The 57,671-nt window shown below is 72.9% G+C and carries 49 protein-coding genes and 1 riboswitch (1 of these 50 running past the window's edge); of the genes, 28 read left to right on the top strand and 21 right to left on the bottom strand.

The features are described 5' to 3' along the window. The 4 genes from FGW31_RS14145 to FGW31_RS14130 form a co-directional block, all read left to right on the top strand. Nucleotides 1-926 carry the 3' portion of an NADH-quinone oxidoreductase subunit M gene (locus FGW31_RS14145; protein WP_142193766.1) on the top strand. 646 nt of this gene lie to the left of the window's left edge, so 926 of the gene's 1,572 nt are visible here — the last part of the coding sequence; its start codon lies off the left edge, out of view; it ends in the stop codon at nt 924-926. After that, nucleotides 923-2,584, top strand: coding sequence for an NADH-quinone oxidoreductase subunit NuoN (nuoN, locus tag FGW31_RS14140; protein WP_142193765.1), 1,662 nt, complete (start codon nt 923-925; stop codon nt 2,582-2,584). The genes FGW31_RS14145 and nuoN overlap by 4 nt, the downstream gene beginning before the upstream one ends. Before the next feature lie 157 nt (nt 2,585-2,741). Continuing rightward, nucleotides 2,742-4,772 (top strand): DNA helicase RecQ, encoded by a 2,031-nt coding sequence (gene recQ / locus FGW31_RS14135; protein WP_142193924.1) that lies wholly within the window; start codon nt 2,742-2,744, stop codon nt 4,770-4,772. Between the two features lie 542 nt (nt 4,773-5,314). Further along, nucleotides 5,315-5,944, top strand: coding sequence for a hypothetical protein (locus FGW31_RS14130; RefSeq protein WP_142193764.1), 630 nt, complete (start codon nt 5,315-5,317; stop codon nt 5,942-5,944). Between the two features lie 69 nt (nt 5,945-6,013). Here FGW31_RS14130 and FGW31_RS14125 read toward each other — a convergent pair whose 3' ends face one another. From FGW31_RS14125 to fahA, 3 genes are all read right to left on the bottom strand, one after another. Continuing rightward, nucleotides 6,014-7,804, bottom strand: a complete 1,791-nt coding sequence (locus FGW31_RS14125; RefSeq protein ID WP_142193763.1) for an acyl-CoA dehydrogenase family protein — start codon at nt 7,802-7,804, stop codon at nt 6,014-6,016. A 98-nt stretch (nt 7,805-7,902) separates the two neighbouring features. Continuing rightward, a complete protein-coding gene (locus tag FGW31_RS14120) occupies nt 7,903-8,841 on the bottom strand; it encodes a M56 family metallopeptidase (protein WP_142193762.1) in 939 nt (312 codons plus the stop codon). A gap of 164 nt (nt 8,842-9,005) precedes the next feature. Continuing rightward, nucleotides 9,006-10,220 carry a fumarylacetoacetase gene (gene fahA / locus FGW31_RS14115; RefSeq protein ID WP_142193761.1) on the bottom strand — a complete coding sequence of 405 codons (1,215 nt, stop codon included), beginning with the start codon at nt 10,218-10,220 and terminating at the stop codon, nt 9,006-9,008. A gap of 305 nt (nt 10,221-10,525) precedes the next feature. Between fahA and FGW31_RS14110 the strand changes: the two genes are divergently transcribed. Continuing rightward, nucleotides 10,526-11,785, top strand: a complete 1,260-nt coding sequence (locus tag FGW31_RS14110) for a DegT/DnrJ/EryC1/StrS family aminotransferase (RefSeq protein ID WP_142193760.1) — start codon at nt 10,526-10,528, stop codon at nt 11,783-11,785. Next, complete coding sequence (locus tag FGW31_RS14105; RefSeq protein ID WP_142193759.1) at nt 11,778-14,291, top strand: lipopolysaccharide biosynthesis protein; 2,514 nt, start codon at nt 11,778-11,780, stop codon at nt 14,289-14,291. Before FGW31_RS14110 ends, FGW31_RS14105 begins: the two co-directional genes overlap by 8 nt. 415 nt (nt 14,292-14,706) lie before the next feature. Here the strand turns inward: FGW31_RS14105 and FGW31_RS14100 are convergent, their stop codons facing one another. The 6 genes from FGW31_RS14100 to FGW31_RS14065 form a co-directional block, all read right to left on the bottom strand. After that, entirely contained in the window at nt 14,707-15,843 is a 1,137-nt protein-coding gene (locus FGW31_RS14100; RefSeq protein ID WP_142193758.1) for a glycoside hydrolase family 26 protein, read from the bottom strand. Continuing rightward, complete coding sequence (locus FGW31_RS14095) at nt 15,840-16,325, bottom strand: hypothetical protein (protein WP_233288642.1); 486 nt, start codon at nt 16,323-16,325, stop codon at nt 15,840-15,842. The genes FGW31_RS14100 and FGW31_RS14095 overlap by 4 nt, the downstream gene beginning before the upstream one ends. A gap of 132 nt (nt 16,326-16,457) precedes the next feature. After that, on the bottom strand, nt 16,458-18,377 hold the full coding sequence (locus tag FGW31_RS14090; protein WP_233288643.1) for a hypothetical protein: 1,920 nt from the start codon (nt 18,375-18,377) through the stop codon (nt 16,458-16,460). Between the two features lie 138 nt (nt 18,378-18,515). Then, complete coding sequence (locus FGW31_RS14085) at nt 18,516-19,310, bottom strand: polysaccharide deacetylase family protein (protein WP_233288644.1); 795 nt, start codon at nt 19,308-19,310, stop codon at nt 18,516-18,518. Beyond that, nucleotides 19,307-21,010, bottom strand: a complete 1,704-nt coding sequence (locus FGW31_RS35620) for a glycosyltransferase family 2 protein (RefSeq protein ID WP_233452485.1) — start codon at nt 21,008-21,010, stop codon at nt 19,307-19,309. Before FGW31_RS35620 ends, FGW31_RS14085 begins: the two co-directional genes overlap by 4 nt. Before the next feature lie 17 nt (nt 21,011-21,027). Beyond that, nucleotides 21,028-22,098 carry a GNAT family N-acetyltransferase gene (locus tag FGW31_RS14065; protein ID WP_373303481.1) on the bottom strand — a complete coding sequence of 357 codons (1,071 nt, stop codon included), beginning with the start codon at nt 22,096-22,098 and terminating at the stop codon, nt 21,028-21,030. 352 nt (nt 22,099-22,450) lie between these two features. Between FGW31_RS14065 and FGW31_RS14060 the strand changes: the two genes are divergently transcribed. Beyond that, complete coding sequence (locus FGW31_RS14060; RefSeq protein ID WP_142193756.1) at nt 22,451-23,323, top strand: HAD family hydrolase; 873 nt, start codon at nt 22,451-22,453, stop codon at nt 23,321-23,323. On the opposite strand, the gene FGW31_RS14055 is transcribed toward FGW31_RS14060, so the two are convergent. After that, complete coding sequence (locus FGW31_RS14055) at nt 23,287-23,766, bottom strand: transglycosylase SLT domain-containing protein (protein WP_142193755.1); 480 nt, start codon at nt 23,764-23,766, stop codon at nt 23,287-23,289. The two genes, FGW31_RS14060 and FGW31_RS14055, sit on opposite strands and share 37 nt — an antisense overlap. A gap of 3 nt (nt 23,767-23,769) precedes the next feature. Then, nucleotides 23,770-23,940: riboswitch (cyclic di-AMP (ydaO/yuaA leader) on the bottom strand. 557 nt (nt 23,941-24,497) lie between these two features. On the opposite strand from FGW31_RS14055, the gene FGW31_RS14050 reads away from it, so the two are divergent. The 5 genes from FGW31_RS14050 (at nt 24,498) to FGW31_RS14030 (ending at nt 29,578) form a co-directional block, all read left to right on the top strand. Beyond that, entirely contained in the window at nt 24,498-25,508 is a 1,011-nt protein-coding gene (locus FGW31_RS14050; protein WP_142193754.1) for a polyprenyl synthetase family protein, read from the top strand. 247 nt (nt 25,509-25,755) lie between these two features. Continuing rightward, a complete protein-coding gene (locus tag FGW31_RS14045; RefSeq protein WP_142193753.1) occupies nt 25,756-26,979 on the top strand; it encodes a LolA family protein in 1,224 nt (407 codons plus the stop codon). A gap of 41 nt (nt 26,980-27,020) precedes the next feature. Further along, complete coding sequence (locus tag FGW31_RS14040; protein WP_233452484.1) at nt 27,021-28,076, top strand: ABC transporter ATP-binding protein; 1,056 nt, start codon at nt 27,021-27,023, stop codon at nt 28,074-28,076. Continuing rightward, nucleotides 28,063-28,932 carry an ABC transporter permease gene (locus FGW31_RS14035; RefSeq protein WP_142193752.1) on the top strand — a complete coding sequence of 290 codons (870 nt, stop codon included), beginning with the start codon at nt 28,063-28,065 and terminating at the stop codon, nt 28,930-28,932. The genes FGW31_RS14040 and FGW31_RS14035 overlap by 14 nt, the downstream gene beginning before the upstream one ends. 46 nt (nt 28,933-28,978) lie before the next feature. Continuing rightward, the gene (locus FGW31_RS14030) at nt 28,979-29,578 is read left to right on the top strand and encodes a hypothetical protein (protein ID WP_182675289.1); all 600 of its coding nucleotides are present in this window, start codon (nt 28,979-28,981) and stop codon (nt 29,576-29,578) included. A gap of 12 nt (nt 29,579-29,590) precedes the next feature. Here FGW31_RS14030 and FGW31_RS14025 read toward each other — a convergent pair whose 3' ends face one another. From FGW31_RS14025 to FGW31_RS14015, 3 genes are all read right to left on the bottom strand, one after another. After that, a complete protein-coding gene (locus tag FGW31_RS14025; RefSeq protein WP_142193919.1) occupies nt 29,591-30,175 on the bottom strand; it encodes a flavodoxin family protein in 585 nt (194 codons plus the stop codon). Between the two features lie 257 nt (nt 30,176-30,432). Continuing rightward, nucleotides 30,433-31,551, bottom strand: coding sequence for an amidase family protein (locus tag FGW31_RS14020; RefSeq protein WP_233452483.1), 1,119 nt, complete (start codon nt 31,549-31,551; stop codon nt 30,433-30,435). Between the two features lie 71 nt (nt 31,552-31,622). Beyond that, complete coding sequence (locus FGW31_RS14015; protein ID WP_325053528.1) at nt 31,623-32,117, bottom strand: DUF6668 family protein; 495 nt, start codon at nt 32,115-32,117, stop codon at nt 31,623-31,625. A 173-nt stretch (nt 32,118-32,290) separates the two neighbouring features. Between FGW31_RS14015 and FGW31_RS14010 the strand changes: the two genes are divergently transcribed. Next, a complete protein-coding gene (locus FGW31_RS14010) occupies nt 32,291-33,964 on the top strand; it encodes a tetratricopeptide repeat protein (protein ID WP_142193749.1) in 1,674 nt (557 codons plus the stop codon). A 38-nt stretch (nt 33,965-34,002) separates the two neighbouring features. Here the strand turns inward: FGW31_RS14010 and FGW31_RS14005 are convergent, their stop codons facing one another. The 3 genes from FGW31_RS14005 to FGW31_RS13995 all read right to left on the bottom strand — a co-directional run bounded on the left by FGW31_RS14005 (nt 34,003) and on the right by FGW31_RS13995 (nt 36,648). Beyond that, entirely contained in the window at nt 34,003-34,476 is a 474-nt protein-coding gene (locus tag FGW31_RS14005) for a VOC family protein (RefSeq protein WP_142193748.1), read from the bottom strand. 67 nt (nt 34,477-34,543) lie between these two features. Continuing rightward, nucleotides 34,544-35,587 (bottom strand): EamA family transporter RarD, encoded by a 1,044-nt coding sequence (gene rarD, locus FGW31_RS14000; RefSeq protein WP_142193747.1) that lies wholly within the window; start codon nt 35,585-35,587, stop codon nt 34,544-34,546. Between the two features lie 206 nt (nt 35,588-35,793). Next, a complete protein-coding gene (locus FGW31_RS13995) occupies nt 35,794-36,648 on the bottom strand; it encodes an SDR family oxidoreductase (protein ID WP_142193746.1) in 855 nt (284 codons plus the stop codon). 92 nt (nt 36,649-36,740) lie between these two features. Between FGW31_RS13995 and FGW31_RS13990 the strand changes: the two genes are divergently transcribed. Beyond that, complete coding sequence (locus FGW31_RS13990; protein WP_142193745.1) at nt 36,741-37,121, top strand: winged helix-turn-helix transcriptional regulator; 381 nt, start codon at nt 36,741-36,743, stop codon at nt 37,119-37,121. Between the two features lie 34 nt (nt 37,122-37,155). Here FGW31_RS13990 and FGW31_RS13985 read toward each other — a convergent pair whose 3' ends face one another. The 5 genes from FGW31_RS13985 to FGW31_RS13965 form a co-directional block, all read right to left on the bottom strand. Next, nucleotides 37,156-38,214, bottom strand: coding sequence for a 2-oxoacid:ferredoxin oxidoreductase subunit beta (locus tag FGW31_RS13985; protein ID WP_142193744.1), 1,059 nt, complete (start codon nt 38,212-38,214; stop codon nt 37,156-37,158). Next, nucleotides 38,207-40,135 (bottom strand): 2-oxoacid:acceptor oxidoreductase subunit alpha, encoded by a 1,929-nt coding sequence (locus tag FGW31_RS13980; protein ID WP_142193743.1) that lies wholly within the window; start codon nt 40,133-40,135, stop codon nt 38,207-38,209. Before FGW31_RS13980 ends, FGW31_RS13985 begins: the two co-directional genes overlap by 8 nt. A 173-nt stretch (nt 40,136-40,308) precedes the next feature. After that, on the bottom strand, nt 40,309-40,968 hold the full coding sequence (locus tag FGW31_RS13975; RefSeq protein WP_308432324.1) for a response regulator transcription factor: 660 nt from the start codon (nt 40,966-40,968) through the stop codon (nt 40,309-40,311). Between the two features lie 486 nt (nt 40,969-41,454). Next, nucleotides 41,455-42,822, bottom strand: coding sequence for a sensor histidine kinase (locus tag FGW31_RS13970; RefSeq protein WP_142193741.1), 1,368 nt, complete (start codon nt 42,820-42,822; stop codon nt 41,455-41,457). 104 nt (nt 42,823-42,926) lie between these two features. Beyond that, a complete protein-coding gene (locus tag FGW31_RS13965; RefSeq protein WP_142193740.1) occupies nt 42,927-44,189 on the bottom strand; it encodes a sensor histidine kinase in 1,263 nt (420 codons plus the stop codon). A 218-nt stretch (nt 44,190-44,407) separates the two neighbouring features. On the opposite strand from FGW31_RS13965, the gene FGW31_RS13960 reads away from it, so the two are divergent. The 14 genes from FGW31_RS13960 to FGW31_RS13895 all read left to right on the top strand — a co-directional run bounded on the left by FGW31_RS13960 (nt 44,408) and on the right by FGW31_RS13895 (nt 57,583). Continuing rightward, complete coding sequence (locus FGW31_RS13960) at nt 44,408-44,818, top strand: NADH-quinone oxidoreductase subunit A (protein ID WP_142193739.1); 411 nt, start codon at nt 44,408-44,410, stop codon at nt 44,816-44,818. Further along, nucleotides 44,809-45,576, top strand: a complete 768-nt coding sequence (locus tag FGW31_RS13955) for an NADH-quinone oxidoreductase subunit B (RefSeq protein ID WP_233452482.1) — start codon at nt 44,809-44,811, stop codon at nt 45,574-45,576. The genes FGW31_RS13960 and FGW31_RS13955 overlap by 10 nt, the downstream gene beginning before the upstream one ends. After that, nucleotides 45,573-47,084, top strand: coding sequence for an NADH-quinone oxidoreductase subunit C (locus FGW31_RS13950; protein WP_142193738.1), 1,512 nt, complete (start codon nt 45,573-45,575; stop codon nt 47,082-47,084). Before FGW31_RS13955 ends, FGW31_RS13950 begins: the two co-directional genes overlap by 4 nt. Beyond that, a complete protein-coding gene (locus tag FGW31_RS13945; protein ID WP_142193737.1) occupies nt 47,081-48,049 on the top strand; it encodes a complex I subunit 1/NuoH family protein in 969 nt (322 codons plus the stop codon). Before FGW31_RS13950 ends, FGW31_RS13945 begins: the two co-directional genes overlap by 4 nt. Then, nucleotides 48,049-48,723 carry a NuoI/complex I 23 kDa subunit family protein gene (locus FGW31_RS13940; protein ID WP_142193736.1) on the top strand — a complete coding sequence of 225 codons (675 nt, stop codon included), beginning with the start codon at nt 48,049-48,051 and terminating at the stop codon, nt 48,721-48,723. Before FGW31_RS13945 ends, FGW31_RS13940 begins: the two co-directional genes overlap by 1 nt. Then, nucleotides 48,720-49,487: an NADH-quinone oxidoreductase subunit J family protein gene (locus FGW31_RS13935; protein ID WP_233452481.1), complete on the top strand. Its 768-nt coding sequence runs from the start codon at nt 48,720-48,722 to the stop codon at nt 49,485-49,487. Before FGW31_RS13940 ends, FGW31_RS13935 begins: the two co-directional genes overlap by 4 nt. Continuing rightward, nucleotides 49,487-49,894: an NADH-quinone oxidoreductase subunit NuoK gene (nuoK, locus tag FGW31_RS13930; protein ID WP_142193735.1), complete on the top strand. Its 408-nt coding sequence runs from the start codon at nt 49,487-49,489 to the stop codon at nt 49,892-49,894. Before FGW31_RS13935 ends, nuoK begins: the two co-directional genes overlap by 1 nt. Beyond that, nucleotides 49,891-51,885: an NADH-quinone oxidoreductase subunit 5 family protein gene (locus FGW31_RS13925; RefSeq protein WP_142193734.1), complete on the top strand. Its 1,995-nt coding sequence runs from the start codon at nt 49,891-49,893 to the stop codon at nt 51,883-51,885. The genes nuoK and FGW31_RS13925 overlap by 4 nt, the downstream gene beginning before the upstream one ends. 6 nt (nt 51,886-51,891) lie before the next feature. After that, nucleotides 51,892-53,466 carry a complex I subunit 4 family protein gene (locus tag FGW31_RS13920; protein WP_142193733.1) on the top strand — a complete coding sequence of 525 codons (1,575 nt, stop codon included), beginning with the start codon at nt 51,892-51,894 and terminating at the stop codon, nt 53,464-53,466. Continuing rightward, nucleotides 53,463-54,962, top strand: coding sequence for an NADH-quinone oxidoreductase subunit N (locus FGW31_RS13915; protein ID WP_142193732.1), 1,500 nt, complete (start codon nt 53,463-53,465; stop codon nt 54,960-54,962). Before FGW31_RS13920 ends, FGW31_RS13915 begins: the two co-directional genes overlap by 4 nt. A gap of 263 nt (nt 54,963-55,225) precedes the next feature. After that, nucleotides 55,226-56,089, top strand: a complete 864-nt coding sequence (gene htpX, locus FGW31_RS13910) for a zinc metalloprotease HtpX (RefSeq protein ID WP_142193731.1) — start codon at nt 55,226-55,228, stop codon at nt 56,087-56,089. After that, entirely contained in the window at nt 56,086-56,478 is a 393-nt protein-coding gene (locus tag FGW31_RS13905; protein ID WP_142193730.1) for a YccF domain-containing protein, read from the top strand. Before htpX ends, FGW31_RS13905 begins: the two co-directional genes overlap by 4 nt. 182 nt (nt 56,479-56,660) lie before the next feature. Then, nucleotides 56,661-57,239: an SMI1/KNR4 family protein gene (locus FGW31_RS13900; RefSeq protein WP_142193729.1), complete on the top strand. Its 579-nt coding sequence runs from the start codon at nt 56,661-56,663 to the stop codon at nt 57,237-57,239. Between the two features lie 77 nt (nt 57,240-57,316). Beyond that, the gene (locus FGW31_RS13895) at nt 57,317-57,583 is read left to right on the top strand and encodes a GlsB/YeaQ/YmgE family stress response membrane protein (RefSeq protein WP_142193728.1); all 267 of its coding nucleotides are present in this window, start codon (nt 57,317-57,319) and stop codon (nt 57,581-57,583) included. Nucleotides 57,584-57,671 lie beyond the last annotated feature (88 nt).

Here is a 57,671-nt window from a genome sequence, read left to right as displayed (position 1 = left end):
TCGCCGAGGCGCGGGCCAACGGCTCGCTCGACATGGCGACGAGCACCGAACGCTGGCTGTTCCTCGGCTTCTTCTTCGCCTTCGCGGTGAAGGCGCCGCTGTGGCCGCTGCACACCTGGCTGCCCAACGCCATGCAGGAGTCCACCGCGCCGGTCGCCGTACTGATCACGGCGGTCGTCGACAAGGTCGGCACCTTCGCGATGCTCCGCTTCTGCCTCCAGCTCTTCCCGGAGGCCAGCAAGTGGGCGACGCCGGTGATCCTCGTCCTGGCGCTCATCAGCATCATCTACGGCGCGCTGCTCGCGGTCGGCCAGCGCGACATCAAGCGGCTGATCGCCTACGCGTCGATCTCCCACTTCGGCTTCATCATCATGGGCATCTTCGCGATGACCAGCCAGGGCCAGTCCGGCGCGACGCTCTACATGGTCAACCACGGCATCTCGACCGCCGCGCTGATGCTGGTGGCCGGCTTCCTGATCTCGCGGCGCGGCTCGCGGCTCATCGCCGACTACGGCGGTGTGCAGAAGGTCGCCCCGGTACTCGCCGGCACGTTCCTCATCGGCGGCCTGGCCACCCTCTCGCTGCCCGGGCTCGCGCCCTTCGTCAGTGAGTTCCTGGTCCTGGTCGGCACGTTCACGCGCTATCCGGTGATCGGCATCATCGCCACCTTCGGCATCGTCCTCGCCGCGCTCTACACCCTCGTCCTCTACCAGCGGACGATGACGGGCCCGGTGAAGCCCGAGGTCGCCGAGATGCCCGACCTGCGGGTGCGGGAGATCGCGGTGGTGGCGCCGCTGGTCGTGCTGCTGATCTTCCTGGGCGTCTACCCGAAGCCCGTCACGGACGTCGTGAACCCGGCGGTGGAGCAGACCATGTCCGACGTACAGAAGAAGGACCCCCAGCCCGAGGTGGAGGCGGCCAAGTGAGTGCGACAGCAGCCGTCCACAGCCTGTGGACAACGGCGGCCACCGCGGCCGACCCGATCTCGAAGATCGACGCGCCGAAGATCGAGTACGGGCAGCTCGCGCCCACCCTGATCGTCGTCGGCGCGGCGGTCCTCGGGGTGCTGGTCGAGGCGTTCGTACCGCGCAGGACCCGCTACTACGCGCAGATGTTCGTCGCCGTGGTGGCGCTCGCCGCCGCCTTCGCCGCGGTCGTGGCGCTCGCCGCCGACGGCTACGGCACCACCAAGGCGGGCATCGCGGCGATGGGCGCCATCGCCGTCGACGGTCCCGCCCTGTTCCTCCAGGGCACCATCCTGCTGACCGCCCTGGTCGGCCTGTTCACCTTCGCCGAGCGCCGGCTCGACCCGGAGGCACACGGCAACCGCGTCGACTCCTTCGCCGCGCAGGCCGCCTCCGTGCCGGGCAGCGACAGCGAGAAGAAGGCGGTCAAGGCCGGGTTCACCACCACCGAGGTGTTCCCGCTGCTGCTCTTCGCGGTGGCCGGCATGCTGATCTTCCCGGCCGCCAACGACCTGCTGACGCTGTTCGTCGCGCTGGAGGTCTTCTCGCTGCCGCTGTACCTGCTGTGCGCGCTGGCCCGCCGCAAGCGGCTGATGTCGCAGGAGGCAGCGGTCAAGTACTTCCTGCTCGGCGCGTTCGCCTCCGCGTTCACGCTGTTCGGCATCGCCCTGCTGTACGGCTACTCCGGCTCGATGTCGTACGCGACGATCGCGCAGGTCGTCGACGGCACGGTGCCGGACGTCACCCCGGCGCTCGCCGACACCATGGGCAACGACGCGCTGCTGCTGGTCGGCGCCGCGCTGCTGGTCATGGGCCTGCTGTTCAAGGTCGGCGCCGTGCCCTTCCACATGTGGACGCCCGACGTGTACCAGGGCGCGCCCACGCCGGTCACCGGCTTCATGGCGGCGGCGACCAAGGTCGCGGCGTTCGGCGCGCTGCTGCGGGTGCTGTACGTGGTGCTGCCGGGCCTGCGCTGGGACTGGCGGCCGGTGATGTGGGCCGTCGCGATCGTCACCATGCTGGCCGGCGCGGTCGTCGCGATCACGCAGACCGACATCAAGCGGCTGCTGGCCTACTCGTCGATCGCGCACGCGGGCTTCATCCTCGCGGGTGTCATCGCGGCCACGCCGAGCGGTGTGTCGTCCGTCCTGTTCTACCTGGCGGCGTACTCGTTCGTGACGATCGGCGCCTTCGCGGTGGTCACCCTGGTCAGGGACGCGGGCGGCGAGGCGACGCACCTGTCCAAGTGGGCGGGCCTCGGTCGGCGGTCCCCGCTGGTGGCGGCGGTGTTCGCGGTGTTCCTGCTGGCGTTCGCCGGCATCCCGCTGACCTCCGGCTTCGCCGGGAAGTTCGCCGTGTTCAAGGCGGCGGCGGAGGGCGGGGCGGCACCGCTGGTCGTGGTCGGTGTGGTCTCGTCGGCCATCGCGGCGTTCTTCTACATCCGCGTCATCGTCCTGATGTTCTTCAGCGAGCCGCGCCCCGAGGGCCCGACCGTCGCGGTGCCGTCACCGCTGACGATGACGGCGATCGGGGTCGGCGTGGCGGTCACGGTGGTGCTCGGTGTGGCACCGCAGTACTTCCTGCAGCTGGCGGGCGACGCGGGAGTGTTCGTGCGCTGACCCCGCCCCGTCGGACGACCGGACGGCCCGGCACCCCCGTGACAGGGGTGCCGGGCCGCCGCCTTTCGGCCGGACCCTGTGGACAACTCCGGCACTGTCGGTGCGGGCGCCTATCGTGGACGCAGTGGTCGAGGGACGACGCACGGGGGACGGGACGATGCAGGGGACGGGCGGTACCGCCGGGATGACAGTGACGGATAGGGAGGCGCTGGCCACCCTGCACCGGGTGTTCGGCTACGAGGCCTTCCGGGGCGAGCAGGAAGCGGTCGTCGAGCACGTGGTCGCCGGCGGCGACGCGGTCGTGCTCATGCCGACCGGCGGCGGAAAGTCGCTGTGCTACCAGATCCCGGCCCTGGTCAGACCGGGTACGGGAGTCGTCGTCTCGCCGCTCATCGCCCTCATGCAGGACCAGGTGGACGCGCTGCGGGCGCTGGGCGTGCGCGCCGGGTTCATCAACTCCACGCAGGACTTCGACGAGCGGCGGGTCGTCGAGGCCGAGTTCCTCGCCGGCGAGCTGGACCTGCTGTACCTCGCTCCGGAGCGGCTGCGGCTGGACAGCAGCCTGGACCTGCTGTCGCGGGGCAAGATCTCCGTCTTCGCCATCGACGAGGCGCACTGCGTGTCCCAGTGGGGACACGACTTCCGGCCGGACTACCTGACCCTGTCCGTGCTCGGCGAGCGCTGGCCCGACGTCCCCCGCATCGCGCTCACCGCGACGGCCACGCACGCCACGCACCGGGAGATCACCGAGCGGCTGAACATGCCGACGGCCCGGCACTTCGTGGCGAGCTTCGACCGGCCGAACATCCAGTACCGGATCGTCCCGAAGGCCGACCCGAAGAAGCAGCTGCTGACCTTCCTGCGCGAGGAGCACGCCGGGGACGCGGGCATCGTCTACTGCCTCTCGCGCAACTCCGTCGAGAAGACCGCCGAGTTCCTCTCGCGCAACGGCGTGGAGGCGGTGCCGTACCACGCGGGCCTCGACGCGGGGACGCGCGCGGCGCACCAGTCCCGGTTCCTGCGGGAGGACGGCCTGGTCGTGGTGGCGACCATCGCCTTCGGCATGGGCATCGACAAGCCGGACGTCCGCTTCGTCGCCCACCTCGACCTGCCCAAGTCCGTCGAGGGCTACTACCAGGAGACGGGCCGCGCGGGGCGGGACGGGCTGCCGTCCACGGCCTGGATGACGTACGGGCTCAACGACGTCGTGCAGCAGCGCAAGCTGATCCAGTCGGGGGAGGGCGACGAGGCGTTCCGGCGGCGCGCCAACCAGCACCTGGACGCGATGCTCGCGCTGTGCGAGACGGTCCGGTGCCGCCGCGGCCAGCTCCTCGCCTACTTCGGCCAGGAAGCGGGACAGGACGCCTGCGGCAACTGCGACACCTGCCTCAGCCCGCCGGAGACCTGGGACGGGACCGTCGCGGCGCAGAAGGTGCTGTCGACGGTGGTGCGGTTGCAGCGGGAGCGCGGGCAGAAGTTCGGCGCGGGGCAGATCGTGGACATCCTGCTGGGCCGGCGCACCGCCAAGGTCATCCAGTTCGACCACGACCAGCTCTCCGTGTTCGGCATCGGCGAGGAGCTGTCCGAGGCCGAATGGCGGGGCGTGGTCCGCCAGTTGCTCGCGCAGGGCCTGCTCGCCGTGGAGGGGGAGTACGGCACGCTGGTGCTCACCGACGCCAGTGGCGCGGTGCTGCGGCGGGAGCGGGAGGTGCCGCTGCGCAAGGAGCCGAAGAAGCCGGAGCCGGTCCGGGGCACGAGCAGCCGAGGGGACCGCAGGGCCAAGGCCGCCGCGGCCGAGCTGCCCGCCGCGCTCCTGCCCGCCTTCGAGGCGCTGCGCGCCTGGCGTGCCGAGCAGGCGCGGGAACAGGGCGTCCCGGCGTACGTCATCTTCCACGACGCCACGCTCAGGGAGATCGCCACGGTGTGGCCCACGTCGGTGGCCGAGCTGGGCGGGATCAGCGGAGTCGGCGAGAAGAAGCTGGCCACGTACGGCGAGGGCGTGGTGGCGGTGCTCGCCGGACTGGACGGACCGTCGGCCACCGCTGCCGGCCACCCGGACACTGCTGCCGGCCACCCGGACACTGCTGCCGGCCACCCGGAAAGCGCTGCCGGTCATTCGGATGCCGCTGCCGGCCACCCCGGTGAGGACCACTGGCCCACGGAGGAGCCGGAGCCCGACTGGAGCTAGGCAGCGATCACGAGCGACGGTGACACGAACCGGACTTGATCAAGCCGAAGCGCCGGTGCGCGCGAGGGCCTCGTCCACGGCGTTCGTGGTGACCGGGCGGCCGTCCGGTGCCAGGACGCGTTCCGTGCCGCGCCGGCCGGTGCGGCACGTCCGCCGTGCGCTCACGGGCCCGCGCCGGTACGGCAGCGGCGGCCGTCGTCGCCGCCCGCACGGACGACACCCGCGCGCCGGAACGGCCCGGCGGGCGCCGCCGAGCCGGAACCGGAGGGGTCCCGTCGCCGGCCGGAAATGGATCTGGCACTCTGTCGCCACCCGCACGGCAGTCCGGTGCGTCGCCTCCGGACGGCTGCCGTGCGCGAGGTGTGCCTGCGGCGGATCACTGAGCCCCACCACGGTACGGACGACACCACCCACTCACCGCGCCCCCGCGCGAGGACGGAAGCCGGATCCCGCCGGCCCCGTCCCCGGAGCCGTCGTCCTCACCACCCTGTTCGAACCCGGCGCCCGACCACCTGCACCGTTGATGAGCAGAAGGATGCGCGATGCAGATCCTGGTACCCGACGACCCGGTGTTCCTCAGCAGGTTCACTGCGATCGAGCAGCCCTTGCTGCACCACCTGTACTACTTCTACCTGTACGACCTCGACAGGGCCCAGGCCAAGCTCATCCGCACCGCCTACGACAGCTGGGACCGCATCCGGCAGTGCCTGCCACCGCCCCTGCGGTGGCCGGAGACGACCGCGACGGCCCGCCCCGGGCAGCACACCACCGCGGGCTACGTCCTCCACGACCCCCACGGCGGTGAGCTGCCCAGCCTGTACACCATGCACCTGCCCCTCGGTCATCTGCGCACCCTGCGGGCCTGCTGCACGATGCTGTGCGAAGCGCAGCGCAGTACCGACGGCCCGTTGGCGGAGGCTCTCGACGAGCTGGCCGCCCAGGGGCCGGACCTCGTCGACGGCTTCCGGCGCGCACTGGAGGTGATGGAACTCAGCGCCCCCAGGCGCCTGTTGAGCGTCGTCCAGCGGGCCTCGCCCGCCGGACCGGTCACCGTCCTGACCCTCGATGAGGCCCAGCGGGCCGACTACCGCGACTTCTGCGGCCGCATCGTGCACGTCCTCAGCGCCGGCCAGGGGTTCGGTCACACCTGCCACCGTGCCCTGTACCACTGACCGGCCAGGAGGCGGCGGGCGGCACCGGGACGTGCACAACACCGTTCGGGAGGCGGGGTGTTCGGGTGCTCAGGCGCTCGCGGCGTGCAGCACGGGGTGGCTGTGCAGCAGTTCCTCCGGCACGTCGAACCCTTCGACCAGCGTCAGCGCGTGGGGCTCCAGCGCCGTGACTACGTTGTCAACGGCCTCGGGCAGCTGCTGGACCTGGTCCGCGGTGATCCGCCCCTGGGCCAGCAGGTCACCGCTGTGCGCGGCGACCCGGCGCAGCGCGAACAGCCGGTGCAGATCGGTGAGGAGGTGCCGGGCCTGCGCGGCGACCGCCCGGTCGGCCGCGTCGGACAGCGCCTGGCCGGCCAGGCGGTGGGCGTGTGCGTCGACGAGTTCGAGCGCGGGGGTGACGGTCGCGTTCCACCGCGCCAGGGGTGAGGGGGCCCGCCCGGTGCGGAGCCGGGTGCGGGCCCGCTCGTGCCAGATCCGCTCGATGTCCGCGAGCAGGTCCTGGAGGTGCTGCGGGTCGGTCAGCGGGCGCTGCTCGGGCGGGATCTCGCTGGGCGGCTTGAGCGCGAGGCCGCCGAGCAGCATCTCGCCCGCTGCCTTGACCCAGATCACCTTGTTGTCGCCCTCGGCGGTGATGGTGCCTTCGTTGGCGGCGAGCTGGCCGGCGATCCCGTTGGCCAGGATCAGGCCCTGGGCGCCGCAGCGTTCGCGGCACTCGGTCATGATGGCGCGGGCCTGCCAGGTGATCCACCCCTTGGCGACGGCGACGAGCCGCTCGCGGTCCTCCATGTCGTCGTCGGTGGCGTCGGCCCACTGCTGGGTGACGCCGCGCTGCAGGAGCGTGGCGGCGTAGGCGGTGGCGGTGGCCTCCAGCAGCGGCGCGTGGTGGCTGCGGTGCGCGAACAGCGGCACCTTCTGCCCGCCGGTCATGCCGGAGGTGTGGCGGTTGTGGGCGTGCCGGACGGCGACGGTCAGCGCGTGGCGGGTGGTGCCGAGGCTGTAGGCGCTCATGCAGAGCTTGCCCATGGTGACGCGGCTGATGGAGCGCAGGAACCGCTTGCGGGGGCTGCCGAGGCTGCTGGTGAAGTGCCCGTCACGGGTGAGGCGTCCGTGGTCGCCCTGGAGCAGCGCGGTGTAGGGCAGCGGGACCTGGTGGAAGCTGGTGGCGCAGTGGTCGACGGGGCTGCTGGCGGTCCGGGCCAGCCGGCGTATCTCTCTGCCGGGCAGCGGCGTGCCGTCGGCGTCGTGCAAGGGCGTGAGGAACAGGAACACGCCCAGGTCGCGGTCGTCGACGAGGAGGCGGGCGGCGACCACGGCGTCCTTGGGCCCGCCGACGGGACTGGTGTTGGGCATCCACTTACAGGCCTCGGGGCGGGGGGTGTGGAGGACGAAACCTCCGGTGGCCCGGTCGAAGGTGCAGGTGGTCTCCATCTGGGCGGCGTCGTTGCCGTGGGCGAGTTCGGTGCACAGGAAGGTGCCGACGCGGGACATCCGCGCGTACGCGGCCAGATCCCGATCCTCGTGGTCGTGATCGAGGAGGCTGCCGAGGAATAAGTTGTAGTGGATGCTGGCGCAGGTCGCCATGCCGGCGTCGACGACGCCGGCCCACTCGTGCATCGCGCTCAGCGCGGCGGGTTCGCAGGCGAAGGCCAGCGGGTCGTCGACGGCGCGATTGATCAGACGCAGACGCTCGTAGGACAGCCGGATGCGTTCCTCGTGGGCGAGTCCCTCCTGGTAGGCGAAGGGTTCGGAGCCGAACAACCGCTTCCAGGGGTGGTGGAGTTCAGCGGCGCCGCCACCGAACAGCGCGGTGGCGAGTTCGTCCGGCACGGCGTGTGGGGGAGAGAGCTGAGTGTCGTTCACAGACGCACAAGCTACCTTTGATGATCATCACTGGACAGCATGATCAAAGCCACGTTGGGGCGGGCCCGCGCGGCCGTCCGGCCGGTGCCGCGCGGCGGTCACGGCAACGCCGTCAGTCCCGGCGCGAACGTGATCAGCAGCGGCAGCAGCGGGACGAGTGCCGCGGCCGTCGTCGTCAGGGCGCGGTGGTGGAAGCCGAGGCGCGGCGGCGGCTCCAGGAGGCGGTCGACGCGTTCGCCGAGCAGCCGATGGCTGGACGCGCAGGACAGCACGCCCCGGTGCTGGTTGAGCTCGATCAGCGCCAGGGCCGTCGTCAGGTGGCCGCAGCGACGGGAGGCGGTGTCGTCGGCGGACAGCTCGACCAGGCGGTGGGTCTGGTCGCAGAAGTGGGCGAACAGCGGGATCCGCGGAAAACCGGTGGCCAGGGCCGTGGAGAGGTGGAGCAGCCAGTCGTGGCGGGCGCGGGCGTGACCGCGCTCGTGCGTCAGGACGGCGTCCAGCTGGTGGTCGGTGAGGCGCTGCAGCGCGCCGGTGGTGACGATCAGCTGGGGCGGGCTGCCCGGCATCCACCAGGCGTCGGGGTACTCGTCCTCCAGCACCAGCAGGGGGCCGCGGCCCGAGGGGAGCCCGGCGGGCAGCTCGGGGGCGCGCTCCCGCAGGTGCGCCCGGGCCTGGGCGCGCCGGCGGCGGGCCTCGACCAGCTCCCGCCCGAGCATCGCCGTCGTCCAGGCCGCCCCGCAGGCCAGCAGCACGGTCAGGGCGGTCGCCCAGGCGGGCGCGGCGGACAGGTCGTACGCGGCGGTGACCGCGGGCGGTGCCGGGGCGAACAACTGGGCGCGGACGGTGCCGAAGACGGCGGCGGCCCCCAGGGCGAGCGCCGTCAGACAGCACAGCAGGACGGTGGCCACCAGGCACTGCCACACCCACAGCCCCACGACGGGCTCACGCTCGGGCCACTTCGCGCGGGTCAGCGCACGGGGGACGGGCACGGCGGCCGTCACGGCGACGACGCTCAGCAGGAGCAGGCAGACGGTCATGCCACGGGCTCCGGATCTTCTCGGAAGAGGTCAGGCTCGGGGTCGTGCTGGGGCGTGCGTGAGGTGCTGGGGGCGCGCGGCGCGAACGCACGCACCGCCCGACGCCAAGTATGACGGCGAAGGGCGGTGCGAGTCAGCGGTCGGCCGGGACCGGGCTGAAGCGGTCAGGGCGCGGGGACCACCCGTCCCGTGACCTCGCCGAGTCCGACGCGCACCCCGTCCGGGCCCGGAGCCCAGGCGGACAGCGTCACCACGTCGCCGTCCTCCAGGAACGTCCGCTTGCCGTCCGGGAGTTCCAGCGGGTCGCGGCCGTTCCAGGTCAGTTCGAGCAGCGAGCCGCGCTCCCGCTCCGTGGGGCCGCTCACCGTGCCGGAGCCGTACAGGTCGCCGGTGCGCAGCGAGGCACCGTTGACGGTCATGTGGGCGAGTTGCTGGGCGGCCGTCCAGTACATGGTGGAGAAGGGCGGCTCGGAGACGACGTGGCCGTTGACGGCGACGCTGATCCGCAGGTCGTAGCCGCCGGGCTCCTCACCCGTGTCGTCCAGGTACGGCAGCAGTTCGTGGGTGCGCTCCGGCGGTGCCACGCGCGCCTCGTCCAGGGCGTCCAGCGGCGTGATCCACGCCGACACCGAGGTGGCGAAGGACTTGCCGAGGAACGGGCCGAGGGGCACGTACTCCCAGGCCTGGACGTCGCGCGCGGACCAGTCGTTGAGGAGGCAGAGACCGAACACGTGGTCGCGGAAGCTGCCCAGCGGCACCGGCCGGCCCAGCTCGGACGGCACACCGACCACGAAGCCGACCTCCGCCTCGATGTCCAGCCGCACCGACGGCCCGAACACCGGCGCCGGGTCCGCGGGCGCCTTGCGCTGGCCCGAGGGGCGCACCACGTCGGTGCCGGACACCACGACCGTGCCGGAGCGGCCGTGGTAACCGATCGGCAGGTGCTTCCAGTTGGGCGTCAGGGAGTCGGGCGCGTCGGGGCGGAACATCCGGCCGACGTTGCGGGCGTGGTTCTCCGAGGCGTAGAAGTCGACGTAGTCCGCCACCGCGAAAGGCAGGTGCAGGGTCACCTCGGACAGCGGGTGGAACAGCGGCTCGACGGTCTCCCGGTGCGCCGGGACCGTCACCCACGCCGTGAGCGCGCGCCGCACGTCCGACCACGCCGTACGGCCCGCGGCCAGCAGCGCGTCGAGGCTCGGGCGGGCGAGCAGGGAGGCGTACGGGGAGCCCAGGGCGTGCGCCGCCGCACCGGCGTCGAGGACGTGGTCGCCGAGCCGGACGCCCACGGTCCGCTCCGACGAGCCGGGGGGCGAGAACACGCCGTACGGCAGGTTGTGCGGGCCGAAGGGATCGCCCTCGGGGACATCGAAGGGGGGCATCGGGTGCTGCCTCGCTTTCGGGTGCGCAGGTGCTCGCGGGTGTTCCACGTGTTCGTGGCCGTGCCACACGTTACGGGTGACATGGCCGTCTTGTGCAGAGCCGGACCGGCGGCGCGGTGGCGGCAGGTGGCCCGTGGGCGGCGCACACCCGGGCGCGCGGGCGACATGCGCCACTTCCCCTTGCGTACCGGAAGTTATCCACAGGACGCCGTGCAATCTTGACGGAGCGGTGCGAACAGGGCGACTCTGGGCGGGTGCCGGAAGGCCTCGGGGAGGTGGCGTTCCGATGGCACACAGGGGGGCGGATGGTCATGGGGGAGGCCGGTTCGGGTTCGGCACGCCGCGGGTCACAGCCGAACGGGCTGGAGGAGACCATGCGCGGCCGGCTCGGCCGGGAATGCGTGTACGTACCGTCGTGCAGGCTGGGGCTGTTCGTGGCGCTGCGCCACTGGTGCCCGCCGGGCGGCAGAGTCCTGATGTCGCCGGTCAACGACGACGTCATCTTCTTCGTGGTGCTGGCGGCCGGCCTGCGCCCGGTGCAGGCGCCGCTGAACCCGCTCGACGCGTCCATCGACGTCGCCGCCGTGCCCGAGGAGACCTGGGGCACGCTCTCCGCCGTACTGACCACCAACCTGTACGGCAACCCCGACCCGGCGCCCGAACTGCGGGCCCGCTGCGACGCGTTGGGCATCCCGCTGTTCGAGGACGCGGCGCACGCCATCGGCAGCGAGGTCGGCGGGCGGCCGGTCGGAGCCTGGGGCGACGCATCGGTTTTCAGCCTTTCCAAGCACGTCGGCGCCCAGACGGGAGGCATTCTGTCCGTCGCCGACCCGGAGCTGCGCGAGACGCTGCGCGACACCCGCGACGCCCTGCTCACCCCGAGCCGCACGGCATCCGAACTCGCCCACGCGGTACGCCCGTACGCCGAGGCGGCCGTGCGGCGGCTGGGCCTCAGACGGGCCGCCTGGGCCACGCTGGGACTGCTGGGGCTGGCGGAGCGCGACGGGATCAGGATGCCGCTGAGACCCGAGGCGCTGGCCGGAGCCGTGCGCGCGGCACCGGACCTGACCGCGCACGACCCCTGGGTCCGCGTCGACATGCACACCTACCGCCAGACCTCGGGACCGCTGCGGCTGCGCCGCGTCCGCCGCTGCCTCGGACGGCTGGACGAGGTGCTGGAGGCGTCCCGGGAAGGCACCGAACTGCTGTGGTCCACCCGGTGGGCACGGCCGCCGGAGCACGGCCGGGCACAGCCGCTGTTCCGGGTGCCGCTGCTGGTGGCCGACCGGGACGCGGCGATCGCGGCCCTGGCCCGGCGCGGCATCGTCGTCGGCTACCTCTACGACCCGCCGCTGGACGACTACGCGGGCGAGGAGTTCACCGACCCGTCGCCCGCACCCGAGGCGGCCCGCTGGTTCGCGCGGCACGCGCTGCCGGTCGACCCGCTGCGGGCGCGGGAGGCCGTGGAGGTGCTGGAGCGCTCCGGCGCACGGCCCGCCGACCTGCCGCGGGGCCTCGCCCGGCCCGGCGCGACGGCGAACGGACCGGGGCCGTCCCGTGACTGACATCCAGGTGCAGGAGCCCGCCCGGGCACGCGCCGCCGACGGGCCCCGCCCCGAGAAGAACACCCCGGGCCACGACTCGCTGTTCAAGAACGCCTACTTCCTGATGCTCAGCACGGGTGTCTCCGCCGTCCTGGGCCTGGGCTTCTGGCTGGTGGCCGCCCGCTACTACTCCGAGGACGCCGTCGGCCAGGGCTCCGCCGCGATCGCCGCGATGCGCCTCCTCGCCAGCATCACCGCCACCACCATGATCGGCGCCGTGGTCCGCTTCGTGCCGCGCGCCGGCCGCGAGACGGCGCGCCTGGTGTGGGGCGTGTACGGGGCGAGTTCGCTGGTCGTCGCCCTGGCCGCGGGCGTCTTCCTGCTCACCCTCGACCAGTGGGGCGCCTCCTACGAACCGCTCGGCACACCGCTGGCCGGGGCGCTGTTCGTCGCGGCGTGCGTGGCCTGGGCGCTGCTGACGCTCCAGGACGGGGTGCTCACCGGACTGCGCAAGGCCGAGTGGGTGCCGGCCGGCAACGCGGTGTTCTCCCTCGGCAAGCTGGCCCTGCTGGCCGTATTCGCGAGCGCGCTGCCGGTGCTGGGCATCTTCGTGTCCTGGGCCGTGGCCATCGCGTTCTCCACGCTCCCGCTCGGCTGGCTGATCTTCCGCCGGCTCATCCCGCGCCAGGCCGCCGCCGACCGCGACGTGGAACCGCCCGGCCTGCGCAGCATGGGCCGCTTCCTGGCGGGCGACTCGCTCGGCGCCCTGTTCAGCCTGGCGATGATCAACCTGCTGCCGGTGATGGTCGCCGTCCGCTTCTCCGCCGCGGAGAACGGCTACTTCTACGTCGCGTACACCGTCGGCGGCACGATGGAGTTCATGGCCATCAACATGGCCTCCTCGCTCACCGCCCACGCCTCGCACGACCCGCGGCAGCTCGCCGACGGGGTGCGGGGGGCGCTGCGCCGGATGACGCTGCTGCTGGTGCCGGTCGTCGCGGTGCTGGTCGTCTTCGCCCCGCAGATCCTCACGCCGTTCAGCGCGGACTACGCCGAGCACGGCTCGGCCGTACTGCGACTGCTGGCCCTCGGGGCGCTGCCCCGGGTGGTGGTGGAGCTGTACATCGGCGTGCTGCGCGTACAGGGGCGCACCGGTGTGCTCGCGGCACTCCAGGGGACGATGTGCGTGCTGGTGCTGGGCAGCGCGGCCGTCCTGTTCACGCCGGCGGGCATCGCGGGCGCCGGCTGGGCGGTGCTGATCAGCATGACGCTGGTCGCCGCCGTCTCGGTGTTCGGGCTGCGCTCGGCGCTGCGCGACCGCACCGGCGGACCCGTGGACCGTCCCTCCGCCGCCGCGTCCGACTACGGCACCCGCTGGGCCCGGTCGAACGGCACCGCGGGGTACGGCACGGGATGGGCACGCCGGGCGGCGTACGAGCGCCGGGACCGGGAAGGCGGGGACGGTCACGAGGACACGGAGGACGGGGACAGGGACGGTGACGGGGACACCGTCACGTTGTTCATCGGCCGTCCCGGCTACGAACCGGAGGCGCTCCACGCGGACACGGTGGCGTTCATCGTGCGTCCACAGGACCCGGACGGGCCGGACGAACGGGCGGTCCGGGAAGGGCTGGACCGGCGGGACGGGTCGGACGAACGGGCGGTCCGGGAAGGGCAGGGGGAGGACGACGGCAGGGAGGGGCCGCAGGGGGCACCCGTGGTCCCGGAGCCGGCCCCGAAGTCGGACCCGGCCCCGAAGTCGGACCCGGAGCCGGACCCGGAGCCGAGCCCGATCTCGAACCGGCACCCTGACCCGATCCCGGAGGCCCCGGCCCCGGCCCTGTCCCTGTCCCTGTCCCCGAGCCCGGCCCCGGACCGCGAACCGTACGGAGCGCGGGTCCTGTGGGCGCTGCTCGGCCTCGCGACCGTCGGCTTCTGGTTCTCGTTGCGCGGACGGTCCCGGGAGCCCGGTGCCGGCGACGGCGAGCCCGCGGGACGTCTGCTGCTCGACGGCCTGCCGCTGTCCGCACTGATCGCGGGCGGTGCGCTGCTCCTCATCTTCGTCGCCTCGGTGACGTTGTGCGCACGCCCGGTGCCCTGGCTCCCCGGTACGGCGCTGGCCTCCGCCCTGGTCGCCCTGCACGCCGCGCCGGCCGTCCTCGGGTGGCGGCCGGGAACGGTGGACGGGGCGCTGTACTCCGGCGCGGCCCGCCTCCTCACGGAGACCGTGGGACTGTCCGATCCGGGCCCTGTCCTGCGCTGGATCCCCGTGCTGTGCCACCTGCTGTGCCTCGTACCGCTGTGGCTGCTGCTCGCCCGCGCGGCCGGGCGTCTGACGCCGCCGGTCCGCTGGGGCGTGCTCTATCTCGTCGCGGTGGCCGGCTGGGTGTTCCGGCAGGCGCTCGCGCCGGTCGCGCCGCCGCTGTTGGTGGCGCTCCTGGGGGTGCTGCTGCTCAGCCGGGCGATACCGGCGCTGTGGCCCACGCCCGCACGCCACGGCGCACGCGACGACCCACCCGGCCACTGACCGCCCGGGCACCCGGCGTCCCGGCCCACTGGCGCGCCGGGCCACTGGCGTCCCGGCCCAGTGGCGTCCCGGGCCGCTGGGGCCGCTGTGGGCCGCGGGCCGCTGGCGTCCCGGCCCACTGGAGTCCCGGGCCGCTGGGGCCGCGGGCCGCTGGAGTCCCCGCCCACTGGAGTCCCCGCCCACTGGCGTCCCGGGCCGCTGGCGAACCGGTCACCGACCGCCCGCCCGGGTCTCTGCCTCCCGGTCACTGACCGCCCGGGCACCCGGCGTCCCAGGTCACTGGCGTCCCGCCACTGACCGCCCAGGTCACTGGCGTCCGGGTGACTGAGCGCCCCCGGTCACTGGGCGATCCGGGCGGTTCCCGCCGGGTCGAAGGGGTGCGGCCTGCGACCCGGCGAGAGCACCCTCACGCCCCCTACCGCGGCGGCACCGGCTGCTGGAAGTACCCGTCCTTGCCCGCCTCCCGGTAACCCTCCAGCCCCGGCCCGTCGTTGACGGTCAGATCGCACGCGGGGTCCTCGGAGGTCGGCCGGTTCCAGTGGACCAGGGCCTTCACCTCCGGGAGCTGCTCCACGACGTCGGGGATCTGCGCGTACCAGTCGCGCTGGCGCCGCGGATCGTCGGCGTCGGGCGCGGTGGCGAACTCGGCGAGCATCACCGGCTTGCTGTCGGAGACGTTCGCGCGCAGCCACTCGTAGCTGGGCTGCTGGCTGCGCAGGAAGTCCTTCCAGTCGGTGGTGTCGTGACAGCCGTAGTAGTTGTACTGGTCCATGGCGATCCAGTCGACGTACTCGTCGCCGGGGTAGAGGGCCTTCATCTCCTTCGCGCTGCCGAGGTAGCCGGAGACGGTCCACACCCACACGACGTTGTCGGCCCCCAGTTCCCGGAACCGGTCGTGCAGGTGCCGGTACGCCGCGACGAACTCCTCGGGCGTGCCGGCGCCTTCCTTGATGCGGGCGTCGGTCTCCTGGTCGAAGGAGAGGAAGACGCGTTTGCCGTAGGCCTTGATGCGTCGGATCTGCGGGTCGAGGATCTCCTCGTCGTGCTTCCCGGAGGCGATGTTCCGCCAGCCCAGCTGGGTCTCCGTCCAGTTCTCGTGGTGCGGCTCGGTCCAGATCGTGGACTCCCAGGCCAGCATGAGCAGCCGGTCCCTGCCGAGTTCCTGCTCGTCGGGGGTGAGCAGCTGCCCGTCGAGCTCGGTGCCCGACATGTCGTGGTAGTTGTAGACGAGATCGAGCTTGCGGCCGATCTTCTTCTCGAAGCCGAGCACGGCGTCCTTGAGCGAGCCGTTCGCCGCGTACGGCACATACGCGCCCCACCACGCGCCGCACGGCGGAACCAGGGTTCCGGTGGGCGCGCAGGGGCCGGTGGGCACCTCTCCGGAGGCCGCGTTCGCGGGCAGGCCCCGGCCGGAGGGCCCCGCGTCGCCGGAACGCCCGGCCCAGAAGCCGAGCCCGGCGAGCAGCGCGGCGACCGTCACCAGCAGCGCCGCCGTGCGGCCGCGCCGTCCGGCCCGTCCGCCCGGCTCGCTCCGCCGGCGCGGGCCCGTCATGCGTCACCGCCGTCGCCGGGCCCGCGTCGGGTGCGTTCCACCGCGCCGCGCCGGGCCGCGGGCAGCGGCAGTCCCGGCAGGGCCGCGACGACGGTGGTGAACACGGCGAGCGCGACGAGGAACGCGGTCGTCGAGAACCCCTCCACCAGGAACAGCGAGGTGGCGGTGAGGACACCGAGCGACAGACTGACCGGCGCGGCGAGCGCGACGGCCTCCAGTCGGGCGCCGGCGGCCAGCCCGCCCGGCTGCGGATACAGCGCCGCGCAGCCCGGACCGAACAGGGTGAAGAGCAGCACCGGGATCCAGCGCAGCGGTGACGGGCCGGGCAGGGCGGTCGCGGCGAGCGCGAGCCAGCCCGACGCAGCGACGAGGACTCTCAGGTACGTCCCGGTCGTCGGGACGCCTTTCGTGACGCGGACCGCACCGGCGGCGGCAGCGCCCTGTCGGCTGCGGCTGGAGCGCGCGGAGTCGGTGGTGTTCATCGGCGGACCTGACGGACCTGACGGACCTGACGGACCTGATGGACCGGACGGATCTGACGGACCTGACGGACCTGATGGATCTGACGGATCTGACGGACCGGACACAACGGGCGGGCCTTCAACGTCACTTGATCACCTTGTGGTCGTTCCTCGGGCGGCCGGGCGGTACTCCAGGACGACGCCGTAGGAGTGGCTTTCGACGGTCCGGAAGAGCGGTGAGGCGGACAGTGCGGTGCGCAGGGTCTCGAATCCGTCGGCGGGCAGCAGGCCCTCTCCGGCGGTGTAGACGTCCTGGGTGCGGGTGAGGATCACGTAGGCCCGGGTTCCGGGCGGAATCCCGTCGGCGAGGTAACCGGCCGGGTCCTTCAGCATCCTCTCGTTCTCGGGCAGTTCCTGCTCGGCGAAGAACCAGTGCTCCAGACGGTCGTACCGGTGCAGGGCCTCGGGGAAGGAACCGCTGGTGGCGAGGATCAGCGAGCCGTCGGGCGCGTTGTCCAGGGCCCGGACGACCAGCGCGGTCTCCTCGGGCGGCGTGTAGTACATCGTCTCCTTGCCGTAGTACGACGGCAGGAAGCCGGTCAGCAGCACCAGCAGCACGGCCGGCAGGGCGACGGCCGCGACCCGGCGCCGCGCCACCGGGGCCCGGCCGCGGCGTTTTCCCGCGGCGGCGGGCACCAGTGCGGCCGCGGCGAAGAAGGCCGCGCCGGGCAGCCCGAACAGGTAGACGCGGAAGAGCATTTCGCCGCCGTAGTCGTTCACGGCGAACAGCGGGACCGGGGCGGCGGACACCAGCAGCAGCGGCAGCGCGCTGCGGACCAGCCGGCGCCGCAGCAGCAGCGCGACCCCGGCGAGCGCGGCGACCGCCAGCACCATCAGCACGTTGGCCGTCCCGGCAAGTTCGGGCCCGGGACCGGTGAGCTGGCCGGCGTATCCGGCGCGGGAGTTCTGCGTGAGGTCGCCGATCGACTCCTTGAGGGTGGAGAGCGTCTCGACGAACAGCGGCCGCCCCATGGTCAGGTCCCAGACGAGCATCAGCAGCGCGGCGACGGCCAGCAGCCCGTAGTTGCGGTAGCGGCGCGTCAGGGTGAGCGCGAACAGGCAGATGCAGAGCATCACCGGGGTGAGCTGGTGCGTGGCGTTGACGGCGGCGATCAGCGGCGCGAGGACCACCACGCACACCGCGCGCTGCCGGTTCCCCGTGGGCGGCGGCACGGTGGCGGCGGCCGGGTCGAGGAAGGTGCGGTCGCGCAGCCGCCCGGCGGAGCCGGGTCGCACGAAGTGCCGCAGCACCACCGCGATGACCGTCAGGTGCAGCAGGTAGGCGAGCCCCTGCGGCGCGAAGTAGTCCTGTCCCACCCAGTTGGCGAGCTGGAAGATCCACACGGCGGTCCACACCAGCCGCCAGTCCTGGCAGAAGGTGCGGTAGATCAGCACGAGCACCGGCATCATCAGCAGGCCGAGGACGATCGGTGCCCAGTTGGCGTACGTGGCGGCGCTCTCCACGCCGAAGGCGCGCACCAGCCCGGCGTTGAGCGTGAAGAAGCCCGGCCACTGGTCGTACGCGGACATGTTGCCGGACAGTGCGGCGCCGGGCCGCAGTTCACCGTTGGCGAGCAGCGTGTCGACGACGGCGTCGTGCTTGGACGCCCACGGGTAGCGCACGGCGTCGTACAGCACCGCCGGCGGTGCCTTCAGCGCGAACAGCAGCGCGGCACAGTGCGCGGCCGGCCACCAGGGCGCGGTGCCCGCCCGCCGCAGCGTGAGCACGAAACCGGCCGTCAGGACCAGCAGGGACAGGTGGTAGGCGACCGGCAGGCGGTCCAGCAGACCGTAGTCGCCCATCTCCCGGAAGCCGATGCGGGGCAGCGCGTAGCACCACAGCGCGGCGGCCAGCAGCAGCGACACCAGGCCGGCGTCCGGCAGACGCCACCGGACCCGCCGGGGTCTGCGGCCGCCGTCGGCGGACCGCCCCGCGTCCCCCGCCTCGGCGACGGCCTCGGAGGTGGGCAGCGCGCTGCTCTCAGCGGTCGGTACGGGCACATGTTGCTGCACGCCGAGACTCCCCTCCCCCGGACCGAGTATAGGAATTACCCTCGTTTTTCACATCAAATTCGTCGGACTCGTGACCGGTGGGACCGCGGCCCCGTGCGCCGCCCTCCCGCCGCCCGCGCGGCGCGGGCCCGCCCCGGCTCACCCGGCGAAGGCCGGTCCGTGCAGGGCGGTGCGCGCCCGCCGGTACCAGCGCCAGGCGATCGTCTTCGGCCCGTCCCGGTACGGGGCGATGCGCGCGCCGTCGCCCGCGAGCCAGGTCTCGACGTCGGCGACGGTGTGGCTGCGGCGGACGATCAGCCGGGCGATGCGGTAGCGCTCGTCCTGTTCCGAGCTGAGCGCGTGCCGGACGGCGGTCGCCGTCTCGTATCCGGCGCGGGCGGCCGTGGCGCGCACGCGAGGGCTGTTGTAGCCGTGCGGGTAGGCGAGATGGGGCACCGGGTGGCCGAGGGTGTCCTCCAACACGGCCTTGGAGTCGTGGAGTTCGGCGCGCAGCTGCCGGTCGGTGAGCGTGTCGAGCTGGGCGTGGGTGACCGTGTGGCTGCCGATCTCCATGCCGGAACGTTCCAGCTCGGCGACCCGGTCCAGGCTCATCATCGGGGCGGGCGGCAGCAGACTGCGGCCGCCGGCGGCGATGGCGCCGGTGGTGAGGTACGCGGTGGCGGGCAGCCCGCGCGCGGCCAGGGCGTCGGCGGTGGGGCCGGGCAGGTCGGCGAAGCCGTCGTCGAAGGTGAGCAGCACCGGCCGGGGCGGCAGGGGCGCCCGCCCGGCCAGGTGGTCGGCGAAGGCGCTGATGGTGACGGGGGTGCGGCCGCTGTCGACGACCGCGTCGAGATGGGAGGCGAACGCCCGTGGTGTGACGGTGAATTCGGCGATCCACGCCGGCGGTTCGTCCATCACGGCGTGGTAGAGGAACACGGGCACGGCCGGACTCATCTCGTCCCCCTCCCCGCGCTTCCCGCGCTTCCCGCGTTCCCCGCGCTTCCCGCGTTCCCCGCGCTTCCCGCGCTTCCCGCGTTCCCCGCGCTTCCCGCGCTTCCCGCGTTCCCCGCGCTTCCCGCGCTTCCCGCGTTCCCCGCGTTCCCCGCGCTTCCCGCGATTCCCGCGTTCCCCGCGCTTCCCGCGCTTCCCGCGTTCCCCGCGCTTCCCGCGTTCCCCGCGTTCCCCGCGTTCCCCGCGTTCCCCGCGCTCCCCGCACTGTCCGTGCGGTTCGCCAGAGCGCGCCGGGCCCGCAGGTAGCCGACCGGCCCGTACAGCATTCCTCTGCGCTGCAGTCGCGACAGCCGGCGGGGCCACGGGTGCGTGCGGGTGGCGTGCGAGCCCGGTGCCGCGCCGCCGCTGTCCGCCGCGCGCACGGCGGTCAGCGCGCGGGCGTGGGCCAGGCCGCGCGGCAGCCGGGCGAGGAACGCCGGCAGCAGCGCGGGCCGGTTGACCAGGACCGCGGTGAGGTAGGCGGTGAGGCCGGCGCCGTAGCCGTACGCCTGGGTCTCCAGGTCGGCCCAGGTCTCGCGGTGGTGGTGCCACACCAGCGCGTACGGCGTGTAGTGCAGCCGGTGCCCCTGGGCGAGGACGCGGACGAAGCCGTACAGGTCGTCGCCGCCGCGGGCGGGTGTCCCGGCGCCGGTGGCCGGGTCGAAGCCGCCGACGGAACGCAGCGTCCCGGTGCGGAAGGCCATGTTGGCGCCGGAGCCGAAGCGGCCCGCGGTGAAGGGGAACAGCGGCTCGTCGCGGGGCGGGTCCGCCGGGTCGTACGTCGTCGGCGTGAACCCCTTGGCGAAACCGCCGTGGCTCTCCAGCAGCACCTGGGCCGGGGTGCGCAGCCGGGCCGGCAGGATCAGGCCGGTGGCGCAGCCGAGCCGGCGGTCGGCGGCGAAGGGCGCGGTCAGCTCGGCCAGCCAGCGCGGATCGGCGACCACGTCGTCGTCGGTGAACGCGACCACCTCGCCGCGGACCTCGGCCAGCCCTGTGTTGTGCGCGACCGCCAGTCCGGGCACCGGCTCGCACACGTACCGCACCCGCTCGCCGTACTTCCGCTCCACCAGCTCGCGCGTCCCGCCGGTCAGGGGCGCGTTGTCGACGACGACGATCTCGAAGCGCGGGTGCTCCTGCGCGAGCAGCGAGTCCAGGGCCCGCCCGAGCTGCGCGGTCCGCTCCCGGGTGGCGACCACGACCGAGGCGAACGGCAACCCCGCACCCCCGCCCGCCCCCACGGCCCCGGCACGAGCCCCCACGGCCCCGGCACAAGCCCCCACACGCCCGTCGGAAGCCACCACGGTCCCGTCGGAAGCCTCCACGCCCTCGTCGGGAGCCGCCACGGTCCCGTCGGAAGCCTCCACGCCCTCGTCGGGAGCCGTCACGGTCCCGGCGGAAGTCCCCGCGGTCCCGGCTGCCGCCGCCGTCAGCACCGCCCGTGGATCCGCGCCCTCCGGCACCCGCGCCAGCAGTGTCCCCACCGGTCGACCCGCCCGTCTGACCAGCAGGAACACCTCGCCGTGCGTGACCGGCGGGCTGCCCGGCCCGGGTCTGAGCGCCGCCTCGTCGCCGTCCAGGTCGATCTCGGCGACCTGCACCGACCCGATCGCCAGGAACCGCCGGATCTCCTCCCGCGTACGCGCGTCCCCACCCTCGTGGACCATGGCCCTCCCCCTCCTCCTCACGGCCGGCGCAGCCGCGCCGCGCCCTTCAAGGTCCGCGACGCCAGCGACGCCAGGCGCGGGCGGGCGCGGACGAAGCCGTGCGCGCGGCGCACCGGCTCGCGGCTCAGCCAGTGCAGCGCGGCGCCCACGCCCGGCCGGGTCACCGCCCCTTCGTAGACGGCGAGTTCGCCGGTCTTCAACGCGTCCTTGTACTCGGCCGGCCCACGCCCCAGGTCGAGCAGGCCGATGCCCTCGGCCGCCGCCGCCTCCGCCATCCGCAGATGCAGCACCAGACCGGGCGAGTACTTCGCGAACTCCGGGTCGTACGCCGGGAACCAGCAGGCCAGCACGGAGGCCGAGCGCAGACCGAAGTGCGCGGCGACGGGGCGCCCACCGGCGTACAGCACCGACAGCGTGCCCGTGCACTGGGGCGCCCGCGTCTCGGCGAGCCGGCCCACGAGACGGGCGATCCACTCCCGCGCGAACCGGTCCTGGCGCCCGGTCCTGCGGTACTGCGCGGACTTCCACTCCATGAGCGCGCGCAGCGCGGCCGGGTCGCGCTCGTCGAAGACGAACCGCACGGGCCCGGCCCGGCGGTCCAGCCGGCGCTCCTTGGCCAGGGTGGTCTTCAGGAACTTCGGCGACTGGGTGCGCAGCACCGACTCGTAGGTCTCGTAGCCCTTCTCCACGTCGATGACGTAGGTGGCGTGCTCCTCCGCCGCGTGGGGCACGAACAGGTCCTGGCCGGCCTCCAGGTTGTCGAAGGCGAAGCTCGACACCGAGCAGGCCCGCAGCAGTCCGCCGGTCTCCGGTGCGGTGCCGGGGCCGAGGACCGCTCCCTGGCAGTCCGACACCCCGAGCCCGATCGCCCGGCCCTGCCCCAGCGGGCCCCGCTCGTACGGCAGGAAACCCGCCGGCTCCGCCCCCTCGTACAGCACCGCGACCCGCGCCGGGGGCCGCACCCGGCCTACGGCGACGGCGAACTCCGGCTCCATGAAGGGGCTGCGCGGCGCGTCGGCCGCGGCGCGCAGTTCCCGCCAGCGCTCCCGTTCCCTCTCGCCGAGTTCCTCGGGCCTCAGCACGCGCACGCGTCCACCGCTCACCTGACCCCCCGATCAAGTCCCCCCTGGACACAGGGAAGGTACCGCCCGGGACCGGGTGGACGGTAGATAGCGGAGCAAGTTCTTGCCAAACGGGGAAAGCGGCACCAACCGGTCTCCGGACGGTCGCCAACCGGTCCTCAACGGTCCCCGGAGGACCCCGGACGGTCTTCGGGTGATCGTCGGGCGGAGGTTCGGGCGGAGGTGCCGTCCGACCGCGGCCGGTGGTCGTCCGGGCGGTGCGCGCGGGCGGGCGGCCCTCTAGCGCGAGTGGACGCGGTCGCGCAAGCGGTTCCGGGCATGGTGAATCGGACCGCCGCGTTGTCCGTATTCTCTGATCATGGCCGCACCCACCGCATATTCACTCATTGCCACCGACCTGGACGGGACGCTGCTGCGCGGCGACGACACCCTCTCCGACCGGTCCCTCGCCGCGCTCGCGCGGGCCGCCCGGGCCGGTGCCCGGCACCTCGTGGTGACGGGCCGTCCGGCGCCCAGGGTGCGGCCCCTCCTGGACGACCTCGGCAGCACGGGGCTCGCGGTGTGCGGACAGGGCGCGCAGGTGTACGACGCCGGCGCGAACCGGCTGCTGTGGTCCGTCACCCTCGACCGGGAACTGGCGGAGACCGCGCTCGGCAAGATCGAGGCCGAGGTGGGGGAGGTGTACGCGGCGGTCGACCAGGACGGCGTGGACGGGCTGACGCTGATCGAACCGGGCTATCTGATGCCGCACCCGACGCTGCCCGCCGTACGGGTCGAGCGGCGCCGGGACCTGTGGGAGCGGCCGATCAGCAAGGTGCTGCTGCGTCATCCGCGGCTGTCCGACGACGCGCTGGCGGCGGCCGCCCGGGAGGTGGTCGGCTCGCTGGCCACCGTCACCATGTCGGGGCCGGGCACCGTGGAGTTGCAGCCGTGCGGGGTCACCAAGGCGACCGGGCTGGCGCTGGCCGCCGAACACCTGGGGCTGAGCCCGAAGGGCGCGATCGCCTTCGGTGACATGCCGAACGACATCCCCATGTTCGACTGGGCGGCCCGCGGCGTCGCCATGGCCAACGCGCATCCCGAGCTGAAGGCCGTGGCCGACGAGGTCACCACGTCGAACGAGGACGACGGCGTGGCCGTCGTCCTCGAGCGGCTGTTCGGCGGGCCGGCCGTGCTCGGCCGGCAGCGGTCGGCTCAGTACGCGCCGAAGACGTTGTCGATCGAGCCGTAGCGGTCGGCGGCGTAGTTGCAGGCCGCCGTGATGTTCGCGACCGGGTCGTACGGGTCGAAGGGGGTGCCGGGCACGTGGTACGCCTGGAAGGTCGGGTCGATCACCTGGAGCAGGCCCTTGGACGGGGTGCCGGCGACGGCGTTGGAGTCCCAGAGGTTGATGGCGGCCGGGTTGCCGGAGGACTCGCGCATGATGTTGCGGTGGATGCCCTCGTAGCTGCCCGGGATGCCGTGCTGGGCCATGACGGACAGGGCCTCGCGGATCCAGCCGTCGAGGTTGTCCGGGTAGGCGGTCGGGGCGGTGGTGGACGCCGTGGTGTTCGCGGAGGCGCTGGTCGCGCCGAACAGCGGCAGTGCGACCACGGCGACGCCGGTGCCGGCGACGGCGAGGGAGCGGGCGAGGCGGCGGTTGCGGGCGCGGCGGTGCTGACCGTGTGCGGGCATGTCTGGGTTCCTCTCCTGCGCCTGCGAGGTGAGCTGTCGGGTTCGGGCGGGAGAGTGCCCGGCCGCGCCCCTGCGGGCGCGGCTTCACCCCCAGCCGTTCCGGTGCGGTGACCGGCACGGCGACTTACCTGGGTCCCCCGCTCCTGCCGTGGATGAGTTCGTCGGTGGGTGTGGCCGGACGGCGGCAGGACTCGGCGTCCGCCCGGCAGGCCGGGAACGTATGCGAGAGCACACGGCGGGAACAAGTGCGGGCGTCACGCGACATGCCGTCCGATCGCGGGACGGGGGGTTTGTGGCACTTGATCCTTTGCTGTCGCCAAGCGTCAACTCGGTGCCGCGGGAAGGGAGGAGGCGTGGGCCGGGGAGGGGCGGGCGCGCCCTGTGCGCGTGACGGACCTCACTGACCACCGGTCGTGGGAGCATTGCTCACCAAGCGGATTCCGTCTGCTAATTGCGGCAAATCGGGCTGCCGGGCGGGCAGGATGGTCCGTGTCGCGGAACGGCTCGGGTGCGGCCCGGGGAGTGGATCGCTGTGTCCGGGAAAGTCGAAGAATGTCCCTTGTTATCAACCGATCAAAATCGCTCCGTTCCTGATCTCGCGGCGCCCTCCTGGTAACCCCGGGCGCTGGCGGTGATCGAAACGTGACCGGATACGCTGACTTGAGTGAAGGCAGCGACCTATCGACAAACCGTGTAAGCGCCGGTAGACACCAGCAGACAGGAGACCCCTCGTGACCGTCGTCGGGCCGTTCGGGCTGAGCGTGCGGGACCAGGCTCTTCAAGCCGATGTCCAGGCCGGATTGACGGCTGTCGAGGAGGGACTGCTCGAGGCCACCAAGAGCGAGGTGCCCTTCATCACGGAGGCCGCCCAGCACCTGGTGCGGGCCGGCGGCAAGAGGTTCCGCCCGCTGCTCGTGATGCTCGCCGCCCAGTTCGGCGACCCCTACGCCCCCGGCGTCGTACCGTCCGCCGTGGTCGTGGAGCTGACCCACCTGGCCACGCTGTACCACGACGACGTGATGGACGAGGCCGACGTGCGTCGCGGCGTGCCCAGCGCGAACACCCGCTGGGGCAACTCCGTCGCGGTCCTCACCGGCGACTTCCTCTTCGCGCGGGCCTCGCACATCCTGGCCGACCTCGGTCCCGAGGCGGTACGGGTGCAGGCCGAGGCGTTCGAACGGCTGGTCACCGGGCAGATCCTGGAGACAGCGGGGCCGCAGGACGGCCGCGACCCGGTCGAGCACTACCTGGACGTCCTCGGCGGCAAGACCGGCTCGCTGGTCGCCGTCGCCTGCCGCTTCGGCGCGATGATGTCCGGCGCCGACGAGACGGTGGTGCACGTACTGACCCAGTACGGCGAGCGACTCGGCGTCGCCTTCCAGCTCGCCGACGACGTCCTGGACATCGCCTCCGACTCCCACGAGTCCGGCAAGACCCCCGGCACGGACCTGCGCGAGGGCATCGCCACCCTGCCCGTGCTGCGGCTGCGCGAGCGGGCGGACCGGCTGGGGCGGGCCGACGACCTCGCCCTGTGCGAGCTGCTGGACTCCGACCTCACCGACGACACCCGGCACGCCGAGGCGCTGCGGCGGCTGCGGGTCCACCCCGCGCTGGAGCAGGCCCGCCGGGACACCGTGCGCTACGCCGAGGAGGCGCGGGCCGCGCTCGCCCCGCTGCGCGAATGCGACGCGAAGGCGGCGCTCGTGCAGCTGTGCGACGCGGTCGTGCACCGCGCGGGCTGACCCGGCCGCCTCCCCAACTCCTCCTCGACCCCTACTGGTCGGGGGAGGAAACCACCCGCCGTGTCATACCGCAGCAGTACACGCAGTTGCGTCCGGGGTCTGACGATTCCGCGCCGTGCGTTTGGTCAGATGGACCACGACGGACAACACCACTTCTCACCGGTTCGGGTGAGAATGGCGGCTCGGAGTGGGACGGGTGCGAGGACACGCGACGGAAGCCGCCGCCGACCACGGAGGTAGGGCACACATGGCACCGTACGAATCCGACGACATGACGACCGCAGGGGAGGCCGACGAGCCGCGCTCGAGGCGGCGCAGGGCCGCGCGGTACGTCGTCCCGGTCACGGTGATGGGAGTGGCGGCCGCGACCATCGGGCTCGTCCCCGCCCTCGCCGACTCGGGCGACCCGGACCTGCCGGAGATCACCGCCGCGCAGCTCATCGAGAAGATCGCCGCATCGGACGTCGAGCAGCTGTCCGGCACGGTGAAGATCACCACGGACCTCGGTCTGCCGGACCTCGGCGGCCTGGAGGACAGCCTCGCTTCCGGCGCGGCGGGAAGCGGCGCGGGCGAGGACGGCTCCTCGGCCGACCCGTCGGCCAAGCTCACCGAACTGGCCTCCGGCACGCACACCCTGCGCGTCGCCGCCGACGGCCCGGACCGGCAGAAGCTGTCGCTCCTGGAGAACGCCGCCGAGTACAGCCTGATCCACAACGGCAAGGACGTCTGGGGCTACGACAGCAAGTCCAACGCCGTCCACCACAGCACCGTCGAGGAGTCCGCGAAGGACCGGGAGCACCAGCCCCCGGCCACTCCGAAGGACTTCGCCGAGGAGGCGCTGAAGGCGGTCGACGACACCACGTCCGTCACCGTCGACGGCACCGCGCAGGTGGCCGGCCGGGACGCGTACAAGCTGGTCGTCAAGCCCAGGCAGTCCGGCTCCACGGTCGGCGCGATCAGCATCGCCGTCGACCACAGGACCGGCATGCCGCTGAAGTTCACGCTCACCCCGGCGAGCGGCGGCGCGGCCGTCGTGGACGTCGGCTTCACCGAGGTGAGCTTCGACAAGCCGGCCGCGTCGACGTTCGAGTTCACCCCGCCCAAGGGCGCCGAGGTGACCGAGGACAGCGCGCCGGAGCACGGCCGGAAGCACTCCGCGAAGCCGGAGAAGGCGCCGAAGTCGCAGGAGGACCTGGCCAAGGGCCTGGACGGCCTGAAGATGCTCGGCGAGGGCTGGAACTCCGTCGCCACCTTCGACAGCGGCAGCGAGGGCGGCCTGCCCACCGGTGAGGCGGGCGGCGACCTCGATGGCTTCCTCGGCTCGCTCGGCGACCAGGTCAAGGGCGACTTCGGCACGGGCACCGTGTTCAGCACCCGCCTGATCAACGCCCTGATCACCGACGACGGCACGGTCTACGTGGGCGCCGTCACCAAGGACGCGCTGGTGAAGGCGGCCGACGCGGGCAAGTAGTCCCCGCGGATCCGTGACATGTGAGGGGAACGAGGGAGCCGATGGGCGAGGCGTCCGCCACCGAGCGGGACGGCACGCGACCGGACGGCACGCGACCGGACGGCACGCGACCGGACGGTCCGCACGCGGGGCCGGTCGCGGACGCCGGTGGCGGCGACGGTGACGGTGGCGGTGTCATCGTCACCCGCGCGCTCACCAAGCGCTACCGCGGCGGACAGCTCGCCGTGGACGGTCTGCACCTGACCGTCCCGGCGGGCAGCGTCTTCGGCTTCCTCGGCCCCAACGGGTCCGGCAAGACCACCACCATCCGCATGCTGATGGGCCTGATCGAACCGACCTCCGGCACGGCGCACGTCCTGGGGCGCCCCATGCCGCGCTCCGCGCGAGCCGTACTGCCGCACGTCGGCGCCCTCATCGAGGGCCCGGCCCTGTACGGCTTCCTCTCCGGCCGGGACAACCTGCTGCGCTACGACGCCGCCGACCCGACCGCCGACCCCCGCACCCGGCACGCACGCGTCGCCGCCGCCCTGGACCGGGTGGGCCTGACGGCCGCCGCCGGCAAGAAGGCGAAGGCGTACTCGCTCGGCATGAAGCAGCGCCTCGGCCTCGCGGCGGCCCTGCTCCGGCCGCGCCGGTTGCTCGTGCTGGACGAGCCGACCAACGGCCTCGACCCGCAGGGCATGCGGGAGATCCGCACGCTCGTCCGCGAGCTGGCCTCCGACGGCACCACCGTCTTCCTCTCCTCCCACCTGCTCGACGAGATCGAGCAGGTGTGCACGCACGCCGCCGTGATGGCCCGCGGCCGGCTGCTCACCCAGGGCCCGGTCGCCGAACTGTCCGCGGGCGCCCGGGGCCGGCTGGCGGTGACCACGCCGGACGCGGCGGACGCGGCCCGGGTGCTGAAGGAGCAGGGGGTCGCGGATGTCGTCGTGGCGGAGGAGCGGGTGAGCGGAGAGGTGCCCGAGCGGGACCTCGCCGAGGTGAACGCGGCGCTGGTCGCGGCCGGCGTCCGGGTGCGCGGCTTCGGAGTGGAACGGGCCTCGCTGGAGGACGCGTTCGTGGCGCTGACCGGGGAGGGCTTCGATGTCGCGGGCTGAGACGGCGGGCAGGGTGAGCCCGCTGTGGACGTTCGGGCTGTTCCGCAGCGAACTGCTCACCACCTTCCGCCGCTGGCGCACCCTCGCCCTGCTCGGGGTGCTGGCCGCCGTGCCGGTGCTGGTCGGCGTCGCCGTGCGGATCGAGACCGGCGGCGACGGCTCGGCGGGCGGGGGTGGCGGGGGAGGGCCGGCGTTCATCTCGCAGATCACCAACAACGGCCTGTTCCTCGTCTTCACCGCACTCGCCGTCACCCTGCCGTTCTTCCTGCCGATGGCGGTCGGAGTGGTCGCGGGTGACGCCGTCGCGGGCGAGGCGAACGCCGGCACCCTGCGCTACCTCCTGGTCGCCCCCGCCGGACGCAGCCGGCTGCTGCTCACCAAGTACGCGACGGTCATGGCCTTCTGCCTGGTCGCCACGCTCGTGGTCGCCCTCTCCGCGCTGATCACCGGCGCGCTGCTGTTCCCGCTGGGCGATCCGACGACCATCTCCGGCACCCGCATCGGCTTCGCCGAGGGCCTGGTCAGAGCCCTGCTGATCGCCCTGGTCGTCGCCCTGTCACTGATCGGGGTGGCGGCCCTCGGCCTGTTCGTCTCGACGCTGACCAACAGCGGCATCGCGGCGATGGCGACCACGGTCGGACTGCTGACCACGGTGCAGATCCTCGACCAGCTCCCGCAGTTGCACGCCCTGCACCCCTACCTCTTCTCGCACCACTGGCTGTCCTTCGCCGACCTGATGCGCGAACCGGTCTACTGGGACGACCTGACGAAGAACCTCGGCCTCCAGGCCCTGTACGCGGCGGTGTTCGGCTCGGCCGCCTGGGCGCGGTTCACGGCCAGGGACATCACCGCCTAGGAAAAGCGTTGGCCCGGGGCCGCGGGCCTGTGTGACCGTTCGGCCCATGGGCAACTCGAGGGCGTACCCCGTCTTCCGCACCACCGACGCGGCGGAGGCGTACCGGCAGGCCAAGCGGCTGTGCGCGCTGCTGGAACACATCGACGACGCCACCTGGCTCTTCGCGGTGATGCGGACGCCCAGCGAGGTCAGGGCCATGGCCGGGCTCGTCCCCGAGGGGTCCTTCGAGTACGACGACTTCCGCACGGATCCCGCGACGGGTGACCTCCTCCGCTTCGACCTCGACGTGACGACGCTGGACGACGCCGAACTGGCGACGCACCTGCCGCTGTCCTTCACAGAGGACGTCGTGCGCGGGGACGGGACGGTGGAGGAGCGGTTCCTGGCCGCTCTCGGCGAGGGCGTGGCGGCCATGGAATGGAACGGCCGCTGGCCCGACGACCCCGAGATCGACTCGCTCGGGCACTGGAACCACGACGGCGTCCAGATCGTGTTCCACGGCGACGAGGCCCAGTACGGCGACACCTGGACCGAGGACCACACCGTCTTCGTCCACGTGACCAAGTACGGCGATCCCGAGCGCGCCCAGAAACTCGCCGCCCACATCGGCAGCGAGGTCCTGGGCGAGGAGCAGCTCGGCTGGTGAGGCGGTGCCGGGTCAGCCGGCCTCGTAGGGGAAGCGGGCCAGGGGCGCGTCCTGCGCGAAGAACGTCTTGGCCCGCGCCAGCGCCTCCGTGTCCCTCAGCACGTCACCGGGCTTGCTGCCGTTGCCGAGCAGGACGCCGCCGAAGCGCATGCCCATGTAGGCGGCCGAGTTGTTGAGCGTGCCGATCAGGGGATCGGCGACCTCCTGCTCCTCGTGGGCGAGCGCGGTCACGCCCCACAGGGTGCGTCCGGCCATGGTCGCCTTGAAGTCCAGGCCGGGGGTGCGCAGCCAGCCCGACCAGTGGTCGAGGTAGCGCTTGGTGTGCGCGGACACCGAGTACCAGTACAGCGGCGAGGCGATGACGACGTCCGTCGCCGCGAGGGTCGCGTCCAGCACGTGTGCCACGGGGCCCTCGGTCGGGCGGACGTGGTCGCTGTCGTGGCGGAGGTCCTCGAAGTCGGGCAGGGGGTCGGCGGTGAGGTCGATCCACTGCTGCTCGACCTCCGGGGGCAACTGCTCGGCGGCCCGGCGGGCCAGCAGTTCGGTGTTGCCGTCGGCGCGGGCGCTGCCCAGGACGAAGAGGAAACGGCGGGTCATGGTCATCCCCCAGATAGTCGGCGTGCATCAATTAGGAGCACGTGCATCATATGCGCATGCAACTACATCGCCAAGGGGTGCCGCTCGGGCGGTGCGGTTCCGGAACGTCTGAGGCGTGGGTGGCGCGGCCCGGAGGCCGACGGGTGCCGGAGGCGCGGTCGCAGAGGATCGGCAGGGTGCCGGAGGCGCGGTCGCAGAGGACCGGCGGGGTGCGGGCGGGCGCCGTCGACGAGGACCGGCGGAGCAGGCGGCGCGGCTCAGGCGGCGGCCGTGCGGAGCTCCGCCTCCTGCGCCGCGGCCAGCAACAGCGCCTCCCGCCCGGGTCCGGCCACCAGTTGGAGCCCGGCGGGGCAGCCGTCCGCGCCGAACCCGGCCGGCATGCTCAGCGCCGGATGCCCGCTGACGTTGAACGCCCAGGTCAGCGCGGTGGAGTAGACGTCCCCCGGACCGTCGTGGCCGTGCGGTGGGGTGGGGGTGGTGGGGGTGAGCAGCAGGTCGGCGCCCGAGAAGAGCCGGTCCAGACGCCGGTCGTTCTCCGCCCGGATGCGCCGGGCCTCGGCGAGATCGGCACCGGGAGTGCGCAGCGCGAGCCAGGCCGGAGCCGGGTCCAGCAGCAGCGGCGGCGCCGGAGGCCGTACGAGCCGTACCACGCCGGCGTCGACGAGCCGGTCGGCCGCCGCGCGGGCCAGAGCGACGGGCTCCGGGTCGGGGTCCGCGAAGCCGAGGTCGGGGGACCAGACGGCGGTCACGGGGAAGGTGACCGGGGCCGCGTCGTCGACCGGCTGCCGCGTCACGACCCGCCACCAGGCGGCCGCGTCCGCCGCCGTGCGGGTGAGGACACCGGGCGTCGCGAGGCCCGTACGGTCGGGCGAGGGCAGCCGCCCGGCGGTCACCTTCAGGCCGACGACCCCGCACCACGCCGCCGGGATCCGCACCGACCCCGCCCCGTCGCTGCCCGTCGCCAACGGCACCAGCCCGGCCGCCACCGCCACCGCCGCCCCGGCCGAGGAGCCGCCCGGTGTGCGGTCCGCCCGCCACGGATTGACGGTGACGCCGTGCTGCCCGAGCCCCCAGGTCTGCCAGGGCGTCCCGGGACCCGGCACCGACGTGGCGCCCACGGCGACACAGCCGGCCGCGAGCAGCGGGCCCGCCGCCCGCAGCCCGGCCCGCCCCTTGACGGCGACCGGCACCCCGGCCAGCGGCAGCGCGCCGCCCTCCGCCGCGCCACCCGCGACCCGCGCGTCCAACTCACCGGCCCGCCGCAGCGCCTGGTCGCCCCACACCTCGAGGAACGCGCACAGCACCGGATCGGCCCGACCGATCCGCTCCAGCGCCTCCGCGACCACGTCCACGGCCCGCAGTCGCCGCTCCCGCACGGCGGCCGCGATCTCCTCGGCCGACGCGGCCCCGTAGCGCCCGCGCCGTCGGACGCCCGGCAGGTCCGTGCTCAGCGCGGCCCGCCCGTCAGGCGGGCCAGTGGTTCCGTCTCGCGGGGCGGACGGCCGGTCAGGTCGCCCAGCCGCCACTCGGGCACCCACGGCACCCGGTACACGTCGATCAGCGCCTCGACGGTCCGCAGCCGCTGCACGAGCGGACGCGGCAGACGTCCCGGCGCGTCCGCCACCAGCACCACGGCGTTCAGGTCCAGCCCGTGCGGTGCCTCGCCGCGCCGGAACACCTCCACGGCCGGCACCACCGCGTCCAGCCCGGCCGCGTGGGTGCGGGCGACGAGCAGCACGGACCGCGGATCGGCGGGGCCCGGCCAGGCGCGGCCGCTGTCGTGGCCGCCGTAGACCGCGGCGAGTGTGGAGACGCCCGCGCCGCCGTGCAGCCCGACCCAGGAGAAGGCCCGGGCGGTGGCCCGCGGGTGGGCGGGCTCCGGCGGCGCCGTTTCCGGCACGGCCACCGGCCCTCGGATCCAGATCTCGGGTCCCTGTCGCATGCCTGTCCGCATGCCCCCTCTCCTGCTCGCCCTCCTCGATCTTCATGCCGCCGGGCGGGGAGTAAGGCACCGGGGCCGGTCGTTGGGACGAGGCTGTGACATCGCGGTGACGTGAGAAGCGCGGGCGAGCGGACAGACTCGACGGTAGGTGTACGACCCCGAATGAGGGAACGATGTCTCGACTCAGCCGCGAGAAGAAGCGGGAACAGCAGCGGGCCGCGCATGCGGCGAACCTTGCGGCAGCGCCGATCGACGTCCGTGTCCCCATCGGCGGAGAGGTTGCGTGCACGGCGTCGGTCGGCGGAGTGCCCGTCATCGCGGGGCCCGGCGAGGAGATCCAGCAGGCGGTGCTGGACCGCCTCCACCGCATCGCCATCGCCTCCGGCCACGCCGTTCTCGCCACCGTCCACGACGAACGCCTCGGCTGTGTCGTCCCGCTCCGGGTCGACCCGGACGGCTCCAGCCACTTCACGGCGCAGCCGGCGCCGATGGGACCGAACGCGCCGACGGCGGAGCGGACCGGGGAGCGCGAGCGCGGCCAGGACGCGGAGGAGCCCAGGGACCGGCGGCCGGCGTGGAGCGGGGAGCCCGCGCGGACGTCCGGCGCCGACCGGCCGACGCACCTGCTGCGCCCGGTCCCCGAGCCGCCGGCACCCATGGGGCCGGTCGCCCGACCCGAGTCCGGGTTCGCGCCCGAGCCCATGACCCCGTCCGAGCCCGCGGCCCGGCCCGAGCAGCCCGTGGCCCGGCCCGGGTCGGTCGCCTCGCCCGGATCCGTACGCGCACCCGAGCCCGTGGGCCGCCCCGAGCCCGTACGCGCACCGGAGCCCGTGGGCCGTCCCGAGCCCGTACGTGCACCGGAGCCCGTACGCGCCTCCGAGCCCGTACGCGCACCCGGCCCCGCGACCCCGCCCAGGCCCGCGCCCGCGACGCCGCCCGCGCCCGCGACCTCGCCCGCGTCCGCTACGCCGCCCAACTCCGCGACCCCGCCCAACCCCGCGATCTCGTCCGAGCCCGTGGCGGAGTCGGCGCCGCCGCCTCCGGTGAGTGACAGCACGCCCACCTTCAAGCTCCGTCCCCTGCCCGGATCCGGGTCGCCCCGGGACGCCGTACCGACGTTCCGGCTGCGGGCCCTGCCCGAGCCGGCGGAGGCGACGCCGCCGGGGACGGTCGCGCCGCCGACGGGCGAGTTCGGCCCGCCGCCGGCCATGGACACCGGACCGCAGCCGGCCGCCGCCCCGCCCCGCACCCCAGGCCGGGCCCCCGCCCCGGCTCCCGACCTCGTCTCCGAGCCGCTGCTCGACCCCGATCCCAAGCCGACCCCGCCGCGCGGCTTCGACGCCGTGGCGGAAGCCGTGCTCGGCGACGAACCGCTCGCCGCCGACGGCGAGAAGCACCTCGCCGAACCCATGGCACGGGTCAACGACGCCGTCCGGGCCGGCCGGATCGACACCGCGGCCCGGCTGGCCGAGGAGACCGTCGCGGAGGCGTCCGGCACGCTCGGACCGGAGCACCCGGAGGTGCTGCGGCTGCGCGAACTCACCGCCTACATCGCCTACCTCGCCGGTGAGCCGCTGCGCGCCTACCGCCTCTCCGTCGACCTCGCCCTGATCTGCCGGCGCGCCGGGGACGCGGAGGCCGCGTACGGCAACGTCCGCAGCGCCGCCACCGCCTGGCGCGCCGTACGCGACCCGGGGCTCGGACTGGAACTCGGGCACGAGCTGATCGCGCTGTGGACCGAGCTCGCCACCGAGGCCGGACCGGCCGCCGACGAGATCGAGGAACTGGAGTCCGCCCGCGCCCGCATGGGACGGCTGACCGAACGGGCGGGCCCCCGGCAGCCCTGAGCCGGCCCCCGCCCCGGCCGTCCGGCGTTCCGCCGTCCTCAGTGCAGGCAGAACTCGTTGCCCTCGGGGTCGGCCATCACCAGCCAGCCTCCGGACGGCTCCTCGACCCGCCGCAGCATCCGCGCGCCGAGCCGCTCCAGCCGCGCCAGCTCCTCCTCGCGGCGTCCCGCACCGGGATGCAGATCGAGGTGGAGCCGGTTCTTCACCGTCTTCGCCTCCGGCACCCGCTGGAACAGCAGCCGCCGTCCCCGCCCGGTGCCGGTCTCCTCGTCGTACGGGTCGTCGGGGTGCCGTACCGCGGCGAGGTCGCGCCAGGCGTGGCGGCCGTGCGACTCGACGGTCAGGTCGGCCGGGACGGCACCGGCGGCGAGCAGCTTCCCGATCAGCACGCTGTTGTCCTCGACCACGTACCGCAGGGCCGCGGCCCAGAAGTCGGCCTGGGCGTGCGGGTCGGCGGAGTCGATGACGATCTTCCAGTGCACCGGCGTGGGCGGGGTGGGCGTCTGCGTCATGGGACCAGTTATAGGCCGCGGCACTGACAACGGCCCCGTCCGGCGCACCGGCCGCCGCGGACGGCCGTCAGGGCCGGGCCTCCAGCGGGTCCGCCTCGGCAGCGGCGGCCACCGGCTCGGAAGGGCGCGACGCAACGGCCGTCCCGGCGGCGACCGGGCCGCCGGAGCCGGCGACGACACCGGTCGTGCCGTTCCGGGAGGTGCCGGCGAGCGTGCGGGCGGTCCTGCGGGCGGTGCGCAGGGCGTCCCAGGTGAGGAGGACGAGCGCCAGCCACACCAGCGCGAACCCGGCCCACCGCTCGGGCGGCATGGCCTCCTTGAAGTAGAGGATGCCGAGCAGGAACTGGAAGACCGGCGCCAGGTACTGCAGCAGACCGAGCGTGGACAGCGGCACACGGATCGCGGCGGCGCCGAAGCAGACCAGGGGGAGTGCGGTGACGATGCCGGTCGCGGCGAGCAGCAGCGCGTGCCCGGTGCCCTCGACGGCGAAGGTCGACTCGCCCTGTGCGCCGAGCCACAGCAGGTAGCCGAGGGCGGGCAGGAACTGGATGGCGGTTTCCGCGGCCAGCGACTCGACGCCGCCGAGGTTGACCTTCTTCTTCACCAGCCCGTAGGTGGCGAAGGAGAAGGCGAGGCAGAGGGAGATCCACGGCGGGCGGCCGTAGCCGACGGTGAGGACGACCACCGCCGAGGCGCCGACCCCGACGGCCGCCCACTGCACGGGCCGCAGCCGCTCCTTCAGCAGGAGCACGCCCATCGCGATGGTCACCAGCGGGTTGATGAAGTAGCCGAGGGAGGCCTCGACGACGTGCCCGGAGTTCACCGACCAGATGTAGACGCCCCAGTTGACGGTGATGACCGCTGCGGCGACCGCGACCAGCGCCAGCCTGCGCGGCTGCCGCAGCAGCTCGCCCAGCCACGCCCAGCGGCGCACGACGAGCAGGGCGGCGGCGACGAAGAGCAGGGACCAGACCATCCGGTGGGCCAGGATCTCCACCGCTCCCGAGGGCTTCAGCAGGGGCCAGAACAGCGGTACGAGCCCCCACATCCCGTAGGCGGCGAAGCCGTTCAGCAGTCCTATGCGCCCCTCTGCGGCCGACTTCCCGGTCACGGGTCCTCCTTCGTGCCTGACGCGTGCCCTGTTTCCCGCGACGCTCGCCCCACGCGCGCGCGATGCTCGCCGCACGACGGTAACGCCGGACGCCCCCGCGTGTCATGTCCGTACCGGCATACGGTCATGACCAACGGGGGGCGGGCCGGTGCGACGGTCCCTTCCGGGACGGCTCCGGCGGCGGGTTGTCGCGGGCGGCGCTCCGGTCAGTTCGCGAGCGCGGCGGCGACGGCCTCGGCGAGCGGGGTGGTCGGGCGGCCGATCAGGCGGGACAGGTCACCGCTGTCCACGACGAGTTCGCCCTTCTCGATGGAGGTGTCCACGCCCGCGAGGACGGCGGCCACCGGCTCCGGGATCCCGGCCCCGGTGAGGATCCCGGTCAGCTCCTCCACGGTGACCCGGCGGTAGGCGATCGTCTCGCCGGTCTGCCGGCTCAGCTCCGCCGCGTACTCGGCGAAGCTCCACGCCACGTCGCCACCGAGCTCGTACGTCGTGTTCGCGTGCCCCTCGCCGGTCAGTACGGCGACGGCGGCGGCCGCGTAGTCGGCCCGGGAGGCGGAGGAGACGCGGCCCTCACCGGCGGCCGCGACGACGGCGTGGTGGGCGAGGACCGGGGCGAGGTTCTCGGTGTAGTTCTCGTGGTACCAGCCGTTGCGCAGCAGCACGTACGGCACGCCCGAGTCGCGCAGCGCCTCCTCGGTGCCGCGGTGGTCGTCGGCGAGGGCGGCGCTCAGCGTGCCGGGGGCGCTGGTGTAGGCGAGCAGGGCGACACCGGCGGCCTTCGCCGCGTCGATGACGACCCGGTGCTGGGCGACCCGGTCGTGGGCGACCTCGTTGCCGGAGATCAGCAGCACCTTGTCGCCGGCCGCGAAGAGCCCGTCGAAGGTCTCGGGCGCGTTGTAGTCGGCGACCGCGATCCGCGCGCCGCGCTCCGCGAGGTCCGCCGCCTTCCCGGCGCTGCGGACGACGGCGGTGACCTGCTCGGCCGGGACCTTCTCCAGCAGCTGCTCCACGACGAGACGGCCGAGCTTTCCGGTGGCTCCGGTGACGATGATGCCCATGGTTCACAGACTCCTTGTGGGGTGGGTAGGCCACTAACCATAGGAGGTGCGCTAACTATCGGAAAGTACCCACTTCAAAGTAAGGTACTTCCATGGCAGTAAGTGATGGAGGACGCCGGAGCGAGGCCGAGGCGCTGTGTCCGCACCGCCTGGTCCTGGAACACGTGACCAGCCGCTGGGGCGTGCTCGTGCTGATCCAGCTCCTGGAGCGCCCGTACCGCTTCAGCGAACTGCGCCGGGCGATCGGCAGGGTCAGCGAGAAGATGCTCACCCAGACATTGCAGACCCTGGAGCGCGACGGCCTGGTCCACCGCGACGCCAAGCCGGTCATCCCGCCGCGCGTCGACTACTCCCTCACCGCGCTCGGCCGCGAGGCCGCCGAGCAGGTGCGCGGCCTCGCGCTGTGGACACGGCAGCGCATGGACGACGTGCTCGCCGCCCGGCAGGCATACGACGGGGCCCGGACGCGGTGACGCGCCCGGGCCCCGTACGGCCTGCGGCCGGACGTCAGCCGACGACGGTCCAGGTGTCGCCGCCGGTCATGAGGGCGGCGAGGTCGCCCTTGCCGTGTTGTTCGACGGCGGTGTCGAGCTGGTCGGCCATGAGGGTGTCGTAGACGGGCCGGTCGACGGAGCGGAAGACGCCGATGGGGGTGTTGTGGAGGGTGTCGGGGTCGGCGAGGCGGGACAGGGCGAACGCGGTGGTGGGCGAGGTGCTGTGGGCGTCGTGGACGAGGATGTCGGCCTCGTTGTCGGGGGTGACGGGGACGATCTTCAGGTCGCCGGTGGCCGGGTCGCGGACGACGCCCTTGGTCTGGTCGGTGCCGAAGCGGATGGGTTGGCCGTGTTCGAGGCGGATGACGGCTTCCTCGGCCTGCTGCCGGTCCTTGAGGACTTCGAAGGCGCCGTCGTTGAAGATGTTGCAGTTCTGGTAGATCTCGACGAGGGCGGTGCCGGGGTGGTCGGCGGCCTGGCGCAGGACCTCGGTGAGGTGTTTGCGGTCGGAGTCGACGGTGCGGGCGACGAAGGAGGCTTCGGCGCCCAGGGCCAGGGAGACCGGGTTGAACGGGGCGTCGAGGGAGCCCATCGGTGTCGACTTGGTGATTTTGCCGAGTTCGGAGGTGGGGGAGTACTGGCCCTTGGTGAGGCCGTAGATGCGGTTGTTGAAGAGGAGGATTTTGAGGTTGACGTTGCGGCGCAGGGCGTGGATGAGGTGGTTGCCGCCGATGGAGAGGGCGTCGCCGTCGCCGGTGACGACCCAGACGGACAGGTCGCGGCGTGAGGTGGCCAGGCCGGTGGCGATGGCGGGGGCGCGGCCGTGGATGGAGTGCATCCCGTAGGTGTTCATGTAGTACGGGAAGCGGGAGGAGCAGCCGATGCCGGAGACGAAGACGATGTTCTCGCGGGCCAGGCCGAGTTCGGGCATGAAGCCCTGGACGGCGGCGAGGACGGCGTAGTCACCGCAGCCGGGGCACCAGCGCACTTCCTGGTCCGACTTGAAGTCCCGCATCGACTGCCGGCCCTCGGCCTTCGGCACCAGCTGCAGAAGCGCGTTCGTGTCAGTCATCGATGGCCTCCTTCAGCGCCGTGGCGAGCTGCTGCGCCTTGAACGGCATGCCGTTGACCTGGTTGTAGGAGCGGGCGTCGACCAGGTACTTCGCCCGGATCAGGGTGGCGAGCTGCCCGAGGTTCATTTCCGGGACCACCACCTTGTCGTATGCCTTCAGGACCGTGCCGAGGTTGTGGGGGAAGGGGTTGAGGTGGCGCAGGTGGGCCTGTGCGATCGACTCCCCGGCGGCGCGCAGGCGGCGCACGGCGGCGGTGATGGGTCCGTAGGTGGAGCCCCAGCCCAGGACCAGGGTGCGGGCGTTGTCCGGGTCGTCGACCTCGATGTCCGGGACGTCGATGCCGTCGATCTTGGCCTGGCGGGTGCGGACCATGAAGTCGTGGTTGGCGGGGTCGTAGGAGATGTTGCCGGTGCCGTCCTGTTTCTCGATGCCGCCGATGCGGTGTTCCAGGCCGGGGGTGCCGGGCAGGGCCCAGGGGCGGGCCAGGGTCTGCGGGTCGCGCTTGTAGGGCCAGAAGGTTTCGGTGCCGTCGTCCAGGGTGTGGTTGGGGCCCTGGGCGAACTGCACGGTCAGGTCGGGCAGTTCGTCGGGGTCGGGGATGCGCCAGGGTTCGCTGCCGTTGGCGAGGTAGCCGTCGGACAGCAGGAAGACCGGGGTGCGGTAGGTCAGGGCGATGCGGGCGGCTTCCAGGGCGGCGTCGAAGCAGTCGGCGGGGGTGCGGGGCGCGACGACGGGGACGGGGGCCTCGCCGTTGCGGCCGTACATGGCCTGGAGCAGGTCGGCCTGCTCGGTCTTGGTGGGCAGGCCGGTGGAGGGGCCGCCGCGCTGGATGTCCACGATCAGCAGCGGCAGCTCCAGCGAGACGGCCAGTCCGATGGTCTCGGACTTCAGGGCCACGCCGGGGCCGGAGGTGGTGGTGACGGCGAGGGAGCCGCCGAAGGCCGCGCCGAGCGCGGCGCCGATACCGGCGATCTCGTCCTCGGCCTGGAAGGTGCGCACGCCGAAGTTCTTGTGCCGGCTGAGTTCGTGCAGGATGTCCGAGGCGGGCGTGATCGGGTAGGAGCCCAGGTAGAGCGGCAGGTCCGCCTGACGCGAGGCGGCGATCAGCCCGTACGACAGCGCCAGGTTCCCCGAGATGTTCCGGTACACACCGGGCGGGAACGCCTTCGCCGCCGGGGCCACCTCGTAGGAGACCGCGAAGTCCTCCGTCGTCTCGCCGAAGTTCCAGCCCGCCCGGAACGCGGCGATGTTGGCGGCGGCGATGTCCGGCTTCTTCGCGAACTTCGACTTCAGGAACTTCTCGGTGCCCTCGGTGGGCCGGTGGTACATCCACGACAGCAGGCCGAGGGCGAACATGTTCTTGCTGCGTTCGGCCTCCTTGCGGCTGAGGTCGAAGTCCTTCAGTGCCTCCACGGTCAGCGTGGTCAGCGGCACCGGGTGCAGGTGGTAGCCGTCCAGCGAGCCGTCGTCCAGCGGGCTGCTGTCGGAGCCGACCTTCTGCATCGCCCGCTTGGTGCACTCGTCGGTGGTGACGATGATCTCCGCGCCGCGCGGCAGGTCGCCGATGTTGGCCTTGAGCGCGGCGGGGTTCATCGCCACCAGCACGTTCGGCGCGTCACCGGGCGTGAGGATGTCGTGATCGGCGAAGGGGAGCTGGAAGGACGACACACCCGGCAGCGTTCCGGCAGGGGCACGGATCTCGGCCGGGAAGTTCGGCAGCGGCGACAGGGCGTTGCCGAACGACGCTGTCTCCGAGGTGAAACGGTCACCGGTGAGCTGCATACCGTCACCCGAGTCCCCCGCGCACCTGATGATCACCCGGTCGAGCCGGCGGACGTCCTTCTCTCCCGCCGCTTTGCGCTGCTCTCCTACGACTGCTCCGTCGGCCTGCTCCGCTGGGCTGCTGACCTGGCTGGTCACTGAACTGGACCTCCTCGAGGCGGCTGTCCGGGACGGCCTTCCCGCAGGCCTTCCCTGGATCAACCCTACGACCGTAAGGGTGCCCTTCCTCGAGTGATTCGCATGTTGGACACGACTTCAAGACGTCCTGACAGCCGGCCGGGACGGCGGCCAGGACGCGGAACGCCCGCCGGTCAGGAGTTGAGATAGGTGAGAACGGCCAGCACACGCCGGTGGTCGCCGTCGCTCGGGGACAGCCCCAGCTTCATGAAGATGTTGCTGACGTGCTTCTCCACGGCACCGTCACTGACCACCAGCTGCCGGGCGATCGCCGAGTTCGTCCGTCCCTCCGCCATCAGCCCCAGAACCTCCCGCTCCCGCGGTGTGAGCCCCGCGAGCACGTCCTGCTTGCGGCTGCGCCCCAGCAGCTGGGCGACCACCTCCGGATCCAGCGCCGTACCGCCCCGGGCCACGCGCACCACCGCGTCCACGAACTCCCGCACATCGGCCACCCGGTCCTTCAGCAGATAGCCGACGCCACGGCTGGAACCGGCGAGCAGTTCCGTGGCGTACCGCTCCTCCACGTACTGCGACAGCACCAGCACCCCGACCCCCGGATGGGCCTTGCGCAGCTGCACGGCCGCCCGCACGCCCTCGTCCGTGTGCGTCGGCGGCATCCGCACGTCGGCGACCACCACGTCCGGCAACAGGTCCTGACCGTCCAGTTCCGTGATTGTCTTGATCAGAGCGTCACCGTCGCCGACACCGGCCACCACCTCGTGCCCCCGGTCGGTCAGCAGCCGGGTCAGGCCCTCCCGCAGCAGCACCGAATCCTCGGCGATGACCACGCGCACCCTGTCCTCCACGTCCCTCGGCCCCCCATGCCCCTGTCGCGTCGAACCCGCCCTCGTGGCGGGCCCGCTCGTCGGGTCCAGCATTCCAGCATCCGGTGGGGGATGCGGGCCGGGCGACGCGATCACGAGGGGTGATCGGGGACGGCGGGGGAGGATGTGCCGGTACCGGCAGCGTTCCGCGTTCCGTGGGGTGCGTTCCGCGTTCCGCGTTCCGCGTTCCGCGTTCCGCGTTCCGTGGGGTGCGGGGTGCGGGGTGCGGGGTGCGGGCCGGCGGACGCCGGTCACGGTCGGCGTCGGGTGCTCGGCCCGCCGTCCGGCGGTCTCGGTCCGGCATGCGGCTTGCGGCATCCCGCATCCGGCATCCGGCATCCGGCATCCGGCGGTCTCGGTCCGCCGTGCGGTCTCGGTCCGCCGTACGTGTGAGGGCCGCCGTGCGTGTGAGGGCCGCCGTGCGTGCGAGGGCCGCCGGACGTGCGCGGTCCGCCGTCAGCGGGCCCGCTCGGCGCGCCACGGCAGCTCGGCGGTCACCCGGGTCGGGCCGCCGGCCGGTGAGTCCACCACCAGGATCCCGTCCACCGCGTCCAGCCGCTCCGTCAGGCCCGCCAGCCCGGAACCCGCCGTGACCTCGGCGCCGCCCACGCCGTTGTCCACGACCTGCAGCATCAGCCGGTTCTCCGTGCGCCACACCTCCACGGCCGCCCAGGTCGCCCGCGCGTGCTTGCTGACGTTCTGCAGCAGTTCCGAGACGGTGAAGTAGGCGATGCCCTCGATGGCCGGCGCGGGCCGCTCCGCCAGGTCCACCTCCACCTGCACCGGCACCGTGCACCGGGAGGCGACCGAGGACAGCGCCGCGTCCAGGCCCCGGTCGGTCAGGACCGCCGGATGGATGCCGCGTGCCAGGTCCCGCAACTCCTGCAGCGCGGTCTTCACCTCGCCGTGCGCCTCGTCCACCATCCGCGCCGCGGCCTGCGGGTTCTCCCGCAGCTTCTCCTTCGCCAGGCCCAGGTCCATCGCCAGCGCCACCAGCCGCGCCTGCGCCCCGTCGTGCAGGTCGCGCTCGATGCGCCGCAGGTCCGCCGCCGCCGTGTCCACCACGACCCCGCGGTCCGACTCCAGCTCCACCACCCGCGTCGCCAGCCGGGACGGCCCCAGCAGCCCGTGCACCATCAGCCGGTCCACCGTCGTCAGCGCCCGTACGATCCACGGCACGGCCAGCGTGAACAACAGCCCCACCAGCGCCGTCACCGTGATCTCGAACGGGTTGTCCAGGTAGATGCTGTGCCGGCCGTCGCCGTACAGCTGCAGGCCGTCCTGCCCGGCGTACACCGGGAAGACCCAGAACCACAGCGGGTACGTCAGCAGCGACCAGCCCAGCAGCCACAGGTTGACCGTGACGACGAAGGACAGCACCGCCCACGGCAGGTGCAGCACCGCGTACAGCAGGGCCCGCCAGGAGGCGCCGCTCTTGAGCACCGCGCCGACCCACCCCATGAGGCCCTGCCGCTTCATCCGCAACGGCTCCGGATCGCCGACCTCCAGGCCCAGCAGCCCGCGCGCCCGCGCCCGCTCCAGGGCGCCGAAGCCGCGGCAGCCCGCGAGCGCCGCCGCCAGCACCGGGACGCCGAGGAACGTCACCAGCAGGCCCGCCCCCAGCGACACCATCGTGACCGCATACACGAACAGCAGCACGCTGATCGGCAGGCTCAGCAGCACGAAGGCCAGCTCCCGCCAGGTGCGCCCCTCGACCGGTGCCCGCAGCGCGGCCGGCATCCGGTGCCGCCGCTCCCCGGCGGCGCCCCCGGGATGTCCGGGCGCGGTGTCGAGCCCGTAGCCCTGTCCGTAGTCCGTGGCCATCGGCGTCGTCCCTCTTCTCGTCCGGCGGCTGTGCTGTCGTACCGTCAGCCTGCTCCGCCGCAGGTCGGAGGACCATGGAGTCCGTCGCAGTCTCGGACGGGGGGTTATCCCCACCCCCGGCCGCGGACGGACGCCCCCTGCGCCGGCCCGGCCCCGTCCGGCGCGTCGGAACGGTCCCGCCACGGCAGCTCCGCCGTCACCGTCGTCGGACCGCCCTCCGGCGAGTCCACGACGAACAGCCCGTCCACCGCGCCCAGCCGGTCGGCGAGACCCCGCATGCCCGACCCGCCGTCCAGGCTCGCGCCCCCGCCCCCGTCGTCCCACACCTGCATGAACAGCCGGTCCTCCGACCGCCACACGTCCACCGCGGCCGTCCGCGCACCGCTGTGCTTGCTGACGTTCTGCAGCAGCTCCGAGACGGTGAAGTAGGCGATGCCCTCGATGGCGGCGGCCGGCCGCTCGTCCAGGTCGACCGTCACCTTCACCGGCACCGTGCAGCGCGAGGCGACCGAGGACAGCGCCGCGTCCAGGCCCCGGTCCGTGAGGACCGCCGGATGGATGCCGCGGGCCAGGTCGCGCAGCTCCTGCAACGCCAGCTTCACCTCGCCGTGCGCCTCCTCGACCATCGTCGCCGCGACGTCCGGGTCCTCCAGCAGTTTCTCCTTGGCCAGGCCGAGCCCCATCGCCAGATTGACCAGCCGCGCCTGCGCCCCGTCGTGCAGGTCGCGTTCGATGCGCCGCAGGTCCGCCGCCGCCGTGTCCACCACCACGCCCCGGTCGGACTCCAGCTCCGCGATGCGCCGCTCCAGTTCGTCCGACGGCGACAGCAGGCCCCGCACCATCGCCCGGTCGGCGTTGGCCAGGCCCCGCACGACGAACGGCAGCACCGGCCACAGCACGAACAGACCGGTCAGCGCGACCGTGAAGGTGAGCACGCCCCACGGCAGCCGTATCAGCTGGTAGAGGACCGTCCGCCAGGCCACCGGGTCCTTGACCGCCATCCACAGCCGCGGCCAGAAGCCGTCCGCACCGCGCGACGGCAGCCGGCTCGGCTCGTCCACCCGGACCCCGAGCAGCTTTCTGGCCCGCGCCCGCTCCAGCCGGCCCAGCAGCCGCGCACCCGTCAGGGCGGCCGCCAGCACCGGGAACCCGATCACCGTCACCGTCAGCCCCAAGCCGGTGAACAGCGTGGTCACCACGTAGACGAAGCCGATCAGCGACACCGGGAGGTTCGCCAGGAGATGGGCGATCTCCTTCCAGGTGTGCGCGTCGTAGGCGAAACGGGCGGGCGGCGGGCGGTCGTCCGGCCCGGCCGGCTCCGGAACGGCCGTCGCGGGCGGGCCCGGCGGCGGGAATGGTTCGGTCATGTGCCTCAGGGTGCCGCGAACCGGGGGCCCGCGCCATGAAGTCGGCCGCACGGAGACACTGGGGAAAACCCCACCCCGCGTGCCGTGCGGTGACGGGCTGCTTACCGTGCCTTTATCAGGGCCTAGACTCGCCTGCGTACAGGTCGTCGAACAGTGGCGTTCACTGGCACGGATCAGACCAACGATCGAGGACATCGGCCAGGGAGTGAGGGGCGGACGTGCGGGAACCGACCGTCGTCGATGCGACCGTCGTCGTCGCGGCGGACTACTTCGAGTCCTACTCCGTCGTCGGACTGCTGGGCGTCGTCGGCCTGCTGTTCGTCGCGGTCGCCTTCGGCGCGGGACGCCTGCTGCGGCCCGTGGTCCCCACCCCCGAGAAACTCATGACGTACGAGTGCGGAGTCGACCCCGTCGGCGAGGGCTGGGCCCACACCCAGGTCCGCTACTACGTCTACGCCTTCCTCTACGTGATCTTCGCCGTCGACTCGATCTTCCTCTTCCCCTGGGCGACCGTCTTCGCCGCCGACGGCTACGGCGCGACCACCCTCGTGGAGATGTTCATCTTCCTCGGCTTCCTCGCCGTGGGACTGCTGTACGCATACAAGAAGGGCGTCCTGACATGGACGTGACCCGCTCGACCCCCGTGACCCAGTCGACCCCCGTGACCCCGTCGAGTTCCTCGGCCGTCGTCCCGTCGGGCACCGGGCCGGTCCCGCTGCCGGAGCCCAAGCGGCTCGGCGCGCTCGCCCGGCTGGCCCCCGAGCCGATGAAGGTCGTCCTCAACTGGGGCCGCCGCTACTCCCTGTGGGTCTTCAACTTCGGCCTGGCCTGCTGCGCGATCGAGTTCATCGCCGCGTCGATGGCCCGGCACGACTTCATTCGCCTCGGCGTCATCCCCTTCGCGCCGGGCCCGCGCCAGGCCGACCTGATGGTCGTCTCCGGCACGGTCACGGACAAGATGGCGCCCGCGGTCAAGCGTCTCTACGAGCAGATGCCCGAACCGAAGTACGTCATCTCCTTCGGCGCGTGCAGCAACTGCGGCGGCCCGTACTGGGACTCCTACTCCGTCACCAAGGGCGTGGACCAGATCATCCCGGTCGACGTCTACGTCCCCGGCTGCCCGCCCCGGCCCGAGGCGCTCCTCCAGGGGATCCTCAAGCTCCAGGAGAAGATCGCCCGCGAGTCGCTGGGCGAGCGGTACGGATCCGGCACCGGGACCGCCACCGCGGCGGGACGCCCGTCGGCCGCGGCACTGCAGAGCGGCCTGGTCCGCCCGCCGGGTGCCGCGGAATCCGGTGGTGCCGGTGGTGCCGCCGGGACGACCGGTGGTGCCGGTGAGTCCGCTGAGACCGGCGGTGCGGCTTCCGGTGAGGAGGCGGGCCGATGACCGCGGTCGGCTGGCTGCCCGCCGACGCCGAGGAACTGTTCGGTCCGGACGCCACGGCGGAGGAGTCGTACGGCGTCCTCACCGTCGACGTACCGCCCGACTCCTGGATCCCCGCGCTGGAGGCCGCGCGCGACCGCCTCGGCTGCACCTTCTTCGACTGGCTGAGCGCGGTCGACGAACCCGGCACCGGGTTCCGCGTCACCGCGCACGTCGCCGCCCTCGCTCCGGTACGGCGCCTGCTGCTGCGCACCACCGTCCCGCACGAGGCGCCGGCGCTGCCGTCCGCCGTGCGCGTCTACGCGGGCGCCGCCTGGCACGAACGCGAGACGCACGAGATGTTCGGCGTCGACTTCACGGGCCACCCGGCCCTGGACCCCCTGCTCCTGCCCGACGGCTTCGAGGGCCACCCGCTGCGCAAGGACTTCGTCCTCGCCGCCCGGGTCGCCAAGGCCTGGCCCGGCGCGAAGGAACCCGGCGAGTCGGAACACGGCGGCCCCAAGCGCCGCCAGATGCTCCCGCCCGGCGTCCCCGACCCGAACGAGTGGGGCCCGCTGAAGGGCGAACTCCCGCCGGCCCCCGCCCGCCCGGCCCGCGGCGCGGCACGCGCAGCGGGCGACCGCCCGACCCGCGCGGCCCGCCCGGCGGGCGAGCGCCCGGTACGGCGGACGCGTTCCGCGGCGGAGGGCTCGGCGAGCCAAGCCGTGGCCGGTGACGAGGGCACGCCGTCCGCGACTGCGCCGCGTCGCGCCCGTACGGCGGCGGAGGGCTCGGCGAGCCAGGCCGCGGTCGGGGACACCAGGCCGGAGGCGCCGACCGCGGAGGCCGGCCCCTCGACTACTGATTCCGGCACCTCGACTACTGATTCCGGCGCTCCGACCGCTGAGGCCGGGGCCGCGACCCCGTCGGCGGGGCCGCGCCGCGCGCGGAGCGTGAGTGAAGGCTCGGCGTCGCAGCGGACACCGTCCGACAGGCCTGCCGGGCCTCGCAGGGCGCGCAGTGCGTCGGAGGGCAGCGCGAGCCAACGCGCCGCATCCGACCGCGGAGGCAGCGGCGCGGACAGCGGCACTGACCGCCAGTCGGGCACCGCTTCGCGCACTCCGCGCAGTGCGGACGCCCCCTGGCACCACGCCCGCCCGGCCTTCGACGAATCGCACCCCGAACCGTCGCCCGAGGCCGCGCCGTTGCCGGCCCCCGAGCCGTCTGCCGACCGGGAGCCGCACGAGCCCCCGGAGACCTCCGGCCCCTCGGAGAGCCCAGAGACCTCCGGCTCCTCGGAGAGCCCGGAGACCTCCGGCTCCTCGGAGAATCCGGAGAGCCCGGAGAACCCGGACAGCCCGGAGAACCCGGAAACCCGGGAGAGCCCGGCTCCGGAGGAAGACGACCGGAAGCCCACGACCAACCCCGACGACCCCACCGGTCCCACCAGTCCCACGGATCCCACCGATACAGATCCCACCGGCCCCACAGATCCCACCGGTCCCACAAATCCCACAGGAGGCCCGCGGTGAACGACGTGCTCGACGTCGCCCTGCGACTCCTGGTCGTGTTCGTCGTCTTCCTCACCTTCCCCCTGATCGTGGGCCAGACCGAGCACAAGGTGATGGCCCACATGCAGGGCCGCCTCGGCCCCATGTACGCCGGCGGCTTCCACGGCTGGGCCCAGCTCATCGCCGACGGCGTGAAGTTCGCGCAGAAGGAGGACGTGGTCCCGGCCGGCGCGGACCGCCGTATCTTCCAGCTCGCCCCCGCCGTCGCCCTGCTGCCGTACCTCCTCGTCCTGCTCGCCATCCCGATCGGGCCCGACGAGGGAGCCGTCGGGCAGGTCATCGACGCCGGTGTGTTCTTCGTCCTGGCGGTCATGGGCGTCGGCGTGCTCGGCTCGCTCATGGCCGGCTGGGCCTCCGCCAACAAGTTCTCCCTCCTCGGCGGCCTGCGCACCGCCGCCCAGCTCCTCGCCTACGAGCTGCCGATGCTGCTGACCGCCGCCTCGGTGGCGATGGCGGCCGGCACCGTCTCGCTCGTCGGCATCCTCGACGCCTTCGAGTGGTGGTGGCTGCCCTGGCAGATCACCGGTGCCCTCGTGTTCTTCGTCGCCGGGCTCGCCGAACTCCAGCGCCCGCCCTTCGACATGCCCGTCGCCGACTCGGAAATCATCTTCGGCGCGTACACCGAGTACACCGGTCTGCGCTTCGCGCTGTTCCTCCTCGCCGAGTACGCCGGCATCGTCGTCCTGTGCGGTCTGACCACCGTCCTGTTCCTGGGCGGCTGGCACGGCCCCTGGGGTGCCGACGGACTCGGCTGGGTGTGGACCCTGCTGAAGACCGCGGTCCTCGCCTTCGTCGTCATCTGGCTCCGCGTCACCTACCCGCGCCTGCGCGAGGACCAGCTGCAGAAGCTCTCCTGGACCCTCCTCGTCCCCCTCTCCCTCGCCCAGATCGCCCTCACCGGCGTCGTCAAGGTGGTGTTCCTGTAATGGCCCCGATCCCCGGCTCCGGCCTGGCCAAGGGCCTGGCCGTCACCCTGCGGACGATGACGAAGAAGTCCGTCACCGACCAGTACCCGGACACCCAGCCCGACCTTCCGCCCCGCACCCGCGGAGTGATCGGCCTGTTCGAGGAGAACTGCACGGTCTGCATGCTGTGCGCCCGCGAGTGCCCCGACTGGTGCATCTACATCGACTCCCACAAGGAGACGGTCCCGGCGGCGACCCCCGGCGGACGCGAACGCAGCCGCAACGTCCTCGACCGCTTCGCCATCGACTTCTCCCTGTGCATGTACTGCGGTATCTGCATCGAGGTCTGTCCTTTCGACGCGCTGTTCTGGTCACCGGAGTTCGAGTACGCCGAGACCGACATCCGCGACCTCACCCACGAGCGCGACAAGCTCCGCGAGTGGATGTGGACCGTTCCGGCGCCGCCCGCCCTCGACCCCGGCGCCGAGGAACCGAAGGAACTCGCCGCAGCCCGCAAGACGGCCGAGAAACTGGCCGCCACCCAGGCCACGGACACGGCGGCCCCGCCCCCGGCGTCCTCGGCCGGCAGTGAGCCGCACGCCGACGAGCAGGCCCGCGCCGCCGAGTCCCCCACTCGTCCGGCGGGCGAGTCGAAGCAGCAGACGGACCAGCCACGGCAGGAGGGCCGGGAATGACCCTCGCAGCGACCGTCGGCAGCCTCACGACCGGCACCACGCATCTCACGACCGGCACCACGGATCTCGCGACGGGCACCACGAACCTGGTGACTCGCACCACGAACCTGGTGACCGGCACCGCGCACCTGGCGGCCGAGTCCCGCGGTTTCCTCTCCCCGACCGGCGTCGAGATCGCCTTCCTCCTCGTCGGCCTGGTCACCTTCGGCGCCGCCGTCATCACCGTCACCACCCGGCAGCTGGTGCACGCCGCCCTGTGGCTGGTGGTGGCCCTCGGCGGCCTGGCCGTCGAATACCTGCTGCTCACGGCCGAGTTCATCGCCTGGGTGCAGGTCCTCATCTACGTCGGTTCCGTCGTCGTCCTCCTCCTGTTCGGGCTGATGCTCACCAGGGCCCCCATCGGCCGTTCACCGGACGCCGACTCCGGCAACCGCCCGGTCGCCCTCGCCGTGGCCGTCGTCGCCGCCGCTGCCCTGGTGTGGGTGGTCGTCGACGCCTTCCGCACCACCTGGATCGACCTGGACGGCGCCCCCGCCGGCTCCACCGAGGTGACCGGCGCGAGCCTGTTCCAGCACTGGGTCCTTCCCTTCGAGGCCCTGTCCGTCCTCCTCCTCGCCGCCCTCGTCGGCGCGATCGTCCTGTCCCGCAAGGCCAAAGCCGAGGCCCGGCCCGAAGCCGATGCCGCGGCCACCGCCCCGGCCTCCACCGCCCCGGACACCCCCGGCGGAACCGACACCCGGCGCGACACGGAAGGGGCCCGCTGATGCACCTCGCCTACCCCGCCGTCCTGTCCGCCCTCCTCTTCTGCACCGGCCTGTACGGCGTCCTCGCCCGCCGCAACGCGATCCTGGTCCTGATGTCGGTCGAGCTGATGCTCAACGCCGTCAACCTGAACCTGGTCGCCTTCGACGTCTGGCTCAGCCGGACCGCCGAGGAGACCCTGCACTCCGGCCAGGCCCTGACCCTGTTCACCATCGCCATCGCCGCCGCCGAGATCGGCATCGGCCTGGCGATCGTCCTCGCCGTGTACCGCAACCGCGGCACCTCGGACATCGACAAGCTCCGCGACACCGCCGAGGGGCACGACCCCGATCACCCCGACGGCGACGCGACCGACAGCGACGCCTCCGCGACCAAGGCGGCCGCCGAGAAGGCTGAGGCCACCGCGTGACCACGACCACCCTCGCCGTCCTCGTCCCCGTCCTGCCGTTCCTCGGCGCGCTCACCGGACTGCTCCTGGGCCGCACGGCCCCCGGGTTCGTCCGCCCGCTCGCCGTCCTGCCGACGCTCGCCTCCCTCGTGCTGGCGGCCGTGGTCGCCGCACGCCAGGGCGGCGACAACGCCGTGGACGCGGCCACCGAGCTCACCCCCACCGGCTCCGTCCCCATCGAACTCGCCCTGCACATCGACGGCTTCGCGGCCCTCACCGCCGTACTCGTCGCCACCGTCGCCACCTGCGTGCAGATCTACTCGACGGGCTACCTGCGCGACGACCCGCGCTACCCCTCCTACGCGGCCCTCGTCTCCCTGTTCACCTCCGCGATGCTCCTGGTCGTCTACTCCGGCGACCTGATGGTCCTGCTGGTCGGCTGGGAAGTCATGGGCATCTGCTCGTACTTCCTCGTCGGCCACTACTGGGAGACCCGGGAGGCCCGCGCCGCCTCCCTCAAGGCCTTCCTGGTCACCAAGCTCGGCGACGTCCCCTTCCTCATCGGCCTGTTCGCCCTCGCCGGCGACGCCGGGTCCTTCCGCATCACCCGCATCCTCGGCGCCGTCGCGAACGGCGGCATCGAACACCCCACACTCATCGCCCTGCTGCTCCTGGCGGGCGTGGCCGGAAAGTCGGCGCAGTTCCCGCTGCACACCTGGCTCCCCGACGCGATGGCGGGCCCGACGCCCGTCTCCGCGCTGATCCACGCCGCGACGATGGTCGCCGCCGGCGTCTACTTCATCGCCCGTCTCCTCCCGCTCTTCGAGGCCTCGCAGGCCGCGATGGTCGTCCTCGCCGTCATGGCCGCCGTCACCATGGCCGGCTCCGCGCTCGCCGCACTCGCCCAGGACGACATCAAACGCGTCCTCGCCTACTCGACGATCGGCCAGCTCGGCTACATGACCGGCGCCCTCGCCGTCGCCGACCGCGGCGCCGCCGTCTTCCACCTCCTGTCCCACGGCGCCTTCAAGGCGCTGCTGTTCCTCGCCGCCGGCGTGATCATCCACGCCGCCGGCACCAACTCGCTGGCCGCCATGTCCCGCATGGGCCGCCTGCGCGACCGCGTCCCCGACGCCTACTGGACGATGACCGTGGCGCTCCTCGCGCTCGCCGCGATCCCGCCGTTCAGCGGATTCTTCTCCAAGGAGGCCGTCCTCGGCGTCGCCGAGCACGTCGTCACCGGCCACACCGAGCACGCCCCGGCCGCGGCCGGCTGGATCGTCCTCCTCGCCGGACTGCTCACCGCCCTGCTCACCGCGGCCTACGCCACGCGCCTGTGGCTGCTGGCCTTCCGCGGCCACGGCACCGAGGCCCCGGACCACGGCAGGCAGCCGCTGACGATGACCGCCGTGCTGTGGGTGCTCGCCGTGCCGTCACTGGCGCTCGGCGGCTTCGCGTTCCGCGTCCTGCCCGACTGGTTCGACGGCCACGACCTGACCCCGACCCTCACCACCTCCGTACTCGGCACGGGCGTGGCCCTGGCCGGCGGCCTCGTCACCTACGGCGCCTGGCGGCACACCACCGCGCACGCCGCCCGCGTCCCGCTCGGTGCCGTCGCCGCCCACCCCGGCGGCGACGCCGGGCAGGTCGAGGCGGAGGCCATCGCCGGCCACGAACCGGCCTACGGAGACATCGCCTACGCGCCCGACCCGTCCGACCCCGGGCGGCTGCTCCTCGGCCCGCTGCACCGGCCCGCAGCCGCCGGCTTCCACCTGGACGCCGTGTACTCGGCCCTGTTCGTCCGCCCGGTCCGGGCCGGCGCGCGCCTCGTCCGGTTCCTCGACCGCGAGGTCGTCGAGACCTACGTACGCGGCGCCGGCACGCTGCCCCGCTGGCTGGGCGCCGCCGTACGCCGGGCCCAGACCGGCAATCTGCAGACCTATGTGAGCGCGCTGCTCGCCGGCACCGTCGTCCTCGCGGTCGCCGCCGTCCTCGTCGCCACGGGAGCGTGAGCAGGCGTGATCGATATCAACGAGTCCGTGATGCAGTTCCTTCTGGCGTTCCTCGTCGTCGGCCCGCTCCTCGGCGCCGCCGCCGCTCTCCTGCCGGCCCCGCCCGGACTGAAGGGGAGGTCACCCGAGCAGGCCGTGCTCCGCCACGGCGTCACCGTCACCGGTGCGGTCCTTGTCGCGGCGGTCGTCCTCGCGCTCGGCTTCGACCACGACCAGCCGTCGAAGATGCAGGCCACGACCGACATCAGCTGGATCCCCGCACTCGACGTGCGGATCCACCTCGGCACCGACGGCATTTCCCTCCCCCTTCTGGTCCTGACCGCGCTGCTGACCTTCCTCAGCGCCCTCTACTCGTACTTCAAGCCGCCCGCGGGCCCCTCCCCGAAGGCCTTCGTCGCCCTGCTGCTCGTCCTCGAGTCCGGCACCCTGGCGACCTTCGCCGTCCTCGACCTGATCCTGTTCTTCCTCGCCTTCGAGATGGTCCTCGTCCCGATGTACTTCCTCATCGCCCGCTGGGGCGGCGAGGGACGGGCCGAGGCCGCCTGGAGGTTCATCCTCTACACGCTGCTCGGCTCCGTGGTCATGCTGCTCGGCCTGCTGCTGATCGGCATCAGCGCGGGCACGTTCGACATGGTGGCACTCGCCACTGACAACGGCCGGTCACTGACCACGTCCGTGCAGGTCATCGCCGTTCTGGCGGTCGGGATCGGGCTCGCGGTGAAGACCCCGATGTGGCCGCTGCACAGCTGGCTGCCCGACGCCCACACCGCCGCGCCGACCGTCGGCTCGGTCCTGCTGGCCGGCGTCCTGCTGAAGATGGGCACGTACGGGTTCGTCCGGGTCCTGCTGCCCGCAGCGCCGGACGGCCTGCGCACCTTCGCGCCCTACCTGGCCGCCTTCGCCGTCGTCGGCATCGTCTACGGATCGCTCGCCTGTCTGGCCCTCGCCCAGCGGGGCGCGAAGGGCGACCTCAAGCGCCTCATCGCCTACTCCTCCGTCGGCCACATGGGCTTCGTCCTGCTCGGCATCGCGACCATGACGCCGACCGGCGTCAACGGCGCCCTGTTCGCCAACATCGCCCACGGTCTCATCACCGGCCTGCTGTTCTTCCTCGTCGGCGCCCTCAAGGAACGCACCGGCAGCACCGACCTCGACGCGCTCGCCGAGCAGACCGGCGCCGCCCTCTACGGCCGGGCACCGCGCCTCGGCGGCCTGCTCGCCTTCGGCGCCGTCGCCTCCCTCGGCCTGCCCGGCCTCGCCGGCTTCTGGGGCGAGATGCTCGCCCTGTTCGGCGCGTTCGACCCCGCCGACGGGCTCAGCCGCCCCGCCTTCCTCACCTTCATGGCGATCGGCGCGTTCGGCACCCTGCTGACCGCCGCCTACCTGCTGGTCGTGGTCCGCAGGGTCTGCATGGGCGCCGTACCGCAGGACGCGCCGCACCTCACCGACGTGCGCGGCTACGAGTACGCGGCCTGGACCCCGCTCGTCGTCCTCACCGTCGTCGCCGGGCTGTGGCCCAAGGCCCTCCTCGGGCTGACCGACCCGGCCGTGCAGCAGCTCCTCGCAGGAGGCACCCGATGAGCTCCCTCGTCCAGTCCGTCGACTGGCTGGCCATCGCGCCGCCCACCATCGCGGCGGTCGTCGGACTCGTCGTCCTCGTCGCCGACCTCTTCGTCGGCGAGCACCGCAAACCGCTCCTCGGCTGGCTCTCGGTCGCCGGACTCGCCGCGGCCGCGCTCATGCTGCTGCCCCTCCTCGACGCCGACCGCAGCACCTTCTGCCTGGTCGGCGACACCGGCGTGTGCAGCTACACCGCGGACCGCTTCACCCTCGTCATCCAGTTCCTGGTGCTCGGCGGCGCCCTCCTGGCCGCCCTGCTGTCGGTCACCGCCCTCAAGGACGAGAACAAGCGGCTCCCCGAGGGCGAGTACTGGTTCCTGTTCCTGTCCTCCGCGGCCGGCGCCGCCCTCCTGCCCGCCTCCCGCGACCTCGCGACCCTGATCGTCGCCCTGGAGGTCGCCTCGCTGCCCGCCTTCGCCCTGGTCGGCCTGCGCCACGGCGACCGGAAGTCCTCCGAGGCGGCCCTGAAGTTCTTCCTGTCCTCGGTCACCGCCACCGCGGTCAGCCTGCTGGGCATCAGCTTCGTCTACGCCGCCACCGGCACCCTCCACCTCACCCTGGTCGCCGAGCGCATCCAGGACGTCGACGGACAGCTCCACACCCTCGCCCAGGCCGGAGTCGTCCTCACCCTCGTCGGCTTCGCCTTCAAGACCGCCGCCGTCCCCTTCCACTTCTGGGTGCCCGACACCTATGTGGGCGCCCCGCTGCCGATCGCCGCGTACCTGTCGGTCATCGGCAAGGCGGTCGGCTTCTCCGGCCTGATCCTCGTCACCGTCGTCGCCCTCCCGTCGTACGCCGACGTCTGGGGCCCGGCACTCGCCGTGCTGGCCGCGCTCACCATGACCGTCGGCAACGTCGGTGCGCTGCGGCAGCAGGCCGCGCGCGCGTACAGCGCGGTACGCCTGCTCGCCTGGTCCTCCGTCGGCCAGGCCGGCTACCTCCTCGTCCCGATCGCCGCCGCCGCGTACACCGACGACGCCGAGCAGGCGATCGGCTCCACCCTCGCCTACGCCCTCATGTACGGCGCCGTGAACCTCGGCGCGTTCGCCGTGGCCGCCGTGGTGGGCCGCACGCACCGCCGCAACCGCGTCGCCGACTACCGCGGCCTGTACGCCGCCAGTCCGCTCACCGCGCTCCTGATGGGCTTCTTCCTGCTCTGCCTGGCCGGACTCCCGCCGGGCATCATCGGCCTGTTCGCCAAGGTCACCGTGTTCTCCGCGGCCGTCGACGCCGGACTGGGCTGGCTCGCCGTCGTCATGGCCGTCAACGTCGTCATCGCGCTGGTCTACTACCTCCAGTGGACGGCCCTGCTGTTCCGCGCCCCCGAGGGCGAGCCGGTCCGGCACCGCTTCACCGCCCCGCTCACCGTCGCGATCGCCCTCACCGGAGTCCTCGGCATCGCCCTGTCCGGCGCGCCCCAGCTCGTCCTCCGCTTCACCGACACCGCTCTCTTCTGAGCACCGCGCCGCCGCGTCCCGCACCCGCGTGACGGCCCTCCCGGGCACACGCGCGTGCGGTCCGTCGACCCGGTCGGCCACCCGTCACCCGGACGGGTGGCACCCGCCGCCGCGCGCACAAGGGAACTAGTGCCCCTCGCCTGGCGTTGACCGATCAGGGAGGGTCCACTGGACGTTGCCACCACAAGACCAGTGGGCAGCGCAGGTCAGAAGGAAGATCAGCAAGCGAGGGTCCCCCTGCCGCACGATTTGGAGGGCGTACCGTGCACCGCCGGCACAACGGGCTCAGGACAGCGGTCCTCCTCGGGGGACTGTCCGCAGTCATCATCGTCATCGGCAGCTTCTTCGGCCGCGCGGGTCTCGTCGTCGCCGTCCTGGTCGCCCTGGGCACCAACGCCTACGCGTACTGGAACAGCGACAAGCTGGCGCTACGCGCGATGCGTGCCCGCCCGGTGAGCGAGTTCGAGGCGCCCGGGCTGTACCGCATGGTCCGCGAACTCTCCACCCAGGCCCGCCAGCCCATGCCCCGCCTGTACATCTCGCCGACGGAGGCGCCCAACGCCTTCGCCACCGGCCGCAACCCGCGCAACGCCGCGGTGTGCTGCACGGAAGGCATCCTGCGCCTCCTCGACGAGCGGGAACTGCGCGGCGTCATCGGCCACGAGCTCAGCCATGTCTACAACCGCGACATCCTGATCTCCTCGGTCGCCGGCGCCCTCGCCTCCGTGATCATGTTCCTGGTCAACTTCGCCTGGCTGATCCCGATCGGCCGCTCCGACGACGATGACGGACCCGGTCTGCTGGGCATGCTGCTCATCATGATCCTCGGACCGCTCGCCGCGTCCCTCATCCAACTCGCCATCAGCCGCTCCCGGGAGTACGAGGCCGACGCCTCCGGAGCCCAGCTCACCGGAGACCCCCTCGCCCTCGCCAACGCCCTGCGCAAACTGGAGCGCGGCACCAAACAGCTGCCGCTGCCCCCGGAACCGCGCATCGAGACGGCCAGCCACATGATGATCGCGAACCCGTTCCGGCCGGGCCAGGGCCTGTCGAAGATGTTCTCCACGCACCCGCCGATGGCGGAACGCATCACCCGACTCGAAAGGATGGCAGGTCACCAGGGATGAAGACCCTCCTCAACCTCATATGGCTCGTCTTCAGCGGATTCTGGCTTTTCCTCGGCTACATGGTCGCCGGCCTGCTCCTGTGCGTCACGATCATCGGCATCCCCTTCGGTATCGCAGCGTTCCGCATCGGCGTGTACGCCCTGTGGCCCTTCGGCCGCACCACCGTGGAACGCCAGGGAGCGGGCGCGCCCTCCTGCATCGGCAACGTGCTGTGGCTGCTGCTCGGGGGCTGGTGGCTGGCGCTCGGCCACGTCGTCACCGGCCTGCTCCTGTGCGTCACGATCATCGGAATCCCGCTCGGCATCGCCAACTTCAAGCTGATCCCGGTGGCCCTGCTCCCGCTGGGCCGTGAGATCGTCCCGACCGACCGCCCGTTCACGTCCCGCTGACGAGGCACCGGGGGCCCTGCGCGGTCCCCGACCTCACACCAATCACCGACCTCACACGGACACCGCCGCACGCCGCGACGGTTGTCCACAATCCGGGGAATGTCCGCAGGCCGGGTTGTCCACAGGCCCGGGGTTGTCCACAGGCCCGCACGACTGTCAGTGCCGGCCCGCATGATGAACCCATGACCGAGCACGAGCAGTTGCTGACACAGGTGGCGGACAAAGCCCGCAACACCCGCCCGTGGGGCTGGCCTTCACTCCCCGACCCCGTCGACGCGGCCACACTGGCCCGCGCCGAAGCCGCCCTCGGCTTCCCCCTGCCGCCGCTGCTCGCCGGGCTCTACCTGCGGATAGCGGACGGCGGCTTCGGCCCCGCGTACGGCCTGCTGCCCCTCCTGGACAGCGCGCCCTCCGGCGAACCCGCCGCCGTGCCCCAGTACCTCGCCAACCGCGCCGGCGGCCGCGAGGACCCCGACTGGCCCTGGCCCGAGGGGGTGCTGCCGATATCCCACTGGGGCTGCGGCATGTACGCGTGCGTGGACTGCCGTACCCCCGAGGCCCCCGTCCTGCTCTTCGAACCCAACCCGGGCGACCCCGACCTCGCCTGGTACCTCGACGCCCCCGGCCTCACCCAGTGGCTGCACACCTGGCTCCGGGGCGCGGGCTGGTACGAGGAGGAGAACGACGGAATGGACCTCGTCCTCTGGACCGGACTCCCCGGACGCGGGACGAACGGCGCCGACCACCCGGCGCCCGTCTGACGGATCACCGCAACCACCCCGCGCACGCGTGACGTCCCTCATGGTGCGAGCACGGCCGGAAAGGGCAGGTACACCGCATGACGATCATCAGCTGGATCATCCTGGGACTGTTGGCCGGAGCGATCGCGAAGTTCCTGCTGCCCGGCCGCGACCCGGGCGGCCTCGTCGGCACGACCCTGATCGGTGTCGCCGGGGCGTTCATCGGCGGCTGGATATCGGCCCGTTGGCTCGACCACCCGATCACCAAGGACTTCTACGACGGCACCACCTGGGTCGCCGCGATCGGTGGCTCGCTGGTCCTGCTGATCGCCTACCGACTCCTGTTCGGCCACTCGCGCGACTGACGAACCGCCCCACCACGAACCGGCCCGCCACGAACCGGTCCACCGAGAACCACCCCGCCACGAACCGGCCCACCGCGAACTGCACCAC

It is taken from the genome of Streptomyces calvus (assembly GCF_006782915.1).
Classification (GTDB): Bacteria; Actinomycetota; Actinomycetes; order Streptomycetales; family Streptomycetaceae; genus Streptomyces; species Streptomyces calvus.
This window is presented reverse-complemented; position numbering and strand designations above follow the sequence as displayed.

Coding starts and splice junctions, on each gene's coding strand:
- FGW31_RS13970 (WP_142193741.1), bottom strand. CDS start 42,822: ATGGCCACGGACTACGGACAGGGCTACGGGCTCGACACCGCGCCCGGA.
- FGW31_RS14110 (WP_142193760.1), top strand. CDS start 10,526: ATGGTCATGGGGGAGGCCGGTTCGGGTTCGGCACGCCGCGGGTCACAG.
- FGW31_RS13935 (WP_233452481.1), top strand. CDS start 48,720: ATGACCCTCGCAGCGACCGTCGGCAGCCTCACGACCGGCACCACGCAT.
- FGW31_RS14015 (WP_325053528.1), bottom strand. CDS start 32,117: ATGCGACAGGGACCCGAGATCTGGATCCGAGGGCCGGTGGCCGTGCCG.
- FGW31_RS35620 (WP_233452485.1), bottom strand. CDS start 21,010: ATGGTCCACGAGGGTGGGGACGCGCGTACGCGGGAGGAGATCCGGCGG.
- FGW31_RS13985 (WP_142193744.1), bottom strand. CDS start 38,214: ATGACTGACACGAACGCGCTTCTGCAGCTGGTGCCGAAGGCCGAGGGC.
- FGW31_RS14030 (WP_182675289.1), top strand. CDS start 28,979: ATGGGCAACTCGAGGGCGTACCCCGTCTTCCGCACCACCGACGCGGCG.
- FGW31_RS13955 (WP_233452482.1), top strand. CDS start 44,809: ATGGACGTGACCCGCTCGACCCCCGTGACCCAGTCGACCCCCGTGACC.
- FGW31_RS13995 (WP_142193746.1), bottom strand. CDS start 36,648: ATGGGCATCATCGTCACCGGAGCCACCGGAAAGCTCGGCCGTCTCGTC.
- FGW31_RS13965 (WP_142193740.1), bottom strand. CDS start 44,189: ATGACCGAACCATTCCCGCCGCCGGGCCCGCCCGCGACGGCCGTTCCG.
- FGW31_RS14130 (WP_142193764.1), top strand. CDS start 5,315: ATGCAGATCCTGGTACCCGACGACCCGGTGTTCCTCAGCAGGTTCACT.
- FGW31_RS14100 (WP_142193758.1), bottom strand. CDS start 15,843: ATGACGGGCCCGCGCCGGCGGAGCGAGCCGGGCGGACGGGCCGGACGG.
- FGW31_RS14040 (WP_233452484.1), top strand. CDS start 27,021: ATGGGCGAGGCGTCCGCCACCGAGCGGGACGGCACGCGACCGGACGGC.
- nuoK (WP_142193735.1), top strand. CDS start 49,487: ATGCACCTCGCCTACCCCGCCGTCCTGTCCGCCCTCCTCTTCTGCACC.
- FGW31_RS13950 (WP_142193738.1), top strand. CDS start 45,573: ATGACCGCGGTCGGCTGGCTGCCCGCCGACGCCGAGGAACTGTTCGGT.
- FGW31_RS13915 (WP_142193732.1), top strand. CDS start 53,463: ATGAGCTCCCTCGTCCAGTCCGTCGACTGGCTGGCCATCGCGCCGCCC.
- FGW31_RS14035 (WP_142193752.1), top strand. CDS start 28,063: ATGTCGCGGGCTGAGACGGCGGGCAGGGTGAGCCCGCTGTGGACGTTC.
- FGW31_RS14060 (WP_142193756.1), top strand. CDS start 22,451: ATGGCCGCACCCACCGCATATTCACTCATTGCCACCGACCTGGACGGG.
- FGW31_RS14085 (WP_233288644.1), bottom strand. CDS start 19,310: ATGAGTCCGGCCGTGCCCGTGTTCCTCTACCACGCCGTGATGGACGAA.
- FGW31_RS14005 (WP_142193748.1), bottom strand. CDS start 34,476: ATGACGCAGACGCCCACCCCGCCCACGCCGGTGCACTGGAAGATCGTC.
- FGW31_RS13895 (WP_142193728.1), top strand. CDS start 57,317: ATGACGATCATCAGCTGGATCATCCTGGGACTGTTGGCCGGAGCGATC.
- FGW31_RS13900 (WP_142193729.1), top strand. CDS start 56,661: ATGACCGAGCACGAGCAGTTGCTGACACAGGTGGCGGACAAAGCCCGC.
- FGW31_RS14045 (WP_142193753.1), top strand. CDS start 25,756: ATGGCACCGTACGAATCCGACGACATGACGACCGCAGGGGAGGCCGAC.
- FGW31_RS14055 (WP_142193755.1), bottom strand. CDS start 23,766: ATGCCCGCACACGGTCAGCACCGCCGCGCCCGCAACCGCCGCCTCGCC.
- FGW31_RS13990 (WP_142193745.1), top strand. CDS start 36,741: ATGGCAGTAAGTGATGGAGGACGCCGGAGCGAGGCCGAGGCGCTGTGT.
- FGW31_RS14025 (WP_142193919.1), bottom strand. CDS start 30,175: ATGACCCGCCGTTTCCTCTTCGTCCTGGGCAGCGCCCGCGCCGACGGC.
- FGW31_RS13940 (WP_142193736.1), top strand. CDS start 48,049: ATGGCCCCGATCCCCGGCTCCGGCCTGGCCAAGGGCCTGGCCGTCACC.
- FGW31_RS13905 (WP_142193730.1), top strand. CDS start 56,086: ATGAAGACCCTCCTCAACCTCATATGGCTCGTCTTCAGCGGATTCTGG.
- FGW31_RS14095 (WP_233288642.1), bottom strand. CDS start 16,325: ATGAACACCACCGACTCCGCGCGCTCCAGCCGCAGCCGACAGGGCGCT.
- FGW31_RS14010 (WP_142193749.1), top strand. CDS start 32,291: ATGTCTCGACTCAGCCGCGAGAAGAAGCGGGAACAGCAGCGGGCCGCG.
- fahA (WP_142193761.1), bottom strand. CDS start 10,220: ATGCCCCCCTTCGATGTCCCCGAGGGCGATCCCTTCGGCCCGCACAAC.
- recQ (WP_142193924.1), top strand. CDS start 2,742: ATGCAGGGGACGGGCGGTACCGCCGGGATGACAGTGACGGATAGGGAG.
- FGW31_RS14120 (WP_142193762.1), bottom strand. CDS start 8,841: ATGACCGTCTGCCTGCTCCTGCTGAGCGTCGTCGCCGTGACGGCCGCC.